General features: G+C 56.9%; 49 protein-coding genes and 1 pseudogene (2 of these 50 cut by a window edge). 14 read left to right on the forward strand and 36 right to left on the reverse strand.

Annotated elements, in window-relative coordinates; translation table 11 throughout:
* On the reverse strand, positions 1-3,736 hold the 5' portion of the coding sequence (locus OGY07_RS00880) for an alpha-2-macroglobulin family protein (RefSeq protein ID WP_286598116.1). 1,208 nt of this gene lie to the left of the window's left edge; only the first 3,736 of its 4,944 coding nucleotides appear in the window; it begins with the start codon at positions 3,734-3,736; its stop codon lies off the left edge, out of view.
* Between the two features lie 209 nt (positions 3,737-3,945).
* Between OGY07_RS00880 and sseA the strand changes: the two genes are divergently transcribed.
* Complete coding sequence (gene sseA, locus OGY07_RS00885; RefSeq protein WP_060570498.1) at positions 3,946-4,797, forward strand: 3-mercaptopyruvate sulfurtransferase; 852 nt, start codon at positions 3,946-3,948, stop codon at positions 4,795-4,797.
* 155 nt (positions 4,798-4,952) lie between these two features.
* On the opposite strand, the gene sseB is transcribed toward sseA, so the two are convergent.
* From sseB to trmJ, 11 genes are all read right to left on the reverse strand, one after another.
* The gene (gene sseB / locus OGY07_RS00890) at positions 4,953-5,729 is read right to left on the reverse strand and encodes an enhanced serine sensitivity protein SseB (RefSeq protein WP_060570497.1); all 777 of its coding nucleotides are present in this window, start codon (positions 5,727-5,729) and stop codon (positions 4,953-4,955) included.
* A 104-nt stretch (positions 5,730-5,833) separates the two neighbouring features.
* Positions 5,834-7,117, reverse strand: coding sequence for an aminopeptidase PepB (pepB, locus tag OGY07_RS00895; protein ID WP_060570496.1), 1,284 nt, complete (start codon positions 7,115-7,117; stop codon positions 5,834-5,836).
* Between the two features lie 62 nt (positions 7,118-7,179).
* On the reverse strand, positions 7,180-7,380 hold the full coding sequence (iscX, locus tag OGY07_RS00900; RefSeq protein ID WP_003037694.1) for a Fe-S cluster assembly protein IscX: 201 nt from the start codon (positions 7,378-7,380) through the stop codon (positions 7,180-7,182).
* A gap of 11 nt (positions 7,381-7,391) precedes the next feature.
* Positions 7,392-7,727 (reverse strand): ISC system 2Fe-2S type ferredoxin, encoded by a 336-nt coding sequence (gene fdx / locus OGY07_RS00905; protein WP_042291414.1) that lies wholly within the window; start codon positions 7,725-7,727, stop codon positions 7,392-7,394.
* A 1-nt stretch (position 7,728) separates the two neighbouring features.
* A complete protein-coding gene (hscA, locus tag OGY07_RS00910; RefSeq protein ID WP_286598125.1) occupies positions 7,729-9,579 on the reverse strand; it encodes a Fe-S protein assembly chaperone HscA in 1,851 nt (616 codons plus the stop codon).
* Positions 9,580-9,594: 15 nt separating this feature from the next.
* A complete protein-coding gene (hscB, locus tag OGY07_RS00915) occupies positions 9,595-10,110 on the reverse strand; it encodes a co-chaperone HscB (RefSeq protein WP_042291420.1) in 516 nt (171 codons plus the stop codon).
* A gap of 73 nt (positions 10,111-10,183) precedes the next feature.
* Complete coding sequence (iscA, locus tag OGY07_RS00920; protein WP_003037681.1) at positions 10,184-10,507, reverse strand: iron-sulfur cluster assembly protein IscA; 324 nt, start codon at positions 10,505-10,507, stop codon at positions 10,184-10,186.
* A 19-nt stretch (positions 10,508-10,526) separates the two neighbouring features.
* Positions 10,527-10,913, reverse strand: coding sequence for a Fe-S cluster assembly scaffold IscU (iscU, locus tag OGY07_RS00925; RefSeq protein ID WP_002913991.1), 387 nt, complete (start codon positions 10,911-10,913; stop codon positions 10,527-10,529).
* A 25-nt stretch (positions 10,914-10,938) separates the two neighbouring features.
* A complete protein-coding gene (gene iscS / locus OGY07_RS00930; protein WP_042291421.1) occupies positions 10,939-12,153 on the reverse strand; it encodes a cysteine desulfurase in 1,215 nt (404 codons plus the stop codon).
* A gap of 124 nt (positions 12,154-12,277) precedes the next feature.
* Positions 12,278-12,769: a Fe-S cluster assembly transcriptional regulator IscR gene (iscR, locus tag OGY07_RS00935; RefSeq protein WP_042291424.1), complete on the reverse strand. Its 492-nt coding sequence runs from the start codon at positions 12,767-12,769 to the stop codon at positions 12,278-12,280.
* Positions 12,770-12,976: 207 nt separating this feature from the next.
* Entirely contained in the window at positions 12,977-13,708 is a 732-nt protein-coding gene (gene trmJ / locus OGY07_RS00940; RefSeq protein WP_286598130.1) for a tRNA (cytosine(32)/uridine(32)-2'-O)-methyltransferase TrmJ, read from the reverse strand.
* Between the two features lie 118 nt (positions 13,709-13,826).
* Here trmJ and suhB point away from each other — a divergent pair, with 118 nt between their 5' ends.
* Entirely contained in the window at positions 13,827-14,630 is an 804-nt protein-coding gene (suhB, locus tag OGY07_RS00945) for an inositol-1-monophosphatase (protein WP_286598132.1), read from the forward strand.
* 32 nt (positions 14,631-14,662) lie between these two features.
* Here suhB and OGY07_RS00950 read toward each other — a convergent pair whose 3' ends face one another.
* Positions 14,663-15,643, reverse strand: coding sequence for a nickel/cobalt transporter (locus OGY07_RS00950; RefSeq protein ID WP_286598134.1), 981 nt, complete (start codon positions 15,641-15,643; stop codon positions 14,663-14,665).
* A complete protein-coding gene (locus OGY07_RS00955) occupies positions 15,634-16,272 on the reverse strand; it encodes a DUF1007 family protein (RefSeq protein WP_286598192.1) in 639 nt (212 codons plus the stop codon). The genes OGY07_RS00950 and OGY07_RS00955 overlap by 10 nt, the downstream gene beginning before the upstream one ends.
* 412 nt (positions 16,273-16,684) lie before the next feature.
* Here OGY07_RS00955 and OGY07_RS00960 point away from each other — a divergent pair, with 412 nt between their 5' ends.
* The 7 genes from OGY07_RS00960 (at position 16,685) to csiE (ending at position 24,973) form a co-directional block, all read left to right on the forward strand.
* Positions 16,685-17,668: an autoinducer 2 ABC transporter substrate-binding protein gene (locus OGY07_RS00960; RefSeq protein WP_042291436.1), complete on the forward strand. Its 984-nt coding sequence runs from the start codon at positions 16,685-16,687 to the stop codon at positions 17,666-17,668.
* Positions 17,669-17,773: 105 nt separating this feature from the next.
* Positions 17,774-19,282: a sugar ABC transporter ATP-binding protein gene (locus OGY07_RS00965; RefSeq protein WP_060570491.1), complete on the forward strand. Its 1,509-nt coding sequence runs from the start codon at positions 17,774-17,776 to the stop codon at positions 19,280-19,282.
* Positions 19,275-20,264, forward strand: coding sequence for an ABC transporter permease (locus OGY07_RS00970; protein ID WP_042291441.1), 990 nt, complete (start codon positions 19,275-19,277; stop codon positions 20,262-20,264). The genes OGY07_RS00965 and OGY07_RS00970 overlap by 8 nt, the downstream gene beginning before the upstream one ends.
* Position 20,265: 1 nt before the next feature.
* Positions 20,266-21,219, forward strand: coding sequence for an ABC transporter permease (locus OGY07_RS00975; RefSeq protein WP_060570489.1), 954 nt, complete (start codon positions 20,266-20,268; stop codon positions 21,217-21,219).
* A gap of 16 nt (positions 21,220-21,235) precedes the next feature.
* Positions 21,236-22,873 carry an FGGY-family carbohydrate kinase gene (locus tag OGY07_RS00980; protein WP_269535400.1) on the forward strand — a complete coding sequence of 546 codons (1,638 nt, stop codon included), beginning with the start codon at positions 21,236-21,238 and terminating at the stop codon, positions 22,871-22,873.
* Positions 22,870-23,469 (forward strand): KpsF/GutQ family sugar-phosphate isomerase, encoded by a 600-nt coding sequence (locus OGY07_RS00985; protein WP_286598139.1) that lies wholly within the window; start codon positions 22,870-22,872, stop codon positions 23,467-23,469. The genes OGY07_RS00980 and OGY07_RS00985 overlap by 4 nt, the downstream gene beginning before the upstream one ends.
* 223 nt (positions 23,470-23,692) lie before the next feature.
* The gene (gene csiE, locus OGY07_RS00990) at positions 23,693-24,973 is read left to right on the forward strand and encodes a stationary phase inducible protein CsiE (protein WP_286598140.1); all 1,281 of its coding nucleotides are present in this window, start codon (positions 23,693-23,695) and stop codon (positions 24,971-24,973) included.
* Here the strand turns inward: csiE and OGY07_RS00995 are convergent.
* The 4 genes from OGY07_RS00995 to OGY07_RS01010 form a co-directional block, all read right to left on the reverse strand.
* Positions 24,965-26,104, reverse strand: coding sequence for a 3-phenylpropionate MFS transporter (locus OGY07_RS00995; protein ID WP_199956574.1), 1,140 nt, complete (start codon positions 26,102-26,104; stop codon positions 24,965-24,967). The genes csiE and OGY07_RS00995 overlap by 9 nt on opposite strands.
* Before the next feature lie 88 nt (positions 26,105-26,192).
* A complete protein-coding gene (locus tag OGY07_RS01000; RefSeq protein ID WP_060570485.1) occupies positions 26,193-27,023 on the reverse strand; it encodes an aldose 1-epimerase in 831 nt (276 codons plus the stop codon).
* Complete coding sequence (locus OGY07_RS01005) at positions 27,020-28,462, reverse strand: sugar porter family MFS transporter (protein WP_286598144.1); 1,443 nt, start codon at positions 28,460-28,462, stop codon at positions 27,020-27,022. The genes OGY07_RS01000 and OGY07_RS01005 overlap by 4 nt, the downstream gene beginning before the upstream one ends.
* A 71-nt stretch (positions 28,463-28,533) precedes the next feature.
* On the reverse strand, positions 28,534-31,800 hold the full coding sequence (locus OGY07_RS01010; protein WP_286598146.1) for a DUF5107 domain-containing protein: 3,267 nt from the start codon (positions 31,798-31,800) through the stop codon (positions 28,534-28,536).
* 113 nt (positions 31,801-31,913) lie between these two features.
* Here OGY07_RS01010 and OGY07_RS01015 point away from each other — a divergent pair.
* A pseudogene (locus OGY07_RS01015) lies at positions 31,914-33,104 on the forward strand (ROK family transcriptional regulator); the annotation flags it as partial.
* A gap of 132 nt (positions 33,105-33,236) precedes the next feature.
* On the opposite strand, the gene glyA reads toward OGY07_RS01015, so the two are convergent.
* Complete coding sequence (gene glyA / locus OGY07_RS01020) at positions 33,237-34,490, reverse strand: serine hydroxymethyltransferase (RefSeq protein WP_181822743.1); 1,254 nt, start codon at positions 34,488-34,490, stop codon at positions 33,237-33,239.
* A gap of 327 nt (positions 34,491-34,817) precedes the next feature.
* Here glyA and hmpA point away from each other — a divergent pair, with 327 nt between their 5' ends.
* Positions 34,818-36,008, forward strand: a complete 1,191-nt coding sequence (hmpA, locus tag OGY07_RS01025) for an NO-inducible flavohemoprotein (RefSeq protein WP_286598150.1) — start codon at positions 34,818-34,820, stop codon at positions 36,006-36,008.
* Between the two features lie 76 nt (positions 36,009-36,084).
* Here hmpA and glnB read toward each other — a convergent pair whose 3' ends face one another.
* The 5 genes from glnB to purL all read right to left on the reverse strand — a co-directional run bounded on the left by glnB (position 36,085) and on the right by purL (position 44,422).
* A complete protein-coding gene (gene glnB, locus OGY07_RS01030; protein WP_012906673.1) occupies positions 36,085-36,423 on the reverse strand; it encodes a nitrogen regulatory protein P-II in 339 nt (112 codons plus the stop codon).
* 65 nt (positions 36,424-36,488) lie between these two features.
* The gene (gene glrR / locus OGY07_RS01035) at positions 36,489-37,823 is read right to left on the reverse strand and encodes a two-component system response regulator GlrR (RefSeq protein ID WP_304502517.1); all 1,335 of its coding nucleotides are present in this window, start codon (positions 37,821-37,823) and stop codon (positions 36,489-36,491) included.
* Positions 37,823-38,548 (reverse strand): two-component system QseEF-associated lipoprotein QseG, encoded by a 726-nt coding sequence (gene qseG, locus OGY07_RS01040; protein ID WP_060570479.1) that lies wholly within the window; start codon positions 38,546-38,548, stop codon positions 37,823-37,825. The genes glrR and qseG overlap by 1 nt, the downstream gene beginning before the upstream one ends.
* A gap of 19 nt (positions 38,549-38,567) precedes the next feature.
* Positions 38,568-39,998 carry a two component system sensor histidine kinase QseE/GlrK gene (qseE, locus tag OGY07_RS01045; protein ID WP_060570598.1) on the reverse strand — a complete coding sequence of 477 codons (1,431 nt, stop codon included), beginning with the start codon at positions 39,996-39,998 and terminating at the stop codon, positions 38,568-38,570.
* A gap of 536 nt (positions 39,999-40,534) precedes the next feature.
* Entirely contained in the window at positions 40,535-44,422 is a 3,888-nt protein-coding gene (gene purL / locus OGY07_RS01050; protein ID WP_200035824.1) for a phosphoribosylformylglycinamidine synthase, read from the reverse strand.
* A 256-nt stretch (positions 44,423-44,678) separates the two neighbouring features.
* On the opposite strand from purL, the gene mltF reads away from it, so the two are divergent.
* Positions 44,679-46,226 carry a membrane-bound lytic murein transglycosylase MltF gene (gene mltF / locus OGY07_RS01055; RefSeq protein WP_042291485.1) on the forward strand — a complete coding sequence of 516 codons (1,548 nt, stop codon included), beginning with the start codon at positions 44,679-44,681 and terminating at the stop codon, positions 46,224-46,226.
* A gap of 12 nt (positions 46,227-46,238) precedes the next feature.
* Here mltF and tadA read toward each other — a convergent pair whose 3' ends face one another.
* The 3 genes from tadA to murQ all read right to left on the reverse strand — a co-directional run bounded on the left by tadA (position 46,239) and on the right by murQ (position 48,467).
* The gene (gene tadA / locus OGY07_RS01060; protein ID WP_286598157.1) at positions 46,239-46,784 is read right to left on the reverse strand and encodes a tRNA adenosine(34) deaminase TadA; all 546 of its coding nucleotides are present in this window, start codon (positions 46,782-46,784) and stop codon (positions 46,239-46,241) included.
* A gap of 24 nt (positions 46,785-46,808) precedes the next feature.
* Complete coding sequence (gene yfhb / locus OGY07_RS01065) at positions 46,809-47,444, reverse strand: phosphatidylglycerophosphatase C (RefSeq protein ID WP_042291490.1); 636 nt, start codon at positions 47,442-47,444, stop codon at positions 46,809-46,811.
* 105 nt (positions 47,445-47,549) lie between these two features.
* Positions 47,550-48,467 (reverse strand): N-acetylmuramic acid 6-phosphate etherase, encoded by a 918-nt coding sequence (gene murQ, locus OGY07_RS01070; RefSeq protein WP_286598160.1) that lies wholly within the window; start codon positions 48,465-48,467, stop codon positions 47,550-47,552.
* Between the two features lie 113 nt (positions 48,468-48,580).
* On the opposite strand from murQ, the gene OGY07_RS01075 reads away from it, so the two are divergent.
* Both OGY07_RS01075 and OGY07_RS01080 read left to right on the forward strand, forming a co-directional pair.
* The gene (locus tag OGY07_RS01075) at positions 48,581-49,429 is read left to right on the forward strand and encodes a MurR/RpiR family transcriptional regulator (protein WP_042291497.1); all 849 of its coding nucleotides are present in this window, start codon (positions 48,581-48,583) and stop codon (positions 49,427-49,429) included.
* Positions 49,430-49,484: 55 nt separating this feature from the next.
* Positions 49,485-49,745 (forward strand): YfhL family 4Fe-4S dicluster ferredoxin, encoded by a 261-nt coding sequence (locus OGY07_RS01080; protein WP_042291500.1) that lies wholly within the window; start codon positions 49,485-49,487, stop codon positions 49,743-49,745.
* An 82-nt stretch (positions 49,746-49,827) separates the two neighbouring features.
* On the opposite strand, the gene acpS is transcribed toward OGY07_RS01080, so the two are convergent.
* The 9 genes from acpS to rseB all read right to left on the reverse strand — a co-directional run.
* The gene (gene acpS / locus OGY07_RS01085) at positions 49,828-50,208 is read right to left on the reverse strand and encodes a holo-ACP synthase (protein ID WP_181822740.1); all 381 of its coding nucleotides are present in this window, start codon (positions 50,206-50,208) and stop codon (positions 49,828-49,830) included.
* Positions 50,208-50,939: a pyridoxine 5'-phosphate synthase gene (gene pdxJ, locus OGY07_RS01090; RefSeq protein ID WP_042291504.1), complete on the reverse strand. Its 732-nt coding sequence runs from the start codon at positions 50,937-50,939 to the stop codon at positions 50,208-50,210. The genes acpS and pdxJ overlap by 1 nt, the downstream gene beginning before the upstream one ends.
* 16 nt (positions 50,940-50,955) lie before the next feature.
* Positions 50,956-51,669 (reverse strand): DNA repair protein RecO, encoded by a 714-nt coding sequence (gene recO, locus OGY07_RS01095; RefSeq protein WP_174435354.1) that lies wholly within the window; start codon positions 51,667-51,669, stop codon positions 50,956-50,958.
* A gap of 26 nt (positions 51,670-51,695) precedes the next feature.
* Positions 51,696-52,601: a GTPase Era gene (gene era / locus OGY07_RS01100; RefSeq protein WP_042291507.1), complete on the reverse strand. Its 906-nt coding sequence runs from the start codon at positions 52,599-52,601 to the stop codon at positions 51,696-51,698.
* Positions 52,598-53,278, reverse strand: a complete 681-nt coding sequence (gene rnc, locus OGY07_RS01105; RefSeq protein ID WP_042291512.1) for a ribonuclease III — start codon at positions 53,276-53,278, stop codon at positions 52,598-52,600. Before rnc ends, era begins: the two co-directional genes overlap by 4 nt.
* A gap of 274 nt (positions 53,279-53,552) precedes the next feature.
* A complete protein-coding gene (gene lepB, locus OGY07_RS01110; RefSeq protein ID WP_060570473.1) occupies positions 53,553-54,527 on the reverse strand; it encodes a signal peptidase I in 975 nt (324 codons plus the stop codon).
* A gap of 16 nt (positions 54,528-54,543) precedes the next feature.
* Positions 54,544-56,343: a translation elongation factor 4 gene (lepA, locus tag OGY07_RS01115; protein WP_042291517.1), complete on the reverse strand. Its 1,800-nt coding sequence runs from the start codon at positions 56,341-56,343 to the stop codon at positions 54,544-54,546.
* Positions 56,344-56,518: 175 nt separating this feature from the next.
* The gene (gene rseC, locus OGY07_RS01120) at positions 56,519-56,995 is read right to left on the reverse strand and encodes a SoxR-reducing system protein RseC (RefSeq protein ID WP_181822738.1); all 477 of its coding nucleotides are present in this window, start codon (positions 56,993-56,995) and stop codon (positions 56,519-56,521) included.
* Positions 56,992-57,671 carry the 3' portion of a sigma-E factor regulatory protein RseB gene (gene rseB / locus OGY07_RS01125; RefSeq protein WP_042291691.1) on the reverse strand. It continues 277 nt past the right edge of the window, so only the last 680 of its 957 coding nucleotides appear in the window; its start codon lies beyond the right edge, outside the window — the gene reads right to left on this strand; the stop codon is at positions 56,992-56,994. The genes rseC and rseB overlap by 4 nt, the downstream gene beginning before the upstream one ends.

Below are 57,671 nucleotides of genomic sequence, written 5' to 3' on the forward strand. Positions count from 1 at the left end.
ATTCTTCCGGACCGTTTTTATCCCACAGCGCAAAGCCGCCGTTATCACGCTGCATCTGCAGCAGACGTGAAATGCCGGTTTCTATCGCCGCACGGCGCTTTTCATCGCTGTCGCCAGCAATGCCCAACGCCTTAAGCTGCGCAGCGTTAGTATAAAGCGACGGGAACAGGCCGCTGGTGGTTTGTTCCAGGCAGCCATACGGATAGGCTTTCAGTTCGCGGATATAACGCGCCAGATTCAGCGGCGGTTTACCGCTGAACAGCAGTTGTCCCTGGGTGGTGACTGGCGAGAAATTGGCCAGTACATCGGCAGGCGCCGACCAGCTTTCGCCTGATTGCAGCATAATGCCGTGATGGGTTGTTTGCGCCGGGAATGCCGGACGAACGCCTATCTTCCACTGTTTTTGCTGCGCCCCCACCGCTTCGCCCGGCAGCGTCAGGCCAGTGAGCGTAGCCTGCAGCTCGCCATCGCCAAAGCCCTCTTTTGCGCGCACCGGAATAAACAGCGTGGTACGCACACCCGGCGCAAGATTGACTGGCGCAGGCTGCTCGCTGATCAACTCAATCAGACCGCGGGTCGTCAGCCCCACGTTTAGGGTCTGCGGCTGGTCCATAAGGTTAGTGATATCCAGCACCAGACGCGACGTGTCGCCGCTGGCCATAAAGCGCGGCATATTCAGTTCAGCGATAACCGGCGCCGCCACAACGGTTTTGCTTTCGCTACTGCCGAAGTCTTCCGCGGTCCACGCTTGCGCCATAACCCGAAGTTCACCGTTGAAATCGCCAATCGGCAACGTCACGATGCCTTCGCCCTGTTCGTTTAGCGTAACTGGCTGCGCCTGTTGGGCGACAATATTGACATGGTTAACCGGGGGTTTACCCCCGCGTTTTAGCTCATCGCCATCGCCACCAAAGCGCAACGCCGCCAGACGTCCCTGACCTTCAATGACCTGACCATAAATATCGTAGATATCCGCGCCATAGCGTTTTTGACCGAAGAACGCCTGCCACGGATCCGGCGTGACGTAATCGGTAATATTCAGCACGCCGCTGTCCACAGCGGATACCAGCACATTTACCTGTTTCGGCGCGGCGCCGTTTTTGGCGCTGGCTTTAATTTTCACCGTCAACGGCTGGTTCGGCCGCATTTTCGCCGGGCTCTCCAGCGTCAGCGCCAGGCGACGATTTTCATCGCCTAACGGCAGATGCAGCAAGCCTACGGCACGTTTTGGCGTCGCCGAACGCGATTTATCCCCAGGACGCACCACCAGCGTGCTCAGATAAAGATCGTGGCGATTCCAGTCTTTATCTACCGGAATTGACAGATCCAATCCAGCCGCCGGTACGTCAATTTCTTGCCACCACACCGGGCCTTCGCTGGATTCCACCATCGCATAACCTTTGCCTGCCGCCGGCGCGGCAATATGCAGCCTGATGGTGTCGCCCGGACGATAAGCGGGCTTATCGAGCTTCAACGTCACGCGATCCGGACGTACCGCCCCGCTGCCGTCGCTGTTGTCCTGCCAGCTATAGCCCGCCCAAAAGCGAACGCTGCTGACAGCATCGTTGGGCGCTTTGACTTCCAGTCGGTAAGCGCCCCATTCCACCGGAAACGACACTTTACCGGTTTCATCGGCGCCGAGATCCAACGTCTGTTCGCCTTCGACCAGATCTTTTTGATCGAAGCGCGATTCCCAGCCCTCGCTTTCCGACCAGTTCCAGTAGTAATCACGGCGTTCACGGATCAACCGCACCTGCAATCCGGATACCGCTTTTTTCACGCCCTGAGCATCGGTATAAACAATATCAAACGCGGCGTTGCTGTCTTCGTCGACAACAGGCTGATTGACGGTGGTGTCGGTGCGATAGTCATACACTGCTTTTACCGCAAACTGCGGACGGATACCCGGCAGCGTGTCGGCTGGCCAAATCGCCTGCTCCGCACGGCGTGTGACCGGGCGACCACCGGACTCCAGCAGGCTGGCCTGCAAGACCACCTGTAACGGCGAATGGGCGTCACGCCACCGGCTGTCAGTACTGACCTCGCCGCGCCCTTGCGCATCCAGCGTTAACTGCACTTCGTCCAGGCTACGTGAAAGGTTCTCCTCCGCGATGTTGCCAAACTGGAAGCCCGGCAACGCCGGAACGGCTTCACGCAATGGTCGGAGGAACAGCTGGCCTTGCAGAGCATTACCATTTGCGGGCGCGCCATACAGATAATAGCCGGTAACCGAGAAATTGACCTTGTCCGCAGGCGCTAATGGCGTTTTCTGCCCACTGAGGTTCAGCGCCATTCGTTCCGGCATAAAATCTTCCACGTGGAAGTCCCACATCCGGCTCTGGTTATCGCCCGTGTTCGCGCGGATATGCCACATGCCGGTCGGCGCGCCGCTGTCCAGCGGGTAGGTAAAGCGGTACAAGCCATTTTCAGCCTGACTCACCACGCTGCGGATCACCTGGCCGTCCGGTTTGACCACCTCGAGCTTAACCGGCTGATCGGGCAGCGACTTGCCGTCGCTGTCGCGCAGCAGTCCATTGAGGATCACCGTTTCGCCCGGACGATAGAGATCGCGCGGGCCGAACATAAAGAATTGCTTGCTGTAGCCTGGCGCGCCTGCGATATCGAACTCGGCCAGGTCCAGCGCCGGCAGTTTGAGATCCAACAGGGTGGTTTGACCGTCTTTCCGCGCTAAGAGCAACGCGGCATTTTTCGTGTTCTCCAGTTGCAGATGGCCTTTCCCGTCGCTGGTGGCCTGCGCCAGCGTCTGGCCTTTCTCATCCAGCAGAGAGACATTGACGCCCTGCTGCGCCGCGCCGTTTTCCAGACTTTGGGTAAAAACATCCAGACGGCTCTGGTAGCGATGCGCCGAGACGCCAATGTCGCTTAAGGTAAACAGCGTCGCGGCATTGCTGTATTCATACTTACCGGCTTTCGCCATGACCGCGACATAAACGCCGGTCTGCTGCAGCGGTTTAATCTCGCTGAGCGGTAAGAGAAGTTTTTCGCGGGTGTTGCGTGCCGGATTCAGGTCGAAACGGCCAGAATAGACTAAATCGGCCATTTTCAGCAGCGTGTCGGACTCCCAGTTCGAAAGGGAATTGCGATACTCCCACTGGCTGACGAACGCCGCCAGCGATTCCGGCTTCACGCGGAAAAAGTTTACGTCTACGTTGTTCACATTCAACGCCATGACCGGCAGGCCTTCCACCACCTTTCCTGGCAGCAGCGACCCACGACTGGCAAAGCCGACGCTGGGCTGCACGTCACGGGTGGTGAGCGCTTTTTCGTACGTAATGTCGAAGGTCGCGTTGTTCAGCGCTTTAAGATCCCGTTCAACCGTGACCACCAGAGAACGATTAGGCTCCAGATGGCGTAAACGCAGCTCTTTCAGATTGGGCGAAAGCTCCCAGGCGCCATCGACTTTGCCGCTTTTCTTATCCACCACATGCACGGTGCGGGCGAAATCCTGTTCGGGATCGAGCGGAATGGAAAAAGTCAGCACCAGCGTGGCGGCGCCATCGAGCTGCACTTCTGATGCGTCCAACAGCGTTAAGGCTTTGCCTTCGCTTTGCTGGGCCAGCTTTTGCAACTGCGCCGGATCTTTCTGGACAGGCGGTGTGGCCTTTGTTTGCGTCGCTGGCGTATCGCTTTTGGCGACAGTTGTGGTTTTGTCGTTGTTGTCGCACCCAGCCAGCGCCAGCATCAAAATGCAGGCGGCTACGCGTATGTGTTTCATTTTTCATCCCTGGCCGACATGGCCCGTTAGCAACGTAGGACAGACATTATGCGTGAGATTTATCGTTGTGTAAGTCTGTATCCGCTCTGCGCTGTCTGAATTTTTTTTAGAAGTGTGGCGCTACCGGACAATTCGGGCGCTTTTACTTGCCCGTTATCCCTAAACGTCCGAGAATTCTTCTTTTCTGTGACGCAAAAATGGAGATGCTTATGTCCACTTCCTGGTTTGTCGCCGCCGACTGGCTTGCTGAGCATATTAACGATCCGCATATTCACGTTATCGACGCCCGAATGGCGCCGCCGGGACAGGAAGACCGCGACGTTGCACAAGAGTTCCGCGCCGGACATATTCCTGGCGCCGTGTTTTTCGATATCGAAGCGCTTTCCGACCACACCTCTCCTCTGCCCCATATGATGCCGCGCCCGGAAGCCTTTGCCGTCGCCATGCGCGAACTCGGCATACATCAGGATAAGCATCTGGTTGTTTATGACGAAGGAAATCTGTTTTCCGCGCCACGCGCGTGGTGGATGCTGCGGACGTTTGGCGTGGAGAACGTGTCGATCCTGGGCGGCGGGCTGGCGGGCTGGCAGCGCGCTGCGCTGCCACTGGAAGAAGGCGACGTGACGCTGCCGGAAGGCGAATTTGACGCCGCGTTTACCCCCGGAGCCGTGGTGCGTGTTACTGACGTGCTGTTAGCCAGCCACGAAAAAACGGCGCAAATCGTCGACGCCCGTCCGGCTGCGCGTTTTAATGCAGAAGTGGATGAGCCGCGTCCCGGCCTGCGACGTGGCCACGTCCCCGGCGCGTTAAACGTGCCGTGGACCGAGCTGGTTCAGGACGGTGAATTAAAAACGACTGACGAACTGGACGCCATTTTCTTTCGCCACGGGGTCAGTCTGGATCGGCCCATTATTGCCAGCTGCGGTTCCGGCGTGACGGCTGCCGTGGTGGTGCTGGCGCTGGCCACCCTGGGGGTTCCGGACGTTGCGCTGTATGACGGCGCATGGAGTGAATGGGGCGCGCGTGATGATTTACCGGTGGAGCCTGAACCGTCTGAATAAATTCCGACAGGACTTGCTTATCCCCCAATAACCGTTCAACCGCGCCTTTTTTGTGCTGGTTCGGTTCGCGGCCTTCCCGGCACGCTATGTTCAAAAATTTCAACGTTCAGAACAAGTAAGCCAGGCAGCCGTCCTACGGGGCGGCTTTCCTGTGATCAGAGAATCCGTTTTTGCTTAAAGTCACGCAGGAATCCGCCCCAGCGACGTTCGTAGAACGGTGCGATATGCTCGGTAATAAAGTGGCTGATGCCCTTTTCGCCTTTCACGACCTGACAGATATCAATTGGCTCATCGCCCGGTAAGGTGTCGGTCGCCACGCTGCCCGCCGCCTGAATAATGTCCTCAATATCGCCGTCAGCCTCAATGCCTATCAACAGGTTAGATTCAGCATCGGCACTTTCTTTAATGGAACACAGAAACGCCCGCTTCACCGGCTTGATGGTTTTAAACAGCGTGGTGAGCGAATCGATCATCTGGGCTGGCGGTTCAGCGACGTCAGAAAGGATCAATGATTCCCCTCCCTCCAGCACCTCCTGCGAACTCAGAGGATTGCCCTCTTCACCCATTAACAGGCTGATTTCACGCGGCATAAACTCTTTGCCGGTCGGCAGTTTGGCGTTAAGGAACAGCGTCTCGCCCAGGGTCATTTCAAACAGAGTGCGCACGGGCATCACCACAAACGCCTGTTCTTCCTCCACTGCCTGCTGTAGCGCGTCCAGAGAAGTAAAGAACGGAATAACGGAGGTGCCGTCCTCTTTTTCCCAGTGCTGAAGATCCAGCGCAGAGTCTTCGACGATCGCCTCGCCTTCGGCAGCGGTGCCGGGCACCCAGACGGTCGACTCCAGCAAGGTGCGGAAAAAGGCCGGACGGTGCGCGGGTTCTGTCGCCGCTTTCTCCAGCAGAATTTCTAATTCGTTTTTCGTTTCGGACATAGGCATCACACATCGTATTAAAAATGATTGCAGGCCTGACGCAACGTGTCGCGTCAGGCAAAATGCCGGGAGGCGCTTCGCTTGCCCGGCCTATAAAGCGGATTTTAGGCGGTCAGCAGATTCGCAATCGTGCGCACGCCCAGGCCAGTCGCCCCGGCGGACCACTGCTCAACTGGCGCTTTGCGGTAGGTGGCCGAACAGTCAATATGCAGCCAGCCCTGCTGGTAATTTTCGACAAAGTGCGACAGAAACCCCGCCGCCGTGCTCGCACCGGCCGGATACGCCGCGCTGCCAGTATTATTCAGCTCGGCAAAATTCGAGGGCAGTTGGTTACGGTGGAACTCCGCCAGCGGCAGACGCCAGAACGGCTCGTTTTCCGCCGCCGCGCTAGCCAGCAGGCGGTTCGCCAACCGATCGTCAAAGCTGAACAGCGCATGATAGTCATTACCCAGCGCCGTTTTTGCCGCGCCGGTCAGAGTGGCGGCGTCGATGATCAGCTCTGGTTTCTGCGCGCAGGCGTCAATCAGTCCATCCGCCAGTACCAGACGGCCTTCCGCATCGGTGTTCATCACTTCCACGTTTTTACCGTTACGATAGCGAATAATATCGCCCAGCTTAAACGCATTGCCGCTGATCAGATTATCGGCACAGCAAAGGAACAGCTTCACGCGCTTGTTCAGACCGCGGGTAATGGCAAACGCCAGCGCGCCGGTCACCGTTGCCGCGCCGCCCATATCGGATTTCATCGAATCCATAAAAGCGCTCTGTTTGATGCTGTAACCGCCGGAATCGAAGGTGATGCCTTTACCCACCAGACAGGCATAAACCGGCGCATCTTTATTCCCGGTCGGGTTGTAGTCGAGCGCCAACAGCACTGGCGGACGCTCAGAGCCGCGGCCAACGGTATGCAACCCCATGTAATTCTGCTCGCGCAGGTCTTCGCCTTTCGTAATACGGTAAGAAACATGATCGCACGCTACGCTGCACAGCAGGTCAACGGCGCGCTGCGCCAGTTGCTCCGGCCCCAGTTCTTCCGCCGGGGCGTTGATGGTGTCGCGCACCCAGTCGACGATCGTCAAACGGTTGTCCAGCTCCTGGCGCTGTGCGTCGTCGAGTTGCGGCCACTCGACCTTACGGCTGCCTTTCGGCCCTTTGTAGCCCTGCCAGAAGGCCCAACTGCGATCGGCGTCCCATCCGTCACCGGCAAGCTGGACATGCTTAATACCCAGTCCGTCAATTTTACGCGCGGCGCGCTGAATCAGGCCCAGGTCGTCTTTACCGTTGAGGTGCAGGGTAATCCCGTCGCTATTAATACTGTATGTGGCTTTTTCACCCCAGCGCGCGTCGGCAGGCTGAGTGGAAAGCGTGATTTTCATGGCTTCTGTCATTGTTATTTTTCCTTAACTTCGCGCATACAGGAAAACGGGCTACCCGTAGGCAGCCCGTTGTCTTATTCGGCTTCGTCCAGCCAGACCAGCAGAATGGCCTCAAGGATCTTTTCGTTCGATGCCTGCGGGTCATCGTCGAATTCTTCCAGGTCGCAGATCCACTGATGCAGATCGGTGAAACGAACGGTTTTTGGATCGAGATCGGGGAAGGCGTCGTACAGCGCTTCGCCAATTTCACGGCTGTCTGTCCACTTAAGTCCCATACTACCCTCTGTTAATGCTCGCGCGCATGGTTGATTGTGTAACGTGGGATTTCGACCACTAAATCATCTTCGGTGACGCGCGCCTGGCAGCTTAAGCGACTCTCCGGCTCCAGCCCCCAGGCTTTATCCAGCATGTCGTCTTCTTCTTCCGTGCTTTCCGGCAGGGAATCAAAACCTTCACGCACGATGCAGTGGCAGGTGGTACAGGCGCAGGATTTTTCGCAGGCGTGTTCAATCTCGATGCCGTTACGCAGGGCAACGTCAAGAATGGTTTCACCGGTCTTCGCTTCCAGAACTGCGCCATCCGGACAGAGGTCCTGATGAGGCAGAATAACAATCTTTGGCATATTAAACCTCGTCCACGGAATGGCCTTTCAGCGCGCGACGAACCGACTGGTCCATGCGGCGAGCGGCGAATTCCTGGGTTTGTTTGTCTACGTTTTTAATGGCTTGTTCGATAGCGTCAACGTCATCGCCCTGCGCCGCCTCGCTCAGGCGCGCGGCGGCCTCGTCGATAACCTGACGTTCTGCGGCGCTGAGCAGCGCGGCATCCGCAACGAGCGCGCCGGTTAAACTTTCCAGTACGCGCGCCGCTTCGACTTTCTGCTCGGCCAGCATACGCGCTTTCACGTCCTGCTCGGCAAAGCTCATCGAATCCTGAATCATTGACGCGATTTCGCTGTCGGTCAGACCATAGGACGGTTTGACCTGAATAGAGGCCTCAACGCCGGTCGATTTTTCCATTGCGGTGACGCTCAGCAGGCCATCAGCGTCCACCTGGAAGGTAACGCGAATATGCGCCCCACCCGCTGGCAACGCCGGGATCCCGCGCAGCGCAAAGCGCGCCAGCGAACGGCAGTCCTGCACCAGTTCACGCTCGCCCTGCATGACGTGGATCGACATGGCGGTTTGACCGTCTTTAAACGTGGTGAAGTCCTGCGCGCGCGCCACCGGAATCGTGGTATTACGCGGGATCACTTTTTCCACCAGGCCGCCCATCGTCTCGAGGCCCAGCGACAGTGGAATCACGTCCAGCAGCAGCATTTCGCTGTCCGGCTTGTTGCCCACCAGGATATCCGCCTGAATGGCGGCGCCAATGGCGACCACTTTATCCGGATCGATCGCGGTCAGCGGCGTTCGGCCAAAGAATTCGCCAACGCGCTCACGCACCAACGGCACGCGCGTAGAACCGCCCACCATCACCACTTCCAGAACTTCCTGCGGCTCAACGCCCGCGTCTTTCAGCGCGCGTCGGCAGGCCAGTAAGGTACGCTTAACCAGCGAGGAAATGAGTTCATTGAACTGGTCGCGGGTGATTTTCCCCTGCCAGCCCGCCACGTTAACGGTGACCGACTCCGCGTCACTGAGGGCGATTTTCGCGGCGATGGCCGCATCCAACAATTCACGCTGTACGCGGTTATCGCTGCGATCGGCAATCCCCGCCTGTTCACGAATGTAGTCTGCCAGCAGGTGGTCGAAATCGTCGCCGCCCAGCGCGGAGTCGCCGCCGGTTGCCAGCACTTCGAACACGCCGCGGCTCAGGCGCAGAATAGAAATATCAAAAGTGCCGCCGCCGAGATCGTAGACGGCAATCACCCCTTCTTTGCCGGAATCCAGACCGTAGGCAATCGCCGCGGCAGTCGGCTCGTTAAGCAGGCGCAGCACATGCAGCCCCGCCAGACGCGCAGCGTCTTTTGTCCCCTGACGCTGCGCGTCATCGAAGTAAGCCGGAACGGTAATCACCACGCCGTCCAGCTCGCCGGAAAGGGATTCGGTGGCACGCGCGGCCAGCGCTTTCAAAATGTCCGCGGACACCCGCACCGGATTCAGCAATCCCGCTGCGGTTTCGATCATCGGCAGGCCGTTAGCGCTGGCCTGAAAACGGTACGGCAGATGCGGATAACGCGTCTGGATATCCGCCAGCGAGCGGCCCATCATGCGCTTAACCGAACTGATGGTGTTGGCGGTGTCCAGCGCGGCGTTCTCGCGTGCGGTGTAGCCCACCGTGTGGCCCTGCTGCTGATAGTGAACCACCGACGGCAACAGATGACGACCGTCATGGTCAGCCAGCGTTTCGGCCTGACCGCTACGCACGATAGCGACCAGAGAGTTGGTGGTTCCAAGGTCAATGCCCGCCGCCAGACGACGCTGATGCGGCGCAGCACTCAGACCAGGCTCACTAATTTGTAATAAGGCCATAATTGCTTCCGAAAATTAAAAATCGAGCAGTTTTTCTTCGAGTTGTTCTGCACTGCTTCGCAGTTTATCGAGAAAACGCAGTTTACGCACGGTATCGGCCGCCGCGTCCCACGTCTCGTGATTAAGCTGTTCAACCATCTGCTGATGGCGGCTGTCGAACATGGACTGGACGCGCTTAATAAAGGCGTCGAGCCGCGCTTCGTCTTTCGCCTGTTCAATCTCGTCGAGCTCTTCGCGGAGTTCCAGTTGTTCCATGAGAAAAGCGGTGTCGCGCACCGTATGCTGCTCGCTGGCAAGGTCGAATCCGTGGAGTGAGAGCAGATATTCCGCACGCGTTAAGGGATGGCGTAGCGTTTGCCAGCCCTGGTTGATGGTGGCGGATTGCTGTACGGCGGCAAGCTGTTCAGCCTGGGTGCCACTGGCGAATTTATCAGGGTGATACTGACGTTGCAGATCCTGAAAACGCATCGTCAGGGCCTGGAGATCAAGTGGGTATTGCGCGGGTAATCCGAAGAGAGTGAAGTAATCCATAACTATCTCAGGGGTAGCCTGTCAGAACAAACCCCACACGTAAGACATTACGCGTGGGGTTATCGGTAAGCGCTCAGACGTGGAAGCTTTCGCCGCAGCCACATTCGTCTTTAACGTTCGGGTTGGTGAACTTAAACCCTTCGTTAAGACCTTCTTTGACGAAATCTAACTGCGTACCATCCAGAAATTGCAGGCTTTTGCCGTCGACGACTACTTTCACGCCTTTGTCTTCAAACACGGTGTCTTCCGCCGCCGGTTCATCAACAAATTCCAGTACATACGCCATACCCGAGCAGCCCGAGGTTCTTACACCCAGACGCAGGCCGAACCCTTTACCGCGGTTCGCCAGGAAGGTATTAACTCGCGCTGCTGCACTGTCGCTAAGTGTAATCGACATAACAAAACCTCAACTCTTCTTATTTTGCTTCACGTTTACTTTTGTAGTCCGCAATGGCGGCTTTGATCGCGTCTTCTGCCAGGATAGAGCAGTGAATTTTCACTGGCGGCAGCTCAAGCTCGTCGGCAATATCGGTGTTTTTGATCGCCTGCGCTTCGTCCAGCGACTTCCCTTTGACCCATTCGGTGACCAGGGAGCTGGAGGCGATGGCGGAACCGCAGCCGTAGGTCTTAAAACGCGCGTCTTCAATGATACCTTCATTGTTGACTTTAATCTGCAACTTCATTACGTCGCCACAGGCTGGCGCGCCGACCATACCGCTGCCGACGTTCTCGTCGCTGTTGTCGAAGGAACCCACGTTACGCGGATTCTCGTAATGATCGATGACTTTTTCGCTGTATGCCATGTTGAATTCTCCTTATCGGTACCGATTAATGATGTGACCATTCGATGCTGTTCAGATCCACACCCTGCTTGTGCATTTCCCACAGCGGAGAAAGATCGCGCAGACGGCCAATGGATTTACGAACCAGTTCGATGGTGTAATCAATCTCTTCTTCGGTAGTAAAACGACCTAAAGAGAAACGGATAGAGCTATGCGCCAGCTCATCGGTCATCCCCAGCGCGCGCAGTACGTAGGATGGCTCGAGGCTTGCGGAAGTACAGGCTGAACCGGACGATACCGCCAGGTCTTTCAGCGCCATGATCAGTGACTCGCCTTCAACGTAGTTAAAGCTGACGTTAAGAATGTTCGGCGCGCCCTGTTCGAGATCGCCGTTCAGGTAGACTTCTTCCATATCTTTCACGCCGTTCCACAGACGGTTACGCAGCGCGCGCAGGCGCGCCATTTCGGTTTCCATCTCTTCTTTGGCGATACGATAGGCTTCACCCATACCGACGATCTGATGAACAGGCAGGGTGCCGGAACGCATACCGCGCTCGTGTCCGCCGCCATGCATCTGCGCTTCAATACGAATACGCGGTTTACGACGAACGTACAGCGCGCCGATCCCTTTCGGGCCATAGATTTTGTGGCCGGAGAAGGACATCAGATCCACTTTCAGTTGGCTCAGATCGATAGGCAGTTTGCCCACGCTCTGGGTGGCGTCCACGTGATAGATGATGCCGCGCGCACGGCACATTTCGCCGATAGTCGCGATATCCTGCACCACGCCGATTTCGTTGTTCACGTGCATGATAGACACGAGGATGGTGTCATCACGCATTGCCGCTTCGAGCGCTTTCAGATCGATAATACCGTTGCTCTGCGGCGCCAGGTAGGTGACTTCAAACCCTTCGCGCTCAAGCTGACGGCAGGTATCCAGCACGGCTTTGTGTTCGGTTTTGCTGGTGATGATGTGCTTGCCTTTTTTCTGATAAAAGTTGGCTGCACCTTTGATCGCCAGGTTATCGGACTCTGTCGCACCGGAGGTAAAGACAATTTCACGCGGGTCGGCGCCGACCAGCTCGGCAATCTGATTACGGGCAATATCGACCGCTTCTTCCGCCTGCCAGCCAAAACGGTGTGAACGGGAGGCCGGGTTACCAAAGGTTCCGTCCAGCGTCAGGAACTGCATCATTTTCTCGGCAACACGCGGGTCCACCGGCGTGGTTGCGGAGTAGTCGAGATAAATCGGTAATTTCATTGCTCTATAAACTCCGTACATCGCTTCAATGCAAGGAATCAGGCAACCGGCTGGATGTACGACCGAGTTAGCGGGGCAATACGTCATTGCCCCGGCCTGATTCTGAAATACGTTTTACTACTTACTACGCGCGTAATTTAACGTCGATCGCGTCTTGAGCACGATTCGTGCGCGGTGCGTCATGGGTGTGCTGACGATCGGACACATCCAGGACTTCCTGATTATTCACCAGTTCGCCCAACGTAATGTTGTTAAGGAAACCGGTCAGGCGGTCGCTGAGATCGCGCCACAGCGCGTGAGTCAGGCACTTATCGCCGCCCTGACAGCCGCCTTTGCCCTGGCAACGGGTCGCATCCACCGACTCGTCAACAGCGCTGATCACTTCACCTACTGCAATACTGCCGGCATCTTTACCCAGCAGATAACCACCGCCTGGTCCACGTACGCTGGAGACCAGACCATTTTTACGCAAACGGGAGAACAGCTGTTCCAGATAAGAAAGGGAAATACCCTGACGCTCGGAAATATCAGCCAACGGTACCGGGCCCGCTTCGGAGTTGAGCGCAACGTCCAACATTGCGGTCACGGCATAACGCCCTTTAGATGTCAGTCTCATGTCTTACTTAACCTCAAACTCGCCCCTGCCCGGGGTTTTTATTGTAAAATGGGGGTATTGCATAGCAGGGCCAAGTCTGACATTCCTGAGTAAATTGGTCAACTATTTACTTGACTGTTTTAGTCAGGTATTTAACCTTCAGTGCCGTTTTCACCTGCCGGATGGCGCTCCGCTTATCCGGCTTACGGTATGTGCCTTCGGCCTGGCTTACTTCCCTTTCTTTAACTGCTCAATCGACGCCAGCATACCGCGCAGAATGTTCAGCTCCTGGCTCTCCGGACGCGCGCGGGTAAACAGACGGCGCAGTTTGTTCATCACCTGCCCCGGATGGTTCTCACGGATAAAACCTGTTGAAAGCAACGTCTGCTCCAGGTGACCGTAAAAACGCTCCAGATCGTCAACCAGCGGGTAAGGCGTTTCTTCATGCTCCGCGGCGTCCGGGTTTTCCTGCGTCGCCAGCCAGGCCATGCGGACTTCATAGGCGATAACCTGCACCGCCATTGCCAGGTTCAGCGAGCTGTATTCCGGATTAGCGGCAATCGCGACATGGTAATGGCATTTTTGCAGTTCATCATTGGTCAGGCCAACGCGTTCACGGCCAAACACCAGCGCCACCGGCGTATTCGCCGCTTCCGCCACGCTTTTCAGACCGCATTCGCGCGGGTCAAGCATTGGCCACGGCAGCGTACGCGAACGCGCGCTGGTGCCGACCACCAGGCTGCATCCGGCAAGCGCCTCGTCGAGCGTGTCGACGATCTGCGCGTTGCCGATCACATCGCTGGCCCCGGCCGCCAGCGCAATTGCCTGGGAATCCGGCTTCACCAGCGGATTCACCAGCCACAGATTGGTTAACCCCATTGTTTTCATCGCGCGGGCGACAGACCCCATATTGCCGGTGTGGGAGGTTTCGACCAGCACAATTCGAATATTTTGCAGCATTGTCTTTCTTCGTCTAAAGATTATTCGGCCATATTATCATAAACCGGAGACATATTCCGATCTCGCTGCTATACTCTGCGCCGTTTTCCCGTTCTTTAACATCCAGTGAGAGAGACCGATGCATCCGATGCTGACCATCGCCGTGCGCGCAGCGCGCAAGGCGGGTAATGTAATTGCCAAACACTACGAAACGCCTGACTCAGTAGAAACCAGCCAGAAAGGCAGCAATGATTTCGTGACCAACGTCGATAAAGCCGCAGAAGCGATTATTATCGAAACGATCCGCAAATCTTACCCACAGCACACCATCATCACCGAAGAAAGCGGTGAACATGAAGGTACCGATCAGGATGTTCAATGGGTTATCGATCCACTGGATGGCACGACCAACTTCGTTAAACGTCTGCCGCACTTCGCGGTATCAATTGCGGTCCGCATTAAAGGCCGTACCGAAGTCGCCGTGGTTTACGATCCGATGCGCAATGAACTGTTCACCGCCACCCGCGGTCAGGGCGCGCAGCTGAACGGTTACCGTCTGCGCGGTAGCAACGCGCGCGACCTGGATGGCACCATCATCGCTACCGGGTTCCCGTTCAAAGCGAAACAGCACGCCACCTCTTACATGAATATCCTCGGCAAAATGTTTACCGAGTGCGCTGACTTCCGCCGCACTGGCTCCGCCGCGCTGGATCTGGCCTATGTTGCCGCCGCGCGCGTTGACGGTTATTTCGAAATCGGCCTGCGTCCGTGGGATTTCGCCGCAGGCGAGCTGATCGCCCGTGAAGCGGGCGCGCTGGTATGCGACTTCACCGGCGGCCATAACTACATGACGACCGGCAACATCGTGGCGGGTAACCCGCGCGTAGTGAAAGCGATGCTGGCCAGCATGCGTGACGAACTGAACGACGCGCTGAAGCGTTAAGCAAAATGCCGGAGCCCGCCTCCGGCATTTATTCAAAACGGCCTCAGGCCCCTTCCCGTCGGCGCCGCACTCACCCACATCACCACCGCAGCAATCATTAAGAACGTCCCTCCGGCTAAGGCCAGCGTCAACCATCCTACCTGCCGCCACAATACCGGCGCACTGTTGCCGCTCAGTCTGGCCGCCAACGTCCGGAAGCTGTGCACCAGCAGCGCCAGCGATGTAATAGTGAGCGATGTCCCTGCCGCCATCGCCAGCGCCGAGGCCATTCCCCAGTAAAAAACGCCGATGACTTTGCTGAACAGCAGTACCATGATTGCGCCGGAACAGGGACGCATCCCCATTGACAGAATAATCATCAGCCGGGCGCGCCAGTCGTCATCGTTGCTTAGCTGCTGCGGATCCGGTAAATGCTGATGCCCGCAGCCGCAGTTTTCATGATGCGTATGGTGCGGCGTAAAGGCGATAAATTTGGGCTTTCGCAGCAGCGCGCGCAGCTTTTTCAACGCCCGCCAGCAGAGCAGGAGCCCGAGGACGCCAACCAAAGCGTAACTGCCCTTTTCGAGCCAGAAACTGCTCAAATGGAGTTGCCTTGCCGGAAGCTGTAGCACGCCAAGCACCAGCACCACCAGTCCAATCGCCACCAGCCCTTGCAATAGCGAGGATGCCAGCGTCAGGCCGATACTCGATTTCAGCTTAGAAGGATGGGTCGCCAGCCAGGTCGCGATCACCACCTTGCCATGCCCTGGCCCCAGCGCATGCAGCACGCCATACATAAAGCTGAACAGCAGCAGCGAGCCGCCCGCCTGTGCCGGATTCGCGGCAACGGTCTTCAGCAAAACGCCCATCTGCTGATTAACTTCCCGCTGCCAGAGCACGCTTTTAATCATCACCTGCGGCCATGCCTGCCAGAGCCAGACGCCGCCCACGGTAGCCAGCAATAAAAACAGCGCCAGCGGCCAAAGAGCCATCCAGCGGCGTGAAGGAAGACGAGTGGGTGACATTACCGACATCTCACGGTGACCTTCTGCGCAAATTGTTTACCCAGTTCCATATCTTCCGGCGGCGCGTCCGCTTTATCCAGCGACTGGGCAAATCTCAGGGATTCTTCGCTGGGGGTCGGGGTATGCATGGCAATGTCGCACTGCGTTGCCATCGCCGGAGAGAGCGTGGCGTCACTGTCTTCTTCATAACTCATATCGACGTAATAGCTGGGATCGAAAGTAGAAAAGGTAAAGGTTTGCCCGCTCAGCGGCTGCGGTTCAGCGAGTGGCAGAGTAAACGTCAGTACAGCCTGATGGGCTTCACGCGCCATACCGTATTCCGTGGGACGATTTTTAAATTTCACCCGCTGCCCGTTATGCCACATTTCGGTGAAATAATGCTGTCCCAGCACGTTCGCCATCACTTCCGCCGCCAGTTTCTTCCAGACTTCCGAGCCGGGTTTCGCCTCCCCCGCGTCGTAAAGCAGGTCGGCTGAGGTTAACTCATCCATCGTCCAGCGCATTTTTAACGCGATCAGCCGACCATCCTCACTCACCGTTTCTGTTTTCAGGCGAATAAAGCTATGAGGATGCGCCACCGCCATAGAGGTCATAAAAAACATCAGGCACGCCAGCGCGCTGCGTTTAACCAGTGGCATCATTACCTCTCAATTCGGCTACAGGCCACGAAAAACCAGCGTGGCGAAACTGACCGAGAGGATAGCAAAGAAATCTGTAAAATTGGGCGCGGATTTCGTGTCTCGATTCAGTTCTCATTTTTGATATTTTCCCGCCGCGTTGTTCAACACGCCAACGCCAAATTTTGCTTCGCCAACGGCAATATGATGCATAAATGTTAATGAATAGTTTCAATAACACTAAAAAATAACACAAACTGTCTCTGCCAAAGGCTAACTCACTCCAAATTAAACATTAATTTAACTCTGTATTCTCCAAAAAATAACAATTAAGGGCATTGATCACATTTAGCAAACTTATGATTCATTGCCTCTTCCCTTCGTTGCTAATCTCGTGGCGTGACATGCCCTGGTCCCTACAAAAGGAACAACAATGAAATTCAAACTCGCATTACTCAGTGCCACTCTGGTTTCTGCATGCATGTTGTCCGGCACGTCCTTTGCGGCAGAAAAATATGAAATCGCTGTGGTTGCAAAAGTGACGGGGATTCCATGGTTCAACCGCATGGAAACCGGCGTCAATGAAGCGGCGAAAAAGCTCGACGTCAACGCTTACCAGACCGGTCCGTCAACGCCCGATCCGGCGCAGCAAGTGAAAGTGATTGAAGATCTGATTGCCAAGAACGTGAACGCGATCATTGTGGTCCCGAATGACGCGAAAGTCCTTGAGCCGGTTCTGAAGAAAGCGCGCGATAAGGGGATTGTCGTCCTGACTCACGAGTCACCTGACCAGCAGATCGGTCAGTGGGATATTGAAACCATCGACAGCGAGAAGTACGCGCAGGCGAACGTTGACGAACTGGCGAAAAACATGGGTGGAAAAGGCGGCTACGCCATTTACGTTGGTTCGCTGACCGTACCATTGCACAACGCCTGGGCCGACTACGCCATTAAGTACCAGAAAGAAAAATACCCTGACATGTTTGAAGTGACTTCGCGCCTGCCGGTGGCGGAGAGCATCGATAAATCCTACGCCACAACGCTGGATCTGATGAAAACCTACCCGCAGATGAAAGGCGTTATCGGGTTTGGCTCGCTGGGTCCGATCGGCGCAGGCCAGGCGGTACAGAAAAAACGGGCGAAAGATAAAATCGCCGTGGTTGGGATCGCGATGCCAGCACAGGCCGCGCCGTATCTGATGCGCGGTGATATCAAGAAAGCGATGTTGTGGGATCCAAAAGACGCTGGTTACGCGCTGGTCACGGTCGCCGATCAACTGCTGCAGGGCAAAGAGGTGACGCCGGATCTGACCATCGACGGTTTAGGGAAAGCCGATGTCGACATGGAACAGAAAGTGATTCGCTTTAATAAGATCCTCGAAGTCACCAAAGACAACGCACAATCGCTCGGTTTCTAAGGCTTTTTGCCAACACCAGGGAAACCCAACGCCGTTCGTCTGAACGGCGCTATCAATAAAAATTAACACTTAGCGCCCTTCGGGGCGCTCGCAGGGGTATTGTCCATGACAGACACCACCGCATTTATCACTCTTGAGAATATCAGCAAGCAATTCCCGGGCGTGCTGGCGCTGGATAACGTGAATCTGACGCTGAAAAAAGGCGAAGTTCACTGCCTGGCAGGACAGAACGGCTGCGGAAAAAGCACCATCATTAAAGTGATTTCGGGCGTTTATCAGCCGGAAAAAGGGGCGCAGATCCAGTTGGATGGAAAACTGTTCCACCATCTTTCTCCGCAGCTCTCTTCACATTATGGCATCCAGGTGATCTATCAGGATTTATCCCTGTTCCCCAACTTCAGCGTGGCAGAGAACATTGCCGTCAACCGCTACCTACCCGGCGGCGATATCTGGGTACGCCGCGGCGCAATGAAACAACAGGCGCTGGCGGCAATGCGGCGCATTGGCGTGTCCATCGATCCGGACAAAAAAGTCGAAAAGCTGTCGATTGCCGACCGCCAACTGGTGGCTATTTGCCGCGCCATTGCCGCCGAAGCACGGCTGGTCATTATGGATGAACCTACCGCTTCGTTGACCCGCCAGGAGGTTAACGGCCTGCTGCGGGTGGTAAACGAACTTAAGGCAGATGGCATCTGCGTGGTGTTTGTCAGCCACCGGCTTGATGAAGTGATGGAAGTGGCGGACCGCATCAGCGTCATGCGTGACGGCAAGCTGGTGGGCACGTATCCGGCAAGCGAGCTCGACAGCCACGAGCTGGCGTTCCTGATGACCGGCCAGCGCTTTCATTACAGCCCGCTCCCGGAAAAACCGTCGCCTGAGCAAGAACCCCTGCTTGAGCTACGCAACCTGAGCCGTCGTGGAAAATATCAGGACATCAATTTGTCGCTGCGCAGCGGCGAAATCGTGTCGATTGTCGGTTTACTGGGCGCCGGGCGCACCGAGCTGTGCCTGAGCCTGTTTGGCATGACCCAGCCGGAAAGCGGTGAAATTCGGATCAACGGTCAGCCGGTCCGGCTGCGTAATAACCAGGATGCTATCCGGCATGGGATCGGCTATGTCTCGGAGGATCGCCTGACGCAAGGGCTTATCATGGATCAGTCGATCTATGACAACACCATCGTCACAGTTTACGACAAACTGCATACGCGCAGCGGTCTGCTGGACCATCGCCACGCGCAAAAACAGGTCGCCGGACTGATCCGTGAACTGAACATAAAGGTTTCCGATCCGCAACTGCCGGTAAAAACGCTGTCCGGCGGAAACGCCCAGCGTATCGCCATTGCCAAATGGGTGGCGACCAGCCCACGGATTCTGATCCTCGATTCACCCACCGTGGGCGTGGATATCGCCAATAAAGAAGGGATCTACCAGATCGCCCGCGACCTGGCGGAGCAGGGAATGGCGGTGCTGATGATTTGCGATGAGATCCCGGAAGCCTATTACAACAGCCATCGCGTGCTGGTGATGCGTCGCGGAAAGTTGGTGGCGGAGTTTAACCCGCATCGCTGCTCTGAACAGGATATTGCCGAGGTGGTAGAGGTCATCCATGAATAATAATCGTCTCTCCCGCTTAGCGGGACACCATGAATTTTGGCTCGGCCTGCTGGTGATTGCGCTGGCGGTCGGGCTGAGCATCAAAACCGATGAATTTCTGTCGTTAGGTAACCTGACGGATGTCGCCACCAGCTACGCGATCCTCGGCATCCTCGCCTGCGGGCTGTTTGTGGTGCTGATCTCCGGCGGTATCGATATTTCGTTTCCGGCGATGACCGCCATTGCGCAGTATGCGATGGCAAGCTGGGTTATTGCCCACGGCGGCAACTTCCTGCTGGCCCTGGCGCTGGCCTGCGTCGTCGGGCTGCTGCTCGGCTTGCTCAACGGCTTTCTCGTTTACTGGCTGCGCGTACCGGCGATCATCATTACCATCGCCACGCTTAACGTCTATTACGGTCTGCTGGTTTACGCCACCAAAGGCACCTGGCTGTACGGCTTCCCGGACTGGTTTATGAACGGCATTAACTGGTTTTCGTTCACCGCCGCCGACGGTTATGACTACGGGCTAACCCTGCCATTGTTGTGCCTGGCGGCAGTGATTGTCTTTACCGCCGTGCTGATGAACTTTACCCGCCTGGGCCGACAAATTTACGCGATGGGCGGCAACCGCGACGCGGCCTCGCGCCTCGGTATGAATCTGCTGAAGCTGCATTTCTACGTTTACGGTTACATGGGGATTCTGGCGGGCGTCGCGGCGGTGGTGCAAGCGCAAATCACCCAGTCGGTAGCGCCAAACTCGCTGCTCGGTTTCGAACTCACTGTGCTGGCGGCAGTAGTGCTCGGCGGCACCAGCATGAGCGGCGGACGCGGCACGCTGACCGGTACGCTGCTCGGGGTGATCCTGTTGGCCTTTTTGCAAAACGGCCTGACGCTGCTGGGCGTCTCATCTTACTGGCACACCGTTTTCAGCGGCGCCATCATCCTGGTCAGCATCAGCGCGACGGCCTGGAACGAAAAACGCAAACTGGCAAGGGAGCTCTAAGATGAAAACGATAGCACGCGTTTTACCCGGTGATGCCATCATTCGCCTGCAGTGCGTCATTATTATTGTCGTTGCCGTGATCTTTTCCGCGCTGCTGGGAAGCCGTTTTTTCAGCGCCGCCAATTTCCAGTCCATCGGCTCGCAGTTGCCGATCCTCGGTATGCTGGCGCTCGGCATGGGGATGACCATGCTTACTGGCGGCATCAACCTGTCGATTATCGCGGGCGCTAACGCCTGTTCGCTGGTCATGGCGGCGATCATCGTCAGTCAACCGGATAACCCGCTGTTTCTGGCGCTGGCGCTGCTGGCGGGCGCAGCGGTGGCCGTAGCGATCGGTGTCGTAAACGGGGCGCTCATCGCCTGGGTCGGCGTCTCACCCATCCTGGCGACGCTCGGTACGATGACGCTGATCTCCGGGTTGAACATTCTACTTTCCAACGGCACGGTGATTTCTGGTTTCCCGACAGCGATTCAGTATCTCGGTAACGCCACTGTCGCCGGTATTCCCGTCGCCCTGCTGCTGTTCCTGCTGGTTGCCGTCCTGCTATGGGTTTTGCTGGAGCACACCACGTTGGGGCGCAGCCTTTATCTGATGGGCTCCAACGAGCAGGCGACCCGCTACAGCGGCGTGAATACAGTGCGGGTGCAAATCTCGGTCTATGTCATTTCCGCTCTGCTCGGCTGGGTGGCGGCCATCTTGATGATGGCCAAGTTCAATTCGGCGAAAGCCGGCTACGGCGAGTCGTACCTGCTGGTGACCATTCTCGCCTCAGTGCTGGGCGGCATTAACCCGGACGGCGGCTTTGGGCGCATTATCGGCCTGGTGCTGGCGCTGGTGGTGCTGCAAATGCTGGAGAGCGGCTTTAATTTGCTGGGGATCAGTAGCTATCTGACCATGGCGCTCTGGGGCGCGGTGCTCATCCTCTTTATCGCATTACAGAATCGTAAAGCCTGATTTCAGGAGAAAAATGATGGCGAGTTATTTTATTGGTGTGGATGTAGGAACCGGTAGCGCCCGCGCAGGGGTGTTTGATCTCAACGGCAGAATGGTTGGACAAGCCAGCCGTGCGATTGAGATTTATCGTCCGCAGGCCGATTTCGTCGAACAGTCGTCAGACAATATCTGGCAGGCGGTGTGCAACGCCGTTCGCGATGCCATTAATCAGTCAGATATCAACCCTATTCAGGTCAAGGGGTTAGGCTTTGACGCGACCTGTTCGTTGGTGGTGCTCGACAAAGAGGGAAAACCGCTGACCGTTAGCCCGTCGGGGCGCAGCGAGCAGAATATTATTGTCTGGATGGATCACCGCGCCATCACCCAGGCGGAACGCATCAACGCTCTGCACCACCGCGTGCTGGATTACGTTGGCGGTATTATCTCACCGGAAATGCAGACCCCAAAGCTGCTGTGGCTGAAACAGCACATGCCGAACACCTGGGCCAACGCGGGCTATTATTTTGATTTGCCTGATTTCCTGACCTGGCGCGCCACCGGCGACGACACCCGTTCATTGTGCTCCACGGTCTGCAAGTGGACCTATATGGGCCACGAGGACAAATGGGATGCCAGCTACTTCCGCGAAATTGGCCTTGAAGATCTGCTGGAACACGATGCCGCCAAAATTGGCCGCTATGTCAAAACGATGGGCGAACCGTTGGGTCACGGTCTGAGTCAGCGCGCCGCCAGCGAAATGGGACTGATTCCGGGCACGGCGGTGAGCGTGTCGATCATCGACGCCCATGCCGGTACGCTCGGCACCCTGGGCGCCAGCGGCGTGTCGGGCGATGTGGCTGATTTCGATCGCCGGATCGCCCTGATTGGCGGCACCTCGACCGGCCATATGGCGATCTCTAAAGAACCGCGCTTTATCAGCGGCGTCTGGGGACCGTACTACTCAGCGGTGCTACCGGAATACTGGCTTAACGAAGGCGGACAATCCGCCACCGGCGCGTTAATCGATCATATTATTCAGTCACATCCGTGCTACGAAACGCTGCTGGCGCAGGCTACGTCGCAGGACCAAACTATCTATGAAGTGCTCAACGCGCTGCTGCGAAAAATGGCGGGCGAGCCGGAGAACATCGCCTTTTTAACCCGCGATATACATATTCTCCCCTACTTCCACGGTAACCGTTCGCCGCGCGCCAACCCCACCCTCACCGGGGCGATAAGCGGGCTGAAACTATCGCGGACTCCGGAAGATATGGCGCTACAGTATCTGGCCACCATTCAGGCCATCGCGTTGGGGACACGCCATATCATCGAGACCATGAACCAGAGCGGTTACAGTATCGACACCATTATGGCCAGCGGTGGCGGCACCAAGAATCCCGTCTTCGTGCAGGAACACGCTAACGCCACCGGCTGCGCGATGCTGCTGCCGGAAGAGAGCGAGGCGATGCTGTTGGGCGGCGCCATGATGGGCACGATCGCGGCGGGCGTTTTTGAAAGCTTCCCGGAAGCGATGTCGGCGATGAGCCGGATTGGCAAAACGGTGACCCCGCAGACCAACCGCATCAAACAGTATTACGACCGTAAATATCAGGTGTTTCATGAAATGTATCAGGATCATATGAAGTACCGCCAACTGATGCAGGCGGCGTCATGAGCCGCGCATGGCAACAGGCCACCGCCACCTGGACGCTGTATAGCGAGGCGCTGGCCGGACTGGCCGATCATCTGAGCGAGGCGCAGTGGCAGGCGTTAATGGCGGCGCTACGCACTTGCCGGGGGAAAATCGCCGTCACGGGCGTCGGCACCTCCGGCATTGCAGCGCGAAAAATCGCCCATATGCTGGCCTGCGTTGAACGTCCGGCGATCTACCTTAACGCCACCGACGCCGCGCACGGCGACCTGGGTTTTTTGGACGCGGACGATCTGGTCATTATGATCTCTCGCGGCGGGAACTCAGATGAGCTAACGCGCCTGCTGCCAGGACTCGCGGCGAAAAATGTACCGATTATCAGCGTCACCGAAAACGCTGACTCCGCCATCGCCCGCGCCGCCCAACTGGTGATTTCAACAGGCGTTAAGCGTGAAGCCGACCCGCTAAACATGCTGGCGACCACTTCGATTATGCTGGTCATCGCCATTTTCGACGCCGCCTGCGCCTGCCTGATGAGCGAAAGTGGTTACTCAAAAGAGACGCTGTTGTCGGTGCATCCCGGTGGCGACGTTGGATTAACGTTACGCCAGACGCGTTAGCGTTTCCCGCTCCGCCGGCATCGGCGGGGCGTCTTTCAGACAACCGAACGATAAAAAAGCAAAAAATGCGCTTCAGGCGCTGCGTTTCACTCCTTCCTGACGCCCTGTACGTGAAAAATTCTGTGACCTTCCTCAGCAATCCTGACCTAAAGCATTTCATTCGTAATTATTATGGAAAAACTTTAGCTATTCTTATCAAACATACATTCGGGAGGTTCGACAGATGATGCCAACGCTTGCTCCGCCATCTGTACTTTCTGCTCCCCAGCGCCGTTGCCAGGTCTTGCTGACGCTTTTCCAGCCAGGGCAAATTGCCACCGCGGAAACATTCAGCGCGCTTAATGGCGTCGATGATGGGCTTGCCCGCGAAGATGTCACCGAAACGGGACGTGAGATCCAGCGCTATCATCGACTGAGCATCATTTCTGGCCCTGACGGTTGCTACCGGATCGAAGGTACAGCGCTCGATCAGCGCCTCTGCCTGCTGCACTGGCTGAGACGCGGCTTACGGTTATGCCCCAATTTTATTTCCCAGCACTTCTCGCCCGCCCTCAAGCGCGAGCTAAAGCAGCGGGGGATCCTGCGCACGCTCTACGATGACACCAACCTTCACGCGCTGATCAACCTCTGCGCCCGCCGTCTGCAAAAGCCGTTCGAGAGTCGCGACGTGCAGTTTTTACGCCTCTATTTGCAGTATTGCCTTTTGCAACATCACGCGGGCATTGCGCCGGAATTTAATCCGATCCAGCAGCGTTGGGTGCAAACCTGCGCCGAATATCAGCTCGCCCAGGAAATTGGGCGCCACTGGCAGCGACGCGTGCGACAGGATGCGCCGCTCACGGAGTCGCTGTTTATGGCGCTGCTGTTTTCGATGGTGCGTCTGCCCGATCCGATCCGCGACAACCATCAGCAAAACCGGCGGCTACGGCTGACCATCGCCCGTCTGGTGCTGCGCTTTCGCGAACTGGGCGCGGTGCGGTTCAACGATGAACAAGGGCTGAACGATCAGTTATACATTCACCTTGCCCAGGCGCTGAACCGCAGTCTGTTCTCGATTGGTATTGATAACACCCTGCCGGATGAATTCGCGCGTCTGTATCCACGCCTGATGCGCACCACCCGCGAGGCTCTGCGCGGTTTTGAAGAGGAATACGGCGTTGCGTTTTCCGAAGAAGAGACGGGTCTGGTGGCGGTGATTTTCGGCGCGTGGTTGATGCAGGAAAATGATCTACACGAAAAGCAGATCCTCTTACTGACCGGTGATAACCGCATGCTGGAGCAGCAGATAGAACAGCAGCTTCGCGAACTGACGCTACTGCCGTTAAATATCAAACCGGTGCCGATGCGGACATTTCAGCAGGAAGGGTCGCCGCGCGGCGTCGCGCTGATCGTCACGCCTTACACCACGCCGCTGCCCCTGTTTTCACCGCCGCTGATACACGCGGCGGAGGCGTTAACGCCGCACCAGCAACAGCAGATCCGCAAAATGCTGGAGTCAGGCTGAAGCCGTTACTTTTGGCCGCAGCGCCATCGCGGGCAGAGCCACCAGCGCCATCACCCAGAACACGCCGTTGCCCAGATGCTGATAGAGGAATCCGGCAAAGACCGTCATGATGGCGATACTGCCGCCCATCGCCACCGCGGAATAGACCGCCTGCAGGCGAATCACTTCACTCCCCTGCCGCGCGGCGATATAGCGCATCGCGGCCAGGTGACATACGGTAAACGTGCCGCAGTGCAGGATCTGCGCCACAATCAACCACGGCAGCGCGGTGGTCCAGCCCATCAGCGCCCAGCGAATCACGCCGCAGACGGCGGAAAGCAGCAACAGGTCGCGGGCGCTGAAGCGGCGGAACAGCTTTTTGCTAAGAGCGAAGATGACAACTTCCGCCACGACGCCAAGCGACCACAAATACCCTACCGCCGAGGCCGAATACCCGGCCCCCTGCCAGTAAATCGCGCTAAAGCCGTAATAAGCGGCATGCGCCCCTTGCAGCAGGCAGACGCAGGCCAGAAAGCGCCAGCTCTGGGTCACCAACGCTCGCCACGCCGGCCATCCGGCGCTCTCCTGCTGGCGGCTTTCTCCCTGCGGTGGCACGCTCGGACGCAGCAGCATACCGAGCAGCATGGATGCAATCCCCAGGGTGAGCATTACCAGAATCGCCCGATAATCAAACAGACTCACGAGCTTACCGGTTAGCGCCGAGCCGATCACAAAGGCGACTGACCCCCACAAACGCACCCGGCCATAGTCCATCGTGATCTGTTTTTGCCAGGTGTTTGCCAGCGCATCGGTTAACGGCACCAGCGGGGAGAAAAAAAGGTTAAAGCCGACCATCACGACCATCAGCCACGCCACGTGGGTGCCCGCCCAGAATGCCAGCGCGAACACCAGCGTCAGCAGTGCCAGGATGCGCAGCGCTGAAATCAACCGCGACGGGTCGCTGACCCGGGGGGCAATCAACAGGCTGCCAAGAAAACGGGCGATCAGTCCGGCGCCCAGCAGCAAACCGATGGTTTCGGGGGTTAACCCGGCGCCATTGAGCCAGACGCTCCAGAAAGGTAAGAAAATACCGTAGCTAAAAAAATAGGTGAAGTAACCGAGCGCCAGCCAGCGCGTGGAGTGCAAGACCATGATTCCCTCCCGTTTGGAGGCGATAGTCTGGCGATAAACACAGGCTGACGCAAGTGAACATTAACAGCGGGATAACCTCTTTTTTGCCTTAATCAACGCGGATTTGCAGTGCAAAACGGCACGCTTCTCCCGCACTCAATACACGTAATCCCGGCTGCCCCGGCATGTGGTGGGCGTTAACCGGATGCGACTGCGGCTCAAGGCAGAGGAATGACCGACCCGGCATTCTGAACAGCATCAGCCAGGGAGTTTGCGCTGAAAGCGTGATCTTCATCACGCCATGTCGGATGACCGCCCTTCCTCCCCAGCCGGAATAGCCCACATTCAGCCAGCGATCCGCGCCATTATGCGCCCGGCTGAAATCCGCTTCTGGCGGAATGTCGCTGCGCCAGGCCAACGGCAGGTGCTGTTCCCCTTCCGGCCAGTAGCCGCTGGCGGAAAACTGCGCTGTACTTTGCGCGTCAAAAGCAAACCAGGGATGAAACCCACAGCCGTAAAGCATCGGTCGCTGACCCTGATGGGTTATCGAGAGCTGCGCCGCCAGCGTTGCGCCGTCGAGAGCGTAACGCAAGGTGGCCCAATAATCGTAGCCGCAGGGGTGCTGGCTTCGCAGACGCAAAACGCAGTGCTGATCGCCAGCGTCGGCCACCTCCCAGCGTTGACGCCAGCCGTCTCCGTGCAGCCAGAACGTGGGGTCAGCATCATGCAAGGGCAGTTGAACGTCGCCGTCGCGCTGGGAAAAACGGTTTCCCGCCACACGGTTAGCCACCGGCAACATGGGAAATAGCCCACCCGCGCCGTCGCCTGTATACAATACTGGCTGCTGATGTGGTAACGAAAACAGCGTCAGCAGCCTGCCTCCTTGCGGATCCACGCGCATCCGCAGATGCGCGTTTTGCAGCGTCAGCGCGGTGCTCATGAACGTGCGCTTTTCTTCTGCGCCGACGGGCTGGTTTTCAGCTGTTTAGCCGCCAACTGTTCTTCCAGCGCTTCCAGCGTCACGCCTTTGGTCTCCGGCACGTTACGCAGGATGTACAGAAAACCCATCGCGCAAATCACGCCATAGAGCAGGAAGCTGCCTGCCGCGCCGAGTCCGGCATTGAGCAGCGGAAAGGTATACGTCAACAGGAAGCAGGCGATCCACAGCGCCAGCGTCCCCAGCGACATCGCCAGACCGCGCACCCGGTTGGGAAAAATCTCGGAAAGCAGCACCCAGGTTACCGGGGCAAGGGTCATGGCATAGATCGCGATCGCCGCCAGTACCAGAACCAGCACCGGCCAGCCCATGATCCCCATGCCATACGCGCCCGCAATCAGCACATAGATGACAGTCAGACCGGATGCGCCAAACAACATCAGTTTGCGTCGACCAATTTTGTCGACCAGCGGCAGCGCGGCAAGCGTAAACACCAGGTTAATGATGCCGGTGGCGACGATGGATTTCAGCGTACCGTTAATGTCGAAGCCCGCAGAGGCGAAGATCTCCTGGGCATAGTTGAAGATCACGTTGATCCCGCACCACTGCTGGAACACCGCAAGCACCATCCCGATAACCACGATCGGCTTGATCTGCGGCTGTAGCAGCGTCGACCAGGCGACTTTATGGTTATCTTTACGCAGGGAGTGTTCAATCTCTTTCAGCGTCTGCCCGGCGTACTCCGTACTGCCAATCCGCTGTAGCATCGCGCGCGCCCGCTCCGGTTTCCCCGCTTTCACCAGCCAGCGCGGCGACTCCGGCACAAAAAACATCAGCACCAGAAACGCCAGCGCCGGAACAAGCTCGGCGCCAAACATCCAGCGCCAGCCGGTCTGACCGTTCCAGCTTTCCACGATGGCCTGTTGCGTCGCGCCTGGCGCGACGGGTTCGGCGATCAGCAGGTTGATCAGCTGCGCCGCGAGCACGCCGATCACAATAGTTAACTGGTTAACCGCCACAAAGCGACCGCGCTTTTCCGCCGGACTGACCTCGGCGATGTACAGTGGACTCAGGGCTGAGGCCAGACCGATCCCGATACCGCCGACGATGCGGTAAATAACAAACATATCGAAATTATGGGCAACGGCGGTTCCCCATGCCGAGGCGCTGAACAGAATGGCCGCGAGGATCAGCGGCATTTTGCGACCGAACTTATCGGCGCACCAGCCGGAAATCAGCGCGCCAAAAATACAGCCCACCAGCGCGGAACTCATTGCCCAGCCGGACTGCGCCGGATCGGTAATGGAAAAGTACGCTTCATAAAAGGGCTTTGCCCCACCAATGACCACCCAGTCATAGCCAAACAATAAACCGCCGCAGGCCGCAACCAGACAAATGGTCCAGACGTAGCCGATATTCAGGTGTGTCTGCGCATTATTCATGTTGATTCCTCTTTCAGGGAAACGCAGGGAACAGGAGGTTGTCGGTGGTGTTTCCACCACCGGTTCAGGGTTTAGTTCCATAACGCCAGGGGGATGGCGTGGCGCAGGAGCAGCGCTTTGTCATGCGCCGGATTCACCTGCAATAATGCGTCGAACGCCAGCTGGCTGGCGGTAAGATTGCCCAGCCCCAGATGCCCTAACGCGGTGATAAACAGACAGTGCTGTTGGTGCTTCGCCGCCGCGGGCGTATCAAGCACCACCAGATCCGGCAACGAAACGGCGAAGAAGTCCACCTCTGGCACGTTGTCACGCTGAGTTTCAACCCAATGCAGGAAGCTCTGGAACAACCGCTCCGCAGCGTGATGCTCGCCCAGCGCCTTCAGCGCCATGCCCTGCCAGAACAAGTAATCCACCGGTTGATCGTTATAATAGCGGCCGGCATCAAGCGAACTGCCGCCGCGCGTCGCTCGCGCAAAATAGCGCTGCGCCTCGTCGTGATGCCCCTGTTGCTGCGCGCAGTAGCCAAGCAGATACCAAATGTCATTATCCGTTTGCCCCGGCAAACGCCCCTCGCCCAGGTTATGCGGATAGCTCAGCGCCTGTTGCAGCAGGTAGACCGCATTCTGGTACGCGCCTTCGCCGATTGCCGCCAGCGCCCGATGCATCTGGTTGATCAGGTACTGGCCGGTCGCCTTCCCTTCGCCCCCTTCCCAGGGATGGAATGCCCGCTCGCGCAGGACCTTCGCCGCCGCCTCGTAGTCGCCCAGTCCGTTCCACAGGCTGAGCAATTCCACAGTGAGATCGTCGCGCTGAAAAACAACGGACTGGCGGGAGACCAGCTGTTGCAGACGCTGTGCAGCAGGGGTAGCCAGCAGTTTGTCGAGGTAATCCCGTTCAAACAGGAAGCGGGCGTTGTCCGGCTCCAGCGCCACCGCCTGCGAAAGGTACTGTCGCGCCAGTACGGCATCCTGCTGTTTATTCCATGCGTAGATGCCTAGCAGACGATGCACCGGTGCGAAATCCGCTTCCTGCGCAAGCGTGAACTGCCAGCAGGCCAGCGCCGCATCGTAACGGCGTTTGCTGTACCAGAAGCAGCCGAGTAAATATTGCGCCCACGGGCTGTCCGGTAGCGTTTGCAGCATTTGCACTTCGTCGAGCGTATTCGGGAAGCGCACCCGGTTGTGCAGACAGGCGCGTGACCGATCAATCAACGACTGCGGGTTATCGCTCAGGGATGCGCGCCAGAGCAGCGGCAGCGTTTCCTGGCTGTCCAACAGCGCCAGCACGTCGCGCGCAGCGTCTTGCTGACCACAGGAGAGCAGCCAGCCCGCCAACTCACAGGCGTTAGTACCGCGTCGTCCCGTGATGGCAATCAACGCATCTTTCGTTGACTCGTCGCGGCTCACCGCCCAGCGCGCATAGTGCAGCGCGTAGCTGAGCGGATAATCGCGAAGCTGCCGATCGATCCAGGTCAGCGCGTCAGCTTCACGGCCCAGCTTCGCCAACACCAGCGCCTTTAACCCCATCGCCAGGTTGTTACTACCGTTAACGCGCAGGCTTTGATTGACTTTGTCCAGCGCGTCCGCGTAATTTCCCCGCCGCATCGCTATTCGCGCCAGCGACCAGAACGCGGCATCCCGACAGTTCCCGCTCCAGCTCGCTTTAAAGTAGTGATCCCATGCCGCGTCGAAATTCCCCTGCCGCTCCAGCGCGGCGGCAAGCAACATGCTGGCTTCGCCGTCACGCGGGTTTTTGTTGAGCTTGTGCGCCCGCGCCAACGCGGCGCTCGCACACTGTGCCGCCAGCGTCCAGTCCGCGCGGTTTAGCGCCAGCGTACCCAGCGCGACGTTGTTGCGATAATCCAGCGGATCCACCTCCAGCGCCCGACGATAGTAATCCTCGGCATAACGGCTGGCATGGTTGTATTGCTCCAGGTGCTGACCAATAAAGTAGAGTTCCTCGGTATTGGAGAGCGCTTCCGGCATCGCCGGCGCCGTTGCTGCCGACGGCAGGGGAACCTCCCCGGCGATGTGTTCTTCGTATTTCAGCCATTCCCGTCCATCAGGATGGCTTACCGTCATCGTGATCCGGTCCGGGCCGTTTTCCACGATCCGTGTCATCCAGCTCTGGCCCGGCGCCAGCGTCAGGGTGGTTTCATAAAAAGGCGCGCCCTCTGCGCTGAGCGTCACTCGGGCCTCATGCAGCGGCGCGATGGCGTAAACGCCAACCGACAGAGCGCCGTCTTCACGCACCAGACGGAGCGCCAGATCGGTGCTGGCATTCTGTACCATGCCCAGTTCGCTGTAAGGAAGGAAGTTCTGGACGAACACCTTTTCTTCATAAGGCGCAAGCCAGGTAAAATCCGGCTGGTTATCAGTGAAAACGCCGGTCATCAGTTCGATATACGGGCCGTTATCATCGGTCAGGTTACGATCCCAGGCGACGCCAAAATCGCCGTATCCCCAGGTCCACTGTTTTTTACCCGGTGAAACGTGATGATCGGCCACATGCAACAGGCCACCACGTTCACCGTGATGCCAGGCGCCGACAAAGTCATAGTCTGACTTTTCCGCCATGTAGGAGGTCGGAACCGGCACGTTTTTGTAGCGGGAGATATCCACGCCCGCCGAGTAATCGACTTTATAGTAGGTGCCGGTGGCGATCGGAAAAGCAGAAACGTCGCGCTTGCCGTGGTCAAATACCGCCGTCACGTCCGGCGGAAATACGCTCTGATGATCGTCCCCCCCCTTCACCGCCGGGTTAGCCCACCACAAAAAATGGCGCGGTGTCGCGTTGCCGTTGAATACCTTACCGGTGATTTCAATCAGCGCGCGATCCGGATACAGCGTAAAACCAGCCATAACCTGCAAACCGCGCATCGGCTCCACCTCGCCCATCCAGACGGTTTGTTCGCCGTTTTCACCCGCCTGGACGGTGAAATCCACCGGCATAAAGGTGGTGGGACGGTGGTGCTGCGGCCAGTTAAACTCAATGCCGCCGGAGATCCACGGCCCCAGCAAGCCGACCAGCGCGGGTTTCACCACTTCGTTGTAATAGACAAAATCGCGCGCCCGTACTTTGTCGTAAGCGCGATGAATACGTCCACCCAGCGCCGGTAGCAGCATGACGCGGATAAAATCGTTCTCCATCCACACGGCCTGATACTCACGCATCTCACGTTTGCCGGTCAGCGTATCAATAACGCCATACGGATACACGGCGCCGGAAGAGCCCTGGTAGACGCGCTTTTCAAGAAACATGGGGTTTGGATCTTCTTCCCCCACCGTCCAGGTCGGAAGTGATAAGGTTTCCTGCCAGACCTTAACTGAACCGTACATGCTGCCTCCACTCAATGAATAAAAGTAAAATATCGACTTAAGGCTATTGTGGTACAGTTAACTGGCGTTAAAATGCGCAACGCTCACGCAATATAGTTAAGGGAGTTAAGTGTATGCGCCATTTAGGCTACAACAATGCGCGGGTCCGGCAGGCAAACAAACAGCTCTTTCTGGCGCATTTATGGCGTGAGAAACAGCTCAGCAAGTCGCAGCTGGCGCAAATGACCGGCCTGTCGATTCCGGCAGTGAGCAATATTCTGCAGGAGTTAGTGGATGAGGGACGGCTCTGCCACTCCAGAGAAACGCTGAGCCAGCGTGGTCTGAGCAACGGAAGCTTTCACCTGCCCGAACGCGGGGCCTGGACGCTCTGTATGAACGTGACGCCGACCAGCCTCACCAGCCAACTGGCGGACGCCCGTCTGGTCGCCGTCGGCGACTGGCGGCACGAGGTAATCAATGCCGCCACGCCGAAAGACTTGCTCAGCGCTATAGCCCGCCACTGGCGCGTATACCAGCAGCGCTATCCTGAGATCACCCTTAATCTGGCGCTGGGCGTGCACGGTCAGGTTGACCCGATTACCGGTGCGTCGAAAACCATGCCGCAGGCGCCGTGGAAAACCCCGGTAGAGATAAAATATCTCCTGGAAGAAATGCTTGGCGTGCAGGTTCGTCTTGATAATGACTGCGTGATGCTGGCGCTGGCGGAGAAATGGCAAAACCCGGCGGCCAATGAAGATTTCTGCGTGATTAACGTCGATTATGGGATTGGTTCTTCCTTTGTCATCAATGACAGCATCTGGCGCGGCAGCCTGTACGGCAGTGGACAGATAGGACACACCATTATTCATCCGGACGGCGTCGCCTGCGACTGTGGTCGCTACGGTTGCCTGGAAACCGTGGCCTCGCTGAGCGCGCTGAAAAAACAGGCGAGGGTGTGGATGAAAACGCAACCCATACCCGAGCTGGATCCGGAGACGCTCACCACGGACAGACTGATTGAAGCATGGCGGCAGGGTGACGTGCGTATTCAGGCATGGGTGGAACATGCGGCGAACGCCATCGGATTAAGCCTTTATAACTTCCTTAATATCCTCAATATTAACCAGATCTGGCTATACGGGCGTAGCTGTGCTTTTGGCGAAAGCTGGCTAAATACCTTACGCCAGCAAACCGGATTTAATCCTTTCGACCATGGCGATAATCCGCGGGCGAAAGCGACGCGGATCGGCTTTGGCACGTTGAGCCGCGCGCAGCAGCTTATGGGTATTGGCTATTTATACGTTGAATCGCAGTTGAGCGAGATTGACCCGGAGCGCCGCGGCGGCGAGGGAAGCGTGAGGGCATTTTATTCAGATAACCGGGCATCAGAGTGACGCCCGGCATAACATCGCGACCGGATGGTCAGGCATGCGCCGCCATCCGGCATTCGCAGTGAATTACGCGTAAACCGGGAAGCGTGCGCAAATATCCAGAACGTTACCTTTCACGCGCTCAATCACCGCGTCGTCATTGATATTGTCCAGAACGTCACACATCCAGCCCGCCAGCTCTTTCACTTCCGCTTCTTTAAAGCCACGGCGAGTGACAGCCGGAGAACCGATACGGATACCGGAAGTCACAAACGGGCTCTTCGGATCGTTCGGTACGCTGTTTTTGTTTACGGTGATGTTGGCGCGACCCAGCGCGGCGTCAGCTTCTTTACCGGTCAGGTTCTTATCAACCAGATCCAGCAGGAACAGGTGGTTTTCAGTTCCGCCGGAGACTACCTTGTAGCCACGGTTCAGGAACACTTCCACCATCGCTTTAGCATTTTTCGCAACCTGCTGCTGGTAAACTTTGAATTCTGGCTCCATCGCTTCTTTCAGCGCTACCGCTTTCGCCGCGATAACGTGCATCAACGGGCCGCCCTGCGCGCTCGGGAACACGGCGGAGTTCAGTTTTTTGTACAGCTCTTCGTCACCGCCTTTCGCCAGGATCAGGCCGCCGCGAGGACCCGCCAGCGTTTTGTGGGTGGTGGTGGTCACAACGTGAGCGTGCGGAACCGGGTTCGGGTAAACGCCCGCGGCGATCAGGCCCGCAACGTGCGCCATATCGACGAACAGATACGCGCCGATGCTGTCGGCGATTTCACGCATTTTGGCCCAGTCAACGATACCGGAGTAAGCAGAGAAACCACCGATAATCATTTTCGGTTTGTGCGCTTTCGCCAGCTTCGCCATCTCTTCGTAGTCAATTTTACCGGACTCATCAATACCGTAAGGCACGATGTTGTACAGTTTGCCGGAGAAGTTAACCGGGGAGCCGTGAGTCAGGTGGCCGCCCTGCGCCAGGTTCATACCCAGTACGGTATCGCCTGGCTGCAGCAGCGCGGTGTAAACCGCGAAGTTAGCCTGAGAACCAGAGTGCGGCTGTACGTTAGCGTAGTCAGCGCCGAACAGTTCTTTCGCGCGATCGATCGCCAGTTGCTCAACGATATCGACATATTCACAACCGCCGTAGTAGCGCTTGCCCGGATACCCTTCAGCATATTTGTTGGTCAGCTGAGATCCCTGCGCCTGCATGACGCGCGGGCTGGTGTAGTTTTCGGAGGCGATCAGTTCGATGTGCTCTTCCTGACGTACTTTTTCCTGCTCCATAGCCTGCCACAGTTCGGCATCATAATCGGCAATGTTCATTTCACGCTTTAACATCCGCATCTCCTGACTCAGCTAACGATAAAATTTTGGCCTTAATTAGGCGGTCCTGTTGGACAACGGCCAACAGTATAACTGAATCATTCTGTGATAACAGGTCTTGACAAAGGATTTTACGCAAACGATTACCTCGGCATTCTATAAGGCTTTGCCGAATGAAGACCTTACGGTTTTCAACGGATTTCTTTTCAGGTTTGTGATGCAGATTTTTCACGTTGTAACTTTTGCAACGCAAAGTCACAAAGAACCATTTACAAAGCAGGGGTATTTTTTATAAGATGTATTTGACATACATCATTAAAGATTCAGATAAAGGAAGACCGTATGCTTGACGCCCAAACCATCGCCACTGTAAAAGCCACCATTCCCCTGCTGGTCGAAACGGGTCCCAAACTGACCGCCCATTTTTACGATCGCATGTTTGCCCATAATCCCGAACTCAAAGAAATCTTTAACATGAGCAACCAGCGCAATGGCGATCAGCGTGAAGCGCTGTTTAACGCCATTGCCGCCTATGCCAGCAACCTTGAGAATCTGCCCGCGCTGCTGCCTGCTGTGGAAAAGATCGCCCAGAAACACACCAGCTTCCAGATCCAACCGGAGCAGTACAACATCGTCGGCACGCATCTGTTAGCCACGCTGGATGAAATGTTCAGCCCGGGTCAGGATGTGCTGGATGCGTGGGGTAAAGCCTATGGCGTGCTGGCGAATGTGTTTATTCACCGCGAAGCGGAAATCTATCGTGAAAATGCCCGTAAAACCGGCGGCTGGGAAGGGACACGACCATTCCGTATTGTCGCGAAAACCCCACGCAGCGCGCTGATTACCAGTTTTGAATTTGAACCTGTCGATGGCGGCGCGGTGGCCGACTATCAGCCGGGTCAATATCTGGGCGTCTGGCTGAAGCCGGAAGGTTTTCCGCACCAGGAGATTCGCCAGTACTCGCTGACCCGCAAGCCGGATGGCAAAGGCTACCGGATTGCCGTGAAGCGCGAAGACGGCGGGCAGGTGTCTAACTGGCTGCATAACCATGCAAACGTCGGCGACGTGGTGCATTTAGCCGCGCCTGCCGGTGATTTCTTTATGCAGGTCTCAACGGACACGCCGGTGTCGCTGATCTCCGCAGGCGTCGGTCAGACCCCAATGCTGGCGATGCTGGATACGCTGGCAACAGCGAAACACAGCGCCCAGGTTAACTGGTTCCACGCGGCGGAAAACGGCGATGTGCATGCGTTTGTCGACGAAGTGAGTGAACGGGGAAATACGCTGCCGCACTTTACCGCGCACACCTGGTATCGCATCCCGACAGAGGCCGATCGCGCAAAAGCGGCATTTGACAGTGAAGGGCTGATGGACCTGACGGCGATGAAAGCATCGCTAACCCATCCGGCTATGCAGTTTTATCTGTGCGGTCCGGTCGGGTTTATGCAGTTTGCCGCGAAGCAACTGGTGGAAATGGGCGTGAAAAACGAAAACATTCATTACGAATGTTTTGGTCCGCATAAAGTGCTGTAACGCACAGCGGAAAAACCCGCAGGCCTGACAGGCGCCGCGCCATCAGGCACTGCGCCAGCCTACAGGCAAACGCGGCTTAAATGGCCGCGTCGTCTTCCTCGCCAGTACGGATGCGTACAACCCGCGCCACGTCGAAGACAAAAATCTTACCATCGCCAATTTTGCCGGTCTGCGCAGTACGGATGATGGTATCGACACAGGTTTCCACGATGTCATCCGGCACGACGATTTCGATTTTCACCTTCGGCAGAAAATCGACCATATATTCCGCGCCACGATACAGCTCGGTATGCCCTTTCTGACGGCCAAAGCCTTTCACTTCTGTTACCGTCATCCCGGTGATGCCGACTTCAGCCAGCGCTTCACGCACGTCATCCAGTTTGAAGGGTTTAATAATCGCATCAATCTTTTTCATGGTGTTCCTGTTTTAATCGCGTAACCGGTTGCTAACCGTATCATAGCGTGCGTCCTGGTAGGGAGCTACTCTTTAAAGTCGTTGGCATCAAGCTCGTGACGGGAGAGCAATTTATAAAACTCCGTCCGGTTGCGTCCCGCCATGCGCGCCGCATGGGTCACATTGCCTCGGGTGATTTGCAGCAGTTTACGCAGATAGTTCAGTTCGAACTGATTACGGGCTTCGACAAAGGTCGGTAACGCGGTGTTTTCGCCTTCCAGCGCCTGCTCGACCAGTGCGTCGCTGATCACCGGCGACGAGGTCAGCGCCACGCACTGCTCAATGACGTTCACCAGTTGCCGGACGTTACCCGGCCAGCTGGCGGTCATCAGGCGCTTCATCGCATCGGTGGAAAAGGCGCGCACAAACGGTTTATGCCGCTCCGCCGACTGACGCAGCAAATGATTCGCCAGCAGCGGGATATCTTCCGTCCGCTCGGCCAGCGCCGGGATCTTCAGGCTCACCACGTTGAGGCGGTAGTACAGATCCTCACGAAACTCACCGCGCGCCATCGCTTTCGGCAGGTCACGGTGGGTAGCCGAAATAATACGCACATCAATGTCGATGTCGCGGTTGCTGCCGAGCGGCCTGACCTTGCGCTCCTGCAACACGCGCAGCAGCTTCACCTGTAACGGCGCGGGCATATCGCCAATTTCATCAAGGAACAGCGTCCCGCCTTCTGCGGCCTGAAACAGCCCTTCGCGGTTGCTGACCGCGCCGGTAAACGCCCCGCGCGCGTGACCAAACAGCTCCGACTCGAGCAGTTGTTCCGGCAACGCGCCGCAGTTAATGGCGATAAACGGTTTACTGCTGCGCGGGCTGGCATTATGGATCGCCTGGGCGAAGATCTCTTTCCCGGTGCCGCTTTGCCCGTTGATCAGCACGCTGACGTCAGACTGGGCCACCATCCGCGCCTGCTCCAGCAGACGCAGCATGAGCGGGCTGCGGGTAACGATTGACTCACGCCAACTGTCGTCGGTCGCCGGGGCGGACTGTTCCAGTGCTTCATCAATAGCATGGTACAGCGCGTCTTTATCGACCGGTTTGGTGAGAAAACTGAACACGCCTTTTTGCGTTGCGGCGACCGCGTCCGGGATCGAACCGTGGGCGGTAAGGATGATCACCGGCATGCCGGGCTGCACCTTCTGGATTTCGCTGAACAGTTGCATCCCGTCCATTTCATCCATTCGTAAGTCACTAATCACCAAATCCACTTTTTCACGGTTTAGCACGCGCAGTCCTTCGGCTCCGCTCTCTGCTGTAACCACGCTGTAGCCTTCACTGGTCAGACGCATGCCCAACAGTTTAAGCAAGCCCGGATCGTCATCGACCAGCAGTAAATGCGCTGGTTTACGGCTTATCATGGCGATACCTCATCGTCGGACGGAACCGGCGCGGCAGCTTTCTCTTCGCTGTGTCCCGCGTCAGGATTGTAACTTCCGGCAGGCTTACGGCTGGAAAGCCGGCGCTCGATATCCGTCAGGTTTTCCAGTTTGCGCGTCGTCAGATCTAACTGCGCCTGCATGTGCTGTTGTTGCTGGCGCAGCGTATCAAGTTCGCTGTCGCTGGTTTGCTGCAGTTTGCTGTAGCGCTGGCGCTCTTCAGCAAGCTGAAGCTGGAGCGCCTGTCCGTCGCGCCAGATTTGATAAAGCGGGCGCACCTGCGAGGGGATCAGGGTACTGACGCCGTCAAGACGGGAGATCGTGTCGCGACGCTCCAGCGGCGTGATTTTGGCGTTCGCCAGCAGCACGCCGCGCTTAAAGGCGTTTTGCCAGCTGTCGTCGTTCAGCATTCGGGCTTCATTGCGCGACTGTACCGGCATCAAACGATCGGCGCAGTCAATGGCGCGCAGCCAGTACAGCGGATTGGTATCGGTCGCCGGGCCATGCAGCGCCCAGATATCGGTACAGTCGACCGACAGATAATCCGCCAGTTGAGTCGTAGGCAGGTTATCCTGCGCCGTTTCGCCCGCGTCATGTTTTACCGCCTGCGGTACACAGCCCAGCAGCGCCAGACAGGGTATTCCCGCCAGGATGACCCGACGGGACAGAATTCGTTGAAAAATGTGAAAAAAAACGTGTGGCATAGTTACCAGACTTATCTGTTTAGTCGTTTTTCGATGCAGAAAGCGGCAATTCGATTCGGAAGCAAACCGCTTGCGCAGGGTCCTCGACAAGATACAATTCGCCCTGCATACGGCGAATGCAATCTCTGGCGATACTCAGCCCCAACCCGCTGCCCTTCACGGCCCCTTTTCGTTGATGACTTCCCTGGAAAAAAGGCTCGAAAATCATGGTCTTTTCCGCTTCGGGAATTGGCGTACCGGTATTGCAGACGTCAATGTAAACCCGGTTTCCCTGGAAACGGCTACTGATACGAATGTTACCGGATTCGGCTCCGTAGTGCACCGCATTGGAATAAAGATTATCCAGCACGCTCATCAACAGCATCGGCTCCGCCAGACAGCGGTCAGCTGACAGCTCAACCGCGGTATGCATCATTTTAGCGCGAGCAGGCAAACTGTGAGCGGAAACGACCATATCAACCAAAGGTTCAATCTCAACGCTTTCCATCTCAACGGGGCTGTCCGCCAGCTTGCGGTTATAATCGAGCAGTTGTTCGATCAGCTTTTGCAGGTTGCGGCTGCTGTCGTCGAGGATGCCGACCACCTCTTTTTGCTCCGGCGTCAAGGGGCCTACCACCTGATCGGCCAACAGTTCCGTCCCTTCCCGCATGCTGGCGAGCGGCGTTTTCAGTTCATGGGAAAGATGACGCAAAAACTGATGGCGCTGAGACTCAAGCCAGGACAGCCGCTCGCTCAGCCAAATGATACGCTGCCCTACGGAACGAAGCTCGCGCGGTCCGGTAAAAGTGACGGTATTGCCAAGCGACCGCCCTTCCCCCAACCGGTTAATCATTCGCTCTATGCCTTTTACCGGCCCGATTATCATCCGCGTAAACAGCAATACCATTGCAAGACTGACCAGAAACAACACCAGCGCTTGCCAGCCGAAGAACTGGCCGCGTTCGGCAATCTCCTGTTGAAGCTGTTGCCCGCGCGAGAAAACCACGGTACGCGTGGCCTGCACCATCTCGGTATTAGCACTGGCAAAGGCTTCCAGACGCGCGGCAGCGGCGGTATCCGGCCCGCTGTTACGGCATTGCAACTGCGCCAGATCGTTCAGATCCTGATGCAGCGCCTGATACAGCTTATCATCTGGCAATACGCCGGCGTGGGCGTCGAGCATTTCGCTGTAGCGTTTGCGCTGGCTCTGGTACACCCTGGCAAGGGTTGGATCGTCAAGCACGCAATACTGGCGGTAGCTGCGCTCCATCTCCAGCGCTACGTTGGTCATAGCCTCGCTGCGGCGCGCATCGATAAGCGTCGTACGGTTGGTTAGCGCCGCCTGCGCGCTCAGGGCGTTCAGGCTTTGCCACGCCTGCCAGGCAAGAACCAGCAGCGGTAACAGGATCAGCAGGAATGCCAGCGTTACCAACTGTCGTAATGAACGGGGGAAAACAGACCAGCGCTTCAATGCGTTACTCTCGCCAAACAGGAATAAGAGGATGCTAACTGAGGCAAACGTCAGATACAACAAAGCCGGGTAAAACCCGGCTTTGTTATGGAATAAGGCGGTGCCTAACTCGACGTTTCGCCCGATGGTTGATAAAGCAACGCTATTATCAGAAGTTGGACGGCAGGCACCTTGTTGTGCGTCATTCGAAGTTTATGTAGCACGTCCCGAAGGGGCTGACATAAGAAGGTGAATGAGCCACTGGTGAATATTATGCAGTAACTGTGCCAACAAATAAAACATTTTGTTAACACACTGAATTTCATGATTTTTATCTAAAATAAGCCCGCACCCAGCATTGCTCATTTTTCACTCCGAGTGTCGCTGATTAGCAACACCTTAAGCACAACCTTTATACCGCTATAAAAATCAATAGGTTAAGCGTCTCCTTTTGACGACACTGACCTGGCTCTGTTGTCGTAAATTCGCGACACTCACTAAAAAGCCCGGTAAATATACCGGGCTCTTTGTGAAGAGGCTATTCAACAGGCAACGGCTTAACCTAGCTGCTTACGCGCGTTGCGGAAGATACGCATCCATGGGCCGTCCTCGCCCCAGTTTTCCGGGTGCCAGGAGTTACTGACCGTGCGGAAAACGCGCTCCGGGTGCGGCATCATGATGGTCACACGACCGTTTTCCGTCGTGACCGCGGTAATGCCGTTTGGCGAGCCGTTCGGGTTTGCCGGGTACGTTTCCGTCACCGTGCCAAAGTTGTCGACATAGCGCAGCGCCACCAGACCTTTGCTCTCCAGCGCGGCAAGATGGGCCTCATCGCGTACTTCGACGCGCCCTTCCCCATGGGACACAGCGATAGGCATTTGCGAGCCGACCATCCCCTGTAGCAGCAGCGACGGGCTTTGCGTCACTTCCACCAGGCTAAAGCGCGCTTCAAAACGGTCCGACTGATTACGCACAAAGCGCGGCCACAGCTCGCTGCCCGGGATCAGTTCACGCAGGTTCGACATCATCTGGCAGCCGTTACATACGCCAAGCGCCAGGGTTTGCGGACGATGGAAGAAAGTTTCAAACTCATCGCGCACGCGATGATTAAACAGAATGGATTTCGCCCAGCCTTCCCCTGCGCCCAGCACGTCGCCGTAAGAGAAACCGCCGCAGGCCACCAGCGCCTGGAAGTTGCCCAGTCCGGTGCGACCGCCGAGGAGATCGCTCATGTGCACGTCGATGGCGTCAAAGCCCGCGCGATGGAACGCGGCGGCCATTTCAACGTGGGAGTTCACCCCCTGCTCGCGCAGGACGGCGACCTTCGGACGCGCGCCGGTGGCAATGTACGGTGCGGCGATATCGTCATTAAGATCAAACGTCAGCGTCACGTTCAGGCCCGGATCGGCGTCGTTGGTTTTCGCGTCGTGCTCCTGGTCGGCGCATTCCGGATTGTCGCGCAGGCGCTGCATCTGCCAGGTGGTTTCTGCCCACCAGACGCGAAGCGTGGTCCGGCTTTCGCTGAACACCGTCTGGCCGTTAGCATTAATCACGAAACGGTCGCCCGACACGGCCTGACCGACATAATGGACGCAGTCACCGAGGCCGTATTGCGCCAGCAGCGCTTCAACCGCCTCACGATCCGCCGCACGCACCTGGATCACCGCGCCCAGTTCTTCGTTAAATAACGCGGCCAAATGGTCGCCGCCCAGCGTGGCGATATCGGCCTGGAGACCGCAATGGCCGGTAAAGGCCATTTCCGCCAGCGTTACCAGCAGACCGCCGTCGGAGCGGTCGTGGTAGGCCAGCAATTTACGCTGCGCCACCAGCGCCTGAATCGCGTCGTAGAAACCTTTCAGCTGCGCCACGTCGCGCACATCCGCTGGTTTATCGCCAAGCTGACGGTACACCTGCGCCAGCGCGGTGGCGCCCAGCGCGTTGTGTCCTTTACCGAGGTCAATCAGCAGCAGGGCATTGTCTTCGGTCGAGAGCTGAGGCGTAACGGTATGACGTACGTCCTCTACGCGGGCAAAAGCGGAGATCACCAACGACAGCGGCGAGGTCATTTCACGCTGTTCGCCGCCTTCCTGCCAGCGGGTTTTCATCGACATGGAGTCTTTGCCTACCGGAATGGTCAGGCCAAGCGCCGGGCAAAGTTCTTCGCCTACCGCTTTTACCGCTTCATACAGACCGGCGTCTTCACCGGGGTGACCGGCAGCCGCCATCCAGTTCGCGGAAAGCTTGATGCGTTTGATGTCGCCGATCTGCGTCGCGGCAATGTTGGTCAGCGCTTCACCAACGGCCAGACGCGCGGAAGCAGAGAAGTCGAGCAACGCCACCGGCGCGCGTTCGCCGATAGCCATCGCTTCGCCGTAGTAGCTATCGAGGCTGGCGGTCGTTACCGCGCAGTTCGCCACCGGCACCTGCCACGGGCCGACCATCTGATCGCGGGAAACCATACCGGTAACGGTGCGGTCGCCAATGGTCACCAGGAAGGTTTTTTCCGCGACGGCTGGCAAATGCAGAACGCGCTTCACGGCGTCGGCAAGCGTGATGCCGCCGCGATTCAGGGCGTCGCCTTTCGCTTTGAGGGACTGAACATCGCGGGTCATTTTCGGTGTTTTGCCGAGCAACACGTCAAGCGGCAGATCGATCGGCTGGTTGTTAAAGTGACGGTCATTCAGCGACAGGTGTTTTTCTTCCGTCGCTTCACCAATGACCGCGTACGGCGCGCGTTCGCGACGGCACAGTTCGTCGAAGAGCGGAAGCTGGTCGGCGGCAACCGCCAGCACGTAACGCTCCTGGGATTCGTTACACCAGATTTCCAGCGGACTCATGCCCGGCTCGTCGCTGAGAATATCACGCAGCTCGAACTTACCGCCGCGCCCGCCGTCGCTCACCAGCTCCGGCATGGCGTTAGAAAGACCGCCCGCGCCAACGTCATGAATAAAGAGAATGGGGTTAGCTTCGCCCAGTTGCCAGCAGCGGTCGATCACCTCCTGGCAGCGACGCTCCATCTCCGGGTTGTCGCGCTGCACGGAAGCGAAGTCGAGATCCGCGTCAGACTGGCCGGACGCCATTGACGACGCCGCTCCACCGCCGAGGCCGATGTTCATTGCCGGGCCGCCGAGAACGATCAGCTTCGCGCCAACGTTGATCTCGCCTTTCTGTACATGATCCGCGCGGATGTTGCCGATCCCGCCCGCCAGCATGATCGGTTTATGGTAGCCGCGCAGCTCCTCGCCGTTATGGCTGTTGACCTTTTCTTCGTAGGTACGGAAATAGCCGTTCAGCGCCGGACGACCAAATTCGTTGTTGAACGCCGCGCCGCCCAGCGGGCCTTCGGTCATGATATCCAGCGCGGTCACAATGCGCTCAGGCTTGCCGAAATCTTCTTCCCACGGCTGTTCAAAGCCAGGAATGCGCAGGTTAGAGACCGAAAAGCCCACCAGCCCCGCTTTTGGTTTCGCGCCGCGTCCGGTTGCGCCTTCATCGCGAATCTCGCCGCCGGAACCGGTCGCGGCCCCCGGCCATGGCGAGATTGCCGTTGGGTGGTTGTGGGTTTCGACCTTCATCAGGATATGCGCCGCTTCCTGGTGGAAGTCATAGCGCCCGGTGGCATGGTCGGCAAAATAACGTCCCACGTCAGAACCTTCCATTACCGCCGCGTTGTCTTTATAGGCAGACAACACGTGGTCGGGGGTGTGTTCCATCGTGTTTTTAATCATTTTGAACAGCGACTTCGGCTGCTGCTCGCCGTCAATCACCCAGTCGGCGTTAAAAATTTTGTGACGGCAGTGTTCGGAGTTCGCCTGGGCAAACATGTACAGCTCGATATCGTTCGGGTTGCGCCCCAGCGTTGTGAACGCATCCTGCAGGTAGTCGATTTCGTCTTCCGCCAGCGCCAGGCCGAGACGCAGGTTGGCGTCGATCAGCGCCTGGCGGCCTTCGCCCAGCAAATTGACGCTGGCGACCGGAGCGGGCTCGTGATGGATAAATAATTTTTCCGCATCGTTTAATGAGGAAAAAACCGTTTCCATCATGCGATCGTGAAGCTCTGCGGCGACCTGCTGCCACTGTTCAGCGGTCAGCGTGGAGGCTTCAACATAGTAAGCCACACCGCGCTCCAGGCGATCGATTTGTTGCAGACCGCAGTTGTGGGCGATATCCGTCGCTTTGGAAGACCAGGGGGAGATGGTGCCGGGGCGAGGCGTTACCAGCAGCAGTTTGCCTTCCGGCGTATGGCTGCTCAGGCTCGGGCCATATTTCAGCAGGCGGGCAAGCTGCGCCTGCTCATCTTCGCTCAGCGGCGCGTTCAGATCGGCAAAATGGACGTACTCGGCGTAAATGTTGTGGACCTGGAGGTTGGCAGCCTGAAAGCGCGCCAGCAGTTTGTTGATACGGAATGCCGACAGTGCAGGCGAACCACGCAGAATTTCCATCATAAGTCTCTCGTCTTCTAAGCTTTCGGTGTGCCCAAGTGGGGAAACGGGCGTCATTATAAAGAATCTGCGCCGCCGACGAAACCGTTTGCGTCGAAATAAAATTGGCGTCAATTTTTGCCAGACGGTGCGGCCAATCGTTCTAATTAGTTGCCAACTGACGCAAGTTTAAGCAAAATGCCGCTCACTGATAAGTACTCCTGGTCTTACTATTCCTTTTCCTACACTGAGGCAACGCACGGTACAGAGAATTAACTAATTGAAAAAATTAAAGATTAATTATCTGTTCATCGGCATCCTGACGCTGTTGTTGGCCGCCGCGCTTTGGCCCTCTATTCCCTGGTCCGGTAAAGCTGAAAGTCGTATCGCGGCGATCCAGTCGCGGGGAGAGCTGCGCGTGAGCACCATTAACTCGCCGCTGACCTATTCAACGCTTAATGGTAAGCCCTACGGGCTGGATTATGAGCTGGCGGAACAGTTTGCCAACTATCTGGGGGTAAAGCTGAAGATTACCGTACGCCAGAACATCAGTCAGTTGTTCGATGACCTGGATAACGGCGATGCCGACCTGCTGGCTGCCGGACTGGTCTATAACAGCGAACGGGTTAAAAATTACCAGCCCGGCCCGACCTATTACTCCGTCTCGCAGCAGCTGGTCTACAAGGTGGGCCAGTATCGTCCGCGTACGCTGGGCAGCGTGACGGAAAGCCAGCTGACTATCGCTCCCGGCCATGTGGTGGTTAATGATTTACAGACGCTGAAAGAGACTAAATTTCCTCAACTCAGTTGGCGAATTGAAGACAGAAAAGGCACCACGGAGCTGTTGGACGCCGTGCTTGCCGGTAAGCTGGATTACACCATTGCCGACTCTGTCGCCATCAGCCTTTATCAGCGCGTACATCCGGAACTGGCGGTCGCGCTGGATGTCACTGACGAACAGCCGGTCACCTGGTTTAGCCAACTGGACGATGACAATACGTTATCAGCCGCCCTGCTCGATTTCTTCAACAGCATCAATGATGACGGTTCGCTGGCGAGGCTGGAAGAGAAGTATCTCGGCCACGGCGACGATTTCGACTATGTCGATACCCGCACCTTCCTGCGCGCCGTTGAGGCCATGCTGCCCGACCTGAAACCTTTATTTGAAAAGTATGCCCAGGAAATTGACTGGCGTCTGCTCGCCGCGATCGCCTGGCAGGAATCGCACTGGGATCCGCAGGCTACCTCGCCGACCGGCGTTCGCGGCATGATGATGCTGACCAAAAACACGGCCCAAAGTCTGGGTCTTACCGATCGTACCGACCCGGAGCAGAGCATCAGCGGCGGCGCGCGGTATTTACAGGACATGATGAGCAAGGTGCCGGAAACCGTGCCAAAGGATGAGCGCATCTGGTTTGCGCTGGCGGCGTATAATATGGGCTATGCGCATATGCTCGACGCGCGAACGCTGACGGCGAAAACCAAAGGTAACCCTGACAGTTGGACCGACGTGAAGCAGCGTCTGCCGCTGCTCAGCCAGAAGCCATATTACAGTAAGCTGACCTATGGCTACGCCCGCGGTCACGAAGCGTACGCCTACGTCGAAAATATCCGCAAGTATCAGATCAGTTTAGTGGGCTATTTGCAGGAGAAAGAGAAACGGGTCGCGGAAGAAATGAGGCTGGCGGAAGAATATCCCGTGGTATCCCCTGCGGAATTCAGCAAGCAGTCGCTGCCGCTCTCCTCCTTCCTGTCGCAAGCGTCCTCCGGCTACCTGGCGGATGCCCCTTCCTTGCTGCGCCTGCCGCAGAAAAAGGACGCAGAGTAAATTGACCGCGTCCTAGTCGGATGAAAGGTGAGCGCGTGATGCGTTTTTCAGGGCTTTAATTTCCTGACGACGCATGCGAAAGAAGTCGCTGAGCAGCGTCGCGCACTCATCGCGCAGCACGCCTTCGATAACCTCTACGCGATGATTCATTCCCGGATGGTGCAGCACGTCAATAAGTGAACCGGCAGCGCCGGTCTTGGCATCTCGGGCGCCAAACACCACGCGGCGGATACGGCTATGCACCATTGCCCCTGCGCACATGACGCACGGCTCCAGCGTTACGTACAGCGTGGCGTCAATCAACCGGTAATTCTGTAACACCAGTCCGCCCTGGCGGAGCGCCATGATCTCCGCATGCGCGGTCGGATCGTGGTGACCAATCGGGCGGTTCCAGCCTTCGCCAATCACGCGGTTGTTATGCACCAGGACCGCCCCGACTGGCACTTCTCTCGCGTCCCAGGCACGCTTTGCGAGGGTAAGCGCATGACGCATCCAGTATTCGTGGCTAAATTCAACGTCTGACAAAAGGGATACTCCGGTAATCATAGCGGGCCGCATTATACACAGTAGCTATGCTTTCAACTATTCCAGTTGCTGGAGCTCTCCGCGAGGCGTGACGCGCCAACGATGCTGGCAAAAATAGAGCAGCGGGTTGTCCTGTTTACTGTCGCTGTAGCCGCTGTACAGACGCAGCGGCGTACCGATTTGACGCTCAAGCTGCGCCACTTTTTCATGTCCCAGACAGCGCATCGTCAGCACCCAGCCGCCATAGCCGCGCCGCATCTGGCTGGCGATAAGATTGACCCGCGGCAGCCACGGCGTATCAAAATACACCTGCTCCACCAGCGACTGCGGCGAACCGGTAATCAGCCAGATATCGGCATCTGAACTGAGCAGATAGGTTGTCAGACGTTCCTGGACGAGCGGAAACGCCGTCACGCTTTCCCGAAACCAGCTCACAAAGTCTGCATGCAGCGTCTGCAGCCGCGCTTCGCTGTGCCCGAAGGTGCAGCCCCACAGCAGCAAACTCATTGGCCAGCGCGCTGCGCGCCCTTTTATCAGCAACGCGCCGGCAATGACCGGCAAAAGAGGCAGCACGAGCAGCGCGTTGAGAGGCTGGCGACGCAACAAATAGCGCAGGAAACTGCCGAACATGTCCTGCTGGTGCAACGTACCATCCAAATCAAAAAATACGACACGACGCGCGTTAGTGGTCAAACCTTACTCCTCTGGATCATTCAACGTCTGTCGTCAGGAAACGGAAACCTGACGATAACTCCTGATCTTAGCCTAACAGATAGATCGTCACTTTTCCGGCAACAATCATTTACCCAGGCGATCCGCAGACGAGTCGGCTAACGCCGCGCGTAAAAAGCCCTGATGTTGGGCCAGCTTCTCTCTCGCCGCCGTAGCGTTAAGACCGGTCAGCGCCATCAGAATAGCGGGCTTAACGTCATAGTCGGTTTGTTTGAGAAGCGCTTCCGCGTCGTCGCGCGCAATGCCCGTCGCCTCAACCACCATCCGACAGGCGCGATCGATCAGTTTGACGTTAGTGGCCTGCATATCCACCATCAGATTCTGGTAAACCTTGCCGAACTTCACCATCGCGCCAGTGGAGATCATATTGAGCACCAGTTTCTGGGCAGTGCCTGACTTCAGGCGCGTTGAGCCCGTGAGCGCCTCGGGGCCGACGACCGGCGAAATCGCGATATCGGCTTCGCGGGCAATGGGTGAATCCGGGTTGCAGGAGATAGCCACCGTCGTGCAGCCCACGCCACGCGCATACTTCAGCGCCCCGATCACGTACGGTGTACGGCCCGAAGCGGCCAGTCCCACCACCAGATCCTGTGGCTTTAGGTTGATCGCGACAAGATCGTCTTCCCCCAACTGAGGATTATCTTCTGCGCCTTCGACCGCTTTAAGCAATGCCCCCGGACCACCGGCAATCAGCCCGATAACCAGACCGTGCGGGACGCCGAATGTCGGTGGACATTCCGAGGCATCAAGCACGCCCAGGCGTCCGCTGGTCCCTGCCCCCATATAGATAATACGCCCCCCGGATTTCAACGCGTCAGCCGCGGCGTCGACCGCTCGCGCAACCTCCGGGAGAGTCGCTTTTACGGCTTCCGCTACCTGCGCATCCTGTTGATTAAAACGCTCAACCAATTTAAGCGTCGGCAGCGCATCAAGATCCATCGTTTGGGGATTGCGGGTTTCTGATACTAACGCGCCGAGATTCATATTTGCTCCTCAGGAATTTTTAATTCATATTTGTCATTAATAATGGAATAGAATATTCACTAAGGCGAGCAAAATTTCAGTCTGTTGCGCCATTTCATTTTCCGGGAGAGGTTATGAACTGTTTGATTCGTATTCGTCAGCGGTATTCTGGGTTTGCGCAGAGTGATAAAAAGCTCGCGGACTATCTGCTCACGCAGCCGGATACGGCAAGACATCTTAGCTCTCAGCAGTTGGCTGCCGAAGCGGGCGTGAGTCAGTCAAGCGTCGTGAAGTTCGCGCAAAAGCTTGGCTATAAAGGTTTCCCCGCATTGAAACTGGCGCTCAGCGAAGCGCTGATGAGCGCGCCAGCCGCGCACTCTGTGCCGGTGCACAACCAGATCCGCGGCGACGATCCGTTACGTCTCGTCGGCGAGAAGTTGATCAAAGAGAACGTCGCGGCCATGCATGCCACGCTGGACGTGAATACGGAAGAGAAGCTGATCGAAAGCGTGAATCTGTTGCGCAGCGCCCGGCGCATTGTGTTGACCGGCATCGGCGCGTCGGGTCTGGTGGCGCAGAGTTTTGCCTGGAAGCTACGAAAAATCGGCCTCAACGCGGTCGTGGAGCGCGATATGCATGCGCTGCTGGCGACGGTTCAGGCGTTGACGCCAGACGATCTGCTGTTTGCCATTTCCTACAGCGGAGAGCGCCGTGAGCTGAATCTGGCGGCGGATGAAACGCTGCGCGTCGGTGGCAAGATTCTGGCTATAACCGGTTTCACCCCTAACGCCCTGCAGCAGCGGGCCAGTCACTGTCTTTATACCATTGCGGAAGAGCAGGCCACGCGCAGTGCCGCGATCTCTTCCACTCACGCACAGACGCTGCTGACCGATCTGCTGTTTATGGCGCTGGTACAGCAGGATTTAGAACATGCGCCGGAGCGGATACGCCACAGCGAGGCGCTGGTAAAAAAACTGGTTTGAGCAAAGAATGCGCGTATAATGCCCGCCCGGTTTGTGATGTTATGAGAGTTTCCTGATGGCCCTGTTAATCACCAAAAAATGCATCAACTGCGATATGTGCGAGCCAGAATGCCCCAATGAGGCGATTTCAATGGGCGAGAGCATTTATGAGATTAACAGCGACAAGTGCACCGAGTGCGTAGGCCATTATGAAACGCCCACCTGTCAGAAGGTGTGCCCTATCCCGAATACCATTTTGAAAGATCCGGCGCATGTCGAAACGGAAGAGCAACTGTGGGACAAGTTTGTTCTGATGCACCACGCCGATAAGCTGTAACGGCTGCCTGAGACCCGCCTCCGGGCCTGATAAAACAGGATGCCGTTCGGCGAGTGAATATGCCGGATGACGGCAACGCTGCTTAACTTTCAATAATGACCGTGGCGCAGGCGTAATGGCGCTCATCGGCCAGCGTCACATGCATATGAACAACACCCAGTTTCTCTGCCAGCGCTAACGCTTCCCCCCACAGCCGCAGGCGCGGTTTCCCCAGCGCATCGTTGAACACTTCAAACTGATTAAACGCCAGGCCATTGCGGATACCGGTACCCAACGCTTTTGCCGCCGCCTCTTTCACCGCAAAGCGCTTGGCAAGAAAACGCACCGGCTGCTGGTGCGTCTGCCAAATCGCCCACTCGTTGTCGCTGAGCACCCGTCTGGCAAGGCGGTCGCCGGAGCGGGAGATCACCGCTTCGATGCGGGCGATCTCCACGATATCGGTGCCTAAACCGAGGATCGCCATTAGCCGCGCGCTTCCAGCATCAGGCGCTTCATTTCCGCCACCGCCTCTTTCAGGCCGCTCATGACCGCACGCCCAATAATCGCATGGCCGATATTCAGTTCATGCATTTCCGGCAGCGCGGCAATAGCTTTCACGTTGTGGTACGTTAAACCGTGGCCCGCATTGACCTTCAGACCGAGGCTTGCGGCAAAGGTCGCCGCTTTCGCGATGCGCGCCAGCTCCTGCGCCTGGTCAGCGTCAGTTTGCGCATCGGCATAGCAGCCGGTATGGATTTCAATGTACGGCGCGCCCACCTCGGCAGCGGCTTTGATCTGTACTTCATCCGCGTCGATGAACAGCGACACGAGGATCCCCGCCTCCGCCAGACGCTTGCAGGCATCACGCATTTTGTCGCGCTGCCCGGCGACATCGAGACCGCCTTCGGTGGTCACTTCCTGGCGTTTTTCCGGCACCAGGCAGCAGAAATGCGGTTTGGTCTCCACCGCAATCGCCAGCATTTCTTCGGTCACCGCCATTTCCAGGTTCATCCGCGTGTCCAGCGTCTGGCGAAGAATACGAACGTCGCGATCGGTGATATGACGACGATCTTCGCGCAGATGGACGGTGATACCATCCGCGCCCGCCTGTTCAGCAATGAACGCCGCCTGCACCGGATCCGGATACGCCGTGCCGCGCGCGTTACGCAGGGTGGCAATGTGGTCAATATTGACGCCTAACAGTAATTCAGCCATGACAATCCTCGTTTTTTTATTTTCGCTTCGGCATAAACTGCCGGAATAATTCGCGGCTCTTTAAAGGTTTTCCACCAAGATACGGCTTCAGCGCCATGCGGGTAAAGCGTTTCGCGGCGCGCAAGGTATCAGCATCGGGAAACTCGCGCTCCGCCAGCGCCCGCAACTGCCGACCGGTAAAGGTGCTGTTGTCGATCACCACGCTGGCGATAAAGCCTTTTTCCTCGCGGTAACGATAGGTCATTGTGTCATCCACCGCTTCACCGCTGCCGGCGCAGTGCAAAAAGTCCACGCCATACCCAAGGTGCCCGAGCAGCGCCAGTTCGAATCGACGCAGGGTCGGTTCGGGCGTACCGGTAGCGCCCGCCAGCGCCTGTATGCAATGCAGATAGTCGAAAAAGAGGGCCGAAAAACGGGTTTCGTGCTCAAGCACGCGGGCCAGCAGTTCGTTAACGTACAGACCACTGTATAAGGTGATACCGCTCAGTGGGAGGGCCAGAGAAACGGCTTCAGCGCTGCGTAGCGTTTTCACTTCGCCACGCCCGCCAAAGCGCACTAACAGGGGGGTAAAAGGCTGGAGAGCGCCTTTCAGGTTCGAACGTTTAGATCGCGCGCCTTTGGCAACAAGGCGCACGCGACCCGACTCTTCCGTGAAGACGTCCAGCATCAGGCTGGTTTCGCTCCAGGGACGACTATGCAGGACAAATGCGCGCTGCCAGCCTTCCATCATACTCGTCGTCTGTGCAGGACGCAGGTTTAGAGGTCGTCGACATAACCGAGACTGCGCAGCGCGCGCTCGTCGTCGGCCCATCCCGATTTCACTTTCACCCACAGTTCAAGGTGAACCGGGGCTTCGAACATCTCCTGCATGTCTTTACGCGCTTCAATGCCGATGGTTTTAATCTTGGCGCCTTTGTTGCCAATAACCATCTTTTTCTGCCCTTCACGTTCAACGAGGATCAGCCCGTTGATGTCGTAACCGCCGCGCTCGTTAGTCACGAAACGCTCAATTTCGACGGTGACCGAATAAGGCAGCTCAGCGCCAAGAAAACGCATCAGCTTTTCACGGATGATCTCAGAGGCCATAAAGCGCTGGGAGCGATCGGTAATGTAATCTTCCGGGAAGTGATGAATGGCTTCCGGCAGGTGTTTACGCACAATACCCGCGATGGTGTCGACGTTCATCCCGGTCTCAGCGGAGATCGGTACGATGTCGAGAAAGTTCATCTGACTTGCCAGGAACTGCAGGTGCGGCAGCAGATCGGCTTTTTCCTGAACGTTATCCACCTTGTTCACGGCCAGGATCACCGGTGCTTTGCCGTCGCGCAGCTTATTCAGCACCATCTCGTCGTCCGGCGTCCAGCGCGTACCTTCAACCACGAAGATCACCAGTTCAACGTCACCGATAGAGCTGCTGGCCGCTTTATTCATCAGACGGTTGATCGCACGCTTTTCTTCCATATGCAGACCGGGAGTATCGACGTAAATCGCCTGATATGCCCCTTCGGTATGGATGCCGACAATTCGGTGACGCGTGGTCTGCGCTTTACGGGAGGTGATCGAAATCTTCTGCCCGAGCAGCTTATTTAACAGGGTGGATTTACCCACGTTCGGACGTCCGACGATGGCTATAAATCCGCAGTAGGTTTTATCTTCGCTCATTCCAGCTCCAGTTTTTTCAGCGCCTGTTCGGCGGCAGCCTGCTCCGCCTTACGACGGCTCGAACCGGTGCCTACCACCGGCTCACTCAGACCGCTGACCTGGCAGTGGATTGTAAATTCTTGATCGTGCGCTTCGCCGCGAACCTGCACAACCAGGTACGACGGCAGCGGCAGATGGCGACCCTGTAAATATTCCTGCAAACGCGTTTTCGGATCTTTTTGTTTATCGCCCGGACTGATTTCGTCCAGACGGGTCTGGTACCAGTTGAGAATCAGTTTTTCGACGGTTTGAATATCGCTGTCGAGGAACACCCCGCCAATCAACGCTTCAACGGTGTCGGCCAGAATCGACTCACGACGAAAACCGCCGCTCTTCAGTTCTCCAGGCCCTAAGCGCAAACATTCGCCCAGATCGAATTCACGCGCCAGTTCAGCCAGCGTATTACCCCGCACCAGCGTTGCGCGCATACGGCTCATGTCGCCTTCGTCTACGCGCGGAAAACGGTGATACAGCGCATTCGCAATCACAAAACTTAAAATGGAGTCGCCAAGAAACTCTAAACGCTCGTTATGTTTGCTGCTGGCGCTGCGATGGGTTAATGCCTGCTGCAACAGCTCCTGATGAGTAAAAGTGTAGCCCAGCTTCCGTTGAAGCCGATTAATTACGATGGGGTTCATGCGATACCAATAAATAAATGCGTCAACAATTCAGCACACGAAACAGACCTGATACACAGGCTATTCAGCCAGCCGCAGAGCGACAGCTTTACTTGCCTGTATATGGGGAACCAACGCTGTTTCGTGTGCCGTGGCGACCAGGAGGCGCCAACCTTAAACTTCGGGGGAATATTCTATACACAACGACAAGGGATGTCGTTAGCCTGGGGGGAATTATCTAATAAATAATTCACGTTGCCGCCACATTGACGACAACGTGAACGCTAAACCGCGATCAGTGGATCCCGCCAATACGGCTTAAACGGACGCCGGTCGGCCATTCGCCTTCCTGCTTGTCAAAACTCATCCAGATTGCGGTTGCTTTCCCCACCAGATTAGCTTCCGGGACAAATCCCCAGTAACGGCTGTCTGCGCTGTTATCCCGGTTATCGCCCATCATGAAGTACTGCCCCGGCGGCACAATCCAGGTCGCCAGTTGCTGGCCTGGCTGACGGTAATACATCCCCACCTGATCCTGCGCAATCGGCACGGTCAGAATACGGTGCGTGACGTCGCCAAGGGTCTCTTTGCGCTCGGCAAGTCGAATGCCGTTCTCTTTCGTTTCACTCTGCGGTACGTCAAAGAAGCCGCTGGTCGCCTCGCCGCCGTTACGACGCGAGAACGTCTGTACGAAGTCGCTCGGCTGTACGTCGCTGTAGGTCACCGGTAAAGCATTTTCGCACGCCTGACCGGAGCGACAGCCAGGCTGAATGGTGAGTTCTTTGGCAACCGGATCGTAAGTCACTTTGTCGCCAGGCAGCCCAACCGCACGCTTAATGTAGTCGAGCTTCGGATCTTCCGGATATTTAAAGACCACGATATCGCCGCGTTTCGGATGACCGGTTTCGATCAACGTTTTCTGGTAGATCGGGTCTTTAATCCCGTAAGCGAATTTCTCCACCAGGATAAAGTCACCAATCAGCAGCGTTGGCATCATTGAACCTGACGGGATCTGGAACGGCTCATAAATAAACGAACGCACGACCAGCACAATCGCCAGCACCGGGAAAACCGACGCGCCAGTTTCCAGCCAGCCGGGTTTCGGCGCCACTTTCTTCAAGGTGGCTTTATCGAGCGAATCACCAGCAGCGGCCTGCGCTGCGGCCTGACGCTCCCGACGTTTTGGCGCGAAAAAGAATTTATCCACGCACCATAAAATGCCCGTCACCAGTGTGGCAATCACCAGAATCAGGGCAAACATATTGGCCATGCCAACTCCTTAAGGGTTATTTGCTGTCTTTACCGACATGCAGAATGGCGAGGAACGCTTCCTGAGGCAGTTCGACGTTACCGATCTGCTTCATACGCTTCTTACCTTCTTTCTGCTTCTGCAGCAGTTTTTTCTTACGGCTGATATCGCCGCCATAGCATTTCGCCAACACGTTCTTACGCAGCTGTTTCACGGTAGAACGCGCAATAATGTGTGTACCGATTGCCGCCTGAATCGCGATATCGAACTGCTGACGCGGGATCAGATCTTTCATCTTCTCCACCAGCTCACGGCCACGGCTCTGGGAGTTGTCACGGTGCGTGATCAGCGCCAGCGCGTCGACGCGTTCGTTGTTGATCAGAACGTCTACGCGCACCATATCGGAAGCCTGGAAGCGTTTGAAGTTGTAATCCAGCGACGCATAGCCACGCGATGTGGATTTCAGACGGTCAAAGAAGTCGAGCACGACTTCCGCCATCGGGATTTCATAGGTCAGCGCCACCTGGTTACCGTGGTAAACCATGTTGGTCTGCACGCCGCGTTTTTCAACGCACAACGTGATGACGTTCCCCAGATACGCCTGCGGCAGCAGCATATGACACTCTGCGATTGGTTCGCGCAGTTCATAGATGTTGTTCAGCGGCGGCAGTTTTGACGGACTGTCGACGTAGATCGTCTCTTTTGCCGTGGTTTCCACTTCGTAAACAACGGTCGGCGCCGTGGTGATGAGATCCAGATCGTATTCACGCTCCAGACGTTCCTGAATGATCTCCATATGCAGCAGCCCAAGGAAGCCGCAGCGGAAACCAAAGCCAAGCGCGGAAGAACTTTCCGGTTCATAGAACAGGGACGCATCGTTAAGGCTCAGTTTGCCGAGGGCATCACGGAAGCCTTCGTAATCGTCGGAGCTTACCGGGAACAGACCTGCGTAAACCTGCGGTTTGACCTTTTTAAAGCCCGGAAGCGCTTTGTCTGCCGGATTACGGGCCAGCGTCAGGGTGTCGCCCACCGGCGCGCCGTGGATATCTTTAATGGCGCAGACCAGCCAACCTACCTCGCCGCATTTCAGCTCGGTACGGTCAACCTGCTTCGGCGTGAAGATGCCCAGGCGATCGGCGTTGTAGGTTTGACCGGTGCTCATGACCTTCACTTTGTCGCCTTTGCGCATGGTGCCGTTTTTAATCCGCACCAGCGACACGACGCCGAGGTAGTTATCAAACCAGGAGTCGATAATCAACGCCTGCAGCGGCCCTTCCGGGTCGCCCTGCGGCGGCGGGATATCGCGCACCAGGCGTTCCAGCACGTCGGTCACGCCAACGCCCGTTTTCGCCGAGCAGCGCACAGCGTCAGTCGCGTCAATGCCAACAATATCTTCAATCTCTTCGGCGACACGTTCCGGATCGGCAGCGGGCAGGTCAATTTTGTTCAGAACCGGCACCACTTCGAGATCCATTTCCATGGCGGTGTAGCAGTTCGCCAGCGTCTGCGCTTCAACGCCCTGCCCGGCATCCACCACCAGCAGCGCCCCTTCACAGGCGGCGAGCGAACGGGAAACCTCGTACGAGAAGTCAACGTGACCTGGGGTGTCGATAAAGTTAAGCTGGTACGTTTCACCATCTGAGGCTTTGTAATCGAGCGTTACGCTCTGCGCTTTGATGGTAATGCCGCGCTCACGCTCCAGATCCATCGAGTCGAGAACCTGCGCTTCCATTTCACGGTCAGACAGGCCACCGCAGATCTGGATAATACGGTCAGACAGCGTCGATTTACCGTGGTCGATGTGAGCAATGATCGAAAAGTTACGTATGTTCTTCATATAGAGTAATTATTGTGCCTTAACGCCCGCCGTGGCAGGCTTTGAGAAGTCGCTGTTCTGAGCTTAACGTCTGTTTAACTGAAACGCCGCATTCTACACTACAACGGTGAGGCGAGGAAATGTTCATAGAGTAAGGATAGCGGGAACGGGAAGCCGCCCTCCGGCAGAGACAGGATTAGCGACTTTCTGATGACGTGGCATCGACGCGAACAAGGCCAGGCGGGAGCGCGACATTCAGAATGACCGGCTGCCAGGATTCACGTTCAGCAAGCTGACGGGAAAAGCCTCGTGCAAACAAAAACCCGCCGACGCCGCCGAGTACCGCGCCGCTTAGCGCAGCGAGATCGGAACCAAACAGCGCCTGAAAAAGGGAAGCGAACAAAAACAGCCCCACCAGCGGCGTCATATACACCAGTACGGCAGAGCCAAGCAAGCTGGCTTCAGCAATGCCCAGTTCCACCTTCTGGCCGGGTTCCAGCGGCGTGGCGCTGGGCACAACGAGCGTGTGCGTCGTCTGCGGCCCCAGCTTATTAAGTACGCGGCTGCCGCACCCGGCGCGTGACGCGCAGCTGTTGCAGGATGCTTTCACGTCGCAGCTTACCAGCGCCTGACCATCTTGCCAGGAGACGACGGTAGCCCACTCTTTGATCATTGCATCACCCCAAACTTAATGGTGTCGGCAATTCGCTTCGCCGTTTGCGGCGGCAGTTCACCCACAATGGTGATTTCGGCGTTATCACGCACGCTGGTGCTGACGGTCCGGCGACCGGTTCGCAGCATCTGATCGGTACTGGTTGGCGTCGCCCGGTTGACGTTGACAGAGAAGCTGAACAAACCATCCGAATAAAGACGCGATTCAATCGGCATGTTGTCCATCGTGGGCAACGGTCGGCGACCGCTGGACACCTCGCTAAAGCCCTTCGGCAGCCAGGTTGGACTCCAGTTGAATTTCGCTTTTTCACCGGCCGGAACGGAGAGCAACGGCGGCAGGTTGGCTTTCGCCAGCATCTGCATGCTGTTTCCCACGTCCTGATTAACGGTGAAAGCGATTACCCGAAATTGTTCTAACGTTTCGCCATCACGGTCAAGCAGATCGACACGCATCGGCAGCTTGGTTTCAGTATCCATCCAGACGATATAGCTATAACGGGTACCGTCACGCGCGACAACGCGAATCACTTCGCACAGGCGATCGGCGATACGGGTTCTGCCCACGGAAATGAAGTCGTAGTACGGGGCAAGGCGCTTGAAGTCGGTATAGATAAGCGATGGCAGAGAATCAACAATATAGTCGCCGTTAAGGGTGAACGGCTCAAGTCCGGGTTCGA

The sequence above is a fragment of the Citrobacter sp. Cs237 genome (genome assembly GCF_030332325.1).
Classification (GTDB): Bacteria; Pseudomonadota; Gammaproteobacteria; order Enterobacterales; family Enterobacteriaceae; genus Citrobacter_A; species Citrobacter_A sedlakii.

Excerpts from the sequence above, each read along its gene's own strand:
- sseA (WP_060570498.1), top strand. The coding sequence starts at position 3,946 with ATGTCCACTTCCTGGTTTGTCGCCGCCGACTGGCTTGCTGAGCATATT.
- sseB (WP_060570497.1), bottom strand. The coding sequence starts at position 5,729 with ATGTCCGAAACGAAAAACGAATTAGAAATTCTGCTGGAGAAAGCGGCG.
- pepB (WP_060570496.1), bottom strand. The coding sequence starts at position 7,117 with ATGACAGAAGCCATGAAAATCACGCTTTCCACTCAGCCTGCCGACGCG.
- iscX (WP_003037694.1), bottom strand. The coding sequence starts at position 7,380 with ATGGGACTTAAGTGGACAGACAGCCGTGAAATTGGCGAAGCGCTGTAC.
- fdx (WP_042291414.1), bottom strand. The coding sequence starts at position 7,727 with ATGCCAAAGATTGTTATTCTGCCTCATCAGGACCTCTGTCCGGATGGC.
- hscA (WP_286598125.1), bottom strand. The coding sequence starts at position 9,579 with ATGGCCTTATTACAAATTAGTGAGCCTGGTCTGAGTGCTGCGCCGCAT.
- hscB (WP_042291420.1), bottom strand. The coding sequence starts at position 10,110 with ATGGATTACTTCACTCTCTTCGGATTACCCGCGCAATACCCACTTGAT.
- iscA (WP_003037681.1), bottom strand. The coding sequence starts at position 10,507 with ATGTCGATTACACTTAGCGACAGTGCAGCAGCGCGAGTTAATACCTTC.
- iscU (WP_002913991.1), bottom strand. The coding sequence starts at position 10,913 with ATGGCATACAGCGAAAAAGTCATCGATCATTACGAGAATCCGCGTAAC.
- iscS (WP_042291421.1), bottom strand. The coding sequence starts at position 12,153 with ATGAAATTACCGATTTATCTCGACTACTCCGCAACCACGCCGGTGGAC.
- iscR (WP_042291424.1), bottom strand. The coding sequence starts at position 12,769 with ATGAGACTGACATCTAAAGGGCGTTATGCCGTGACCGCAATGTTGGAC.
- trmJ (WP_286598130.1), bottom strand. The coding sequence starts at position 13,708 with ATGCTGCAAAATATTCGAATTGTGCTGGTCGAAACCTCCCACACCGGC.
- suhB (WP_286598132.1), top strand. The coding sequence starts at position 13,827 with ATGCATCCGATGCTGACCATCGCCGTGCGCGCAGCGCGCAAGGCGGGT.
- OGY07_RS00950 (WP_286598134.1), bottom strand. The coding sequence starts at position 15,643 with ATGTCGGTAATGTCACCCACTCGTCTTCCTTCACGCCGCTGGATGGCT.
- OGY07_RS00955 (WP_286598192.1), bottom strand. The coding sequence starts at position 16,272 with ATGCCACTGGTTAAACGCAGCGCGCTGGCGTGCCTGATGTTTTTTATG.
- OGY07_RS00960 (WP_042291436.1), top strand. The coding sequence starts at position 16,685 with ATGAAATTCAAACTCGCATTACTCAGTGCCACTCTGGTTTCTGCATGC.
- OGY07_RS00965 (WP_060570491.1), top strand. The coding sequence starts at position 17,774 with ATGACAGACACCACCGCATTTATCACTCTTGAGAATATCAGCAAGCAA.
- OGY07_RS00970 (WP_042291441.1), top strand. The coding sequence starts at position 19,275 with ATGAATAATAATCGTCTCTCCCGCTTAGCGGGACACCATGAATTTTGG.
- OGY07_RS00975 (WP_060570489.1), top strand. The coding sequence starts at position 20,266 with ATGAAAACGATAGCACGCGTTTTACCCGGTGATGCCATCATTCGCCTG.
- OGY07_RS00980 (WP_269535400.1), top strand. The coding sequence starts at position 21,236 with ATGGCGAGTTATTTTATTGGTGTGGATGTAGGAACCGGTAGCGCCCGC.
- OGY07_RS00985 (WP_286598139.1), top strand. The coding sequence starts at position 22,870 with ATGAGCCGCGCATGGCAACAGGCCACCGCCACCTGGACGCTGTATAGC.
- csiE (WP_286598140.1), top strand. The coding sequence starts at position 23,693 with ATGATGCCAACGCTTGCTCCGCCATCTGTACTTTCTGCTCCCCAGCGC.
- OGY07_RS00995 (WP_199956574.1), bottom strand. The coding sequence starts at position 26,104 with ATGGTCTTGCACTCCACGCGCTGGCTGGCGCTCGGTTACTTCACCTAT.
- OGY07_RS01000 (WP_060570485.1), bottom strand. The coding sequence starts at position 27,023 with ATGAGCACCGCGCTGACGCTGCAAAACGCGCATCTGCGGATGCGCGTG.
- OGY07_RS01005 (WP_286598144.1), bottom strand. The coding sequence starts at position 28,462 with ATGAATAATGCGCAGACACACCTGAATATCGGCTACGTCTGGACCATT.
- OGY07_RS01010 (WP_286598146.1), bottom strand. The coding sequence starts at position 31,800 with ATGTACGGTTCAGTTAAGGTCTGGCAGGAAACCTTATCACTTCCGACC.
- glyA (WP_181822743.1), bottom strand. The coding sequence starts at position 34,490 with ATGTTAAAGCGTGAAATGAACATTGCCGATTATGATGCCGAACTGTGG.
- hmpA (WP_286598150.1), top strand. The coding sequence starts at position 34,818 with ATGCTTGACGCCCAAACCATCGCCACTGTAAAAGCCACCATTCCCCTG.
- glnB (WP_012906673.1), bottom strand. The coding sequence starts at position 36,423 with ATGAAAAAGATTGATGCGATTATTAAACCCTTCAAACTGGATGACGTG.
- qseG (WP_060570479.1), bottom strand. The coding sequence starts at position 38,548 with ATGCCACACGTTTTTTTTCACATTTTTCAACGAATTCTGTCCCGTCGG.
- purL (WP_200035824.1), bottom strand. The coding sequence starts at position 44,422 with ATGATGGAAATTCTGCGTGGTTCGCCTGCACTGTCGGCATTCCGTATC.
- tadA (WP_286598157.1), bottom strand. The coding sequence starts at position 46,784 with ATGCGGCCCGCTATGATTACCGGAGTATCCCTTTTGTCAGACGTTGAA.
- murQ (WP_286598160.1), bottom strand. The coding sequence starts at position 48,467 with ATGAATCTCGGCGCGTTAGTATCAGAAACCCGCAATCCCCAAACGATG.
- OGY07_RS01075 (WP_042291497.1), top strand. The coding sequence starts at position 48,581 with ATGAACTGTTTGATTCGTATTCGTCAGCGGTATTCTGGGTTTGCGCAG.
- OGY07_RS01080 (WP_042291500.1), top strand. The coding sequence starts at position 49,485 with ATGGCCCTGTTAATCACCAAAAAATGCATCAACTGCGATATGTGCGAG.
- acpS (WP_181822740.1), bottom strand. The coding sequence starts at position 50,208 with ATGGCGATCCTCGGTTTAGGCACCGATATCGTGGAGATCGCCCGCATC.
- pdxJ (WP_042291504.1), bottom strand. The coding sequence starts at position 50,939 with ATGGCTGAATTACTGTTAGGCGTCAATATTGACCACATTGCCACCCTG.
- recO (WP_174435354.1), bottom strand. The coding sequence starts at position 51,669 with ATGATGGAAGGCTGGCAGCGCGCATTTGTCCTGCATAGTCGTCCCTGG.
- era (WP_042291507.1), bottom strand. The coding sequence starts at position 52,601 with ATGAGCGAAGATAAAACCTACTGCGGATTTATAGCCATCGTCGGACGT.
- rnc (WP_042291512.1), bottom strand. The coding sequence starts at position 53,278 with ATGAACCCCATCGTAATTAATCGGCTTCAACGGAAGCTGGGCTACACT.
- lepB (WP_060570473.1), bottom strand. The coding sequence starts at position 54,527 with ATGGCCAATATGTTTGCCCTGATTCTGGTGATTGCCACACTGGTGACG.
- lepA (WP_042291517.1), bottom strand. The coding sequence starts at position 56,343 with ATGAAGAACATACGTAACTTTTCGATCATTGCTCACATCGACCACGGT.
- rseC (WP_181822738.1), bottom strand. The coding sequence starts at position 56,995 with ATGATCAAAGAGTGGGCTACCGTCGTCTCCTGGCAAGATGGTCAGGCG.